This window comes from Alistipes intestinihominis, from assembly GCF_040095975.1.
Taxonomy (GTDB): Bacteria; Bacteroidota; Bacteroidia; order Bacteroidales; family Rikenellaceae; genus Alistipes; species Alistipes senegalensis.
The window spans coordinates 1-57,671 of record NZ_JBBMFL010000018.1; the positions used below are offsets into that span (position 1 = coordinate 1).

Below are 57,671 nucleotides of genomic sequence, written 5' to 3' on the forward strand. Positions count from 1 at the left end.
CCGCGACGAATGGGATGAAATAGTCTCGGATCGGGAGCTGACAGACAATCTCTACAACGGCGAGGACCGTTTCGAGGTCGTCAGCCGCGACGAGTTGAGCGTGGAGATTTTCACCGGGGAGTTTCCGCACCTGCTGGCCAGCATCTGCCGTCAGGCTATATTGGGAAACGAGCCGCTCGAAGCGACTCCCGAAACGGCTGCGCAGTACGGATTCAGTCCCGAAGAGATGAATACGCTGGGCGCACAGATCGCCCGCTGCAACCGGCGGATCATCGCTGAGCTGCGCGAAGACTACGAGCGGCTGAAGGCGATCGACTGCCTGCACCGGGAGCCGGGGCGGGCATCCGAAGGCAGTCGCTGAGTTCGTTCGGCTACCTTTTGCGCAGGAACACCGTCGCCGTGCGCGAGGTGTTGTAGATGCGGATGCGGGGGCGCTCCTGCCCGTCGTCGCCCTTTGCGGGGAACGAAAAGTGCTCGGCATCCATCGACTGACGCTCCTGGCCGCCGAAGCGCCGCTCGTCGGTCGAGAGCACCGGGACGTACTTGCCCGGCCCCTGCACCGGCAGTTCGTAGTCGGGGATCGAGGCCGTGGGGTGCCAGTTGAAGACGAACAGCAGCCGGCCGTGCGAGAAGACCATCGTTTTGTTGCGCTCGTCCATCAGCAGGTTCCACGCATAGCCCTCTTCGAGCACCTTGTATTTCTTCACCAGCCGGATCATCGCCCGGTCGAAATCACCCAGCCACGCATAGCGCAGGAATCCGTTCCGCGCCAGCGACCACTGCCGCCGGGCGTGGGCGTAGCTCCACCCGTTGCCCTCGCGCGGGAAGTCGATCCACTCGGGATGCCCGAATTCGTTGCCCATGAAGTTGAGGTAGGCTTGTCCGCCCGTGGAGATGGTCATCAGGCGGATCATCTTGTGCAGGGCCATGCCGCGGTCGATGACGATGTTCTCCGACGCGCGGTCCATGTGGAAATACATCTCCTTGTCCATCAGCCGGAACGCCAGCGTCTTGTCGCCCACCAGCGCCTGGTCGTGCGACTCGGCGTAAGCCACGGTTTTCACTTCGGGCAGGCGGTCGGTCATCACGGACCACATCTCCCAGATGTTCCACTCCTCGTCGGGAACCTCTTTCAGCTGTTTGATCCAGAAGTCGGGAATCGCCATCCCCAGGCGGTAGTCGAAGCCGACGCCGCCGTCGGCGATCGGGATGCACATCCCCGGCATGCCGCTCACGTCCTCGGCGATGGTCACGGCCGAGGGCCGGAAGTCGTGCGCGAGGCGGTTGGCGAGGGTGAGGTAGAGGAGGGCCTCCTCGTTGACGCCCGTGTCGAAGAAGCGGTCGCGCGAGTCGAATGCGACGTAGCCGTGGTGGTGGTAGATCATCGAGGTCACGCCGTCGAAGCGGTAGCCGTCGAAATGGAACTCGTCGAGCCAGTATTTGACGTTCGACAGCAGGAAATGGCGCACCTCGTCCTTGCCGTAGTCGAAGAGTTTCGAATCCCAGTAGGGCTGGTAGCCCGCCTCGCCCGCCGGCGAGTAGAGATGGTCCGTGCCGTCGAGTTCGTTGATCCCCTCGTTGAGGTTCTTCACGTAGTGGGCGTGCACGAGGTCCATGATGACCGCGAGCCCCAGCTCGTGAGCCCGGCGGATCAGCTCTTTCAGCTCCTCGGGCGTGCCGCAGCGCGATGTCGGGGCGAAGAAGCTCGACACGTGGTAGCCGAACGAACCGTAGTAGGGGTGTTCGGCCACGGCCATCAACTGCACGGCGTTGTAGCCGTCCTTCTTGATGATCGGGAGTATCTTTTCGGTGAATTCGCGGTAGGTGCCCACGCCCTCGCGCTCCTGGGCCATGCCCACGTGGGCTTCGTAGATCAGCAGGCTGCCGATCTTCGAGGCGTCGAAGGCGTCGCCCCGCCAGTCGAACGGCTCCGAGGGCGCCCAGAACTGCGCGGTGTAGTTCTTCGTCGCCTCGTCCTGTACGACGCGCGCGGCATAGGCCGGAATGCGGTCCAGCCAGCCGTTGTCGCCGTGGACGTGGAGTTTGTAGAGCGAGCCGTGCACCAGCCGGTCGCGGTACATCGCCGTGGGGAAAAAGGCGCTCCACACCCCCGCCGCGTCGCGGTGCATGCGGATCTCGGTGCGCTGCCAGTTGTTGAAGTCGCCGAAGACGTAGACATCGTGCGCTCCCGGCAGCCACTCGCGGAACCACCATCCGTCGAGTTCCTCGTCGCGCTGCCAGCCGAAATAGCGGTAGCCGTTGGCGTAGTCCACGATCGACCCCGAAGCGCTCTCGATCCGCGCCATCTGCCGCTCGTACTGTGCGTAGCGGCGGTTCATATGTTCTTCGACGGGCTGCAACCATGCGTCGCGCTCTACGACGGGCAGTCTTCGGGGCGTTTTTTCCATAGGAGATGCTGGATTTCTATAAAGTATGACAAAAACCGGACGGATTCGAAGCCGGACCGCCTGCGGTTCGGCAAGACTTTCCGACTGATAAAAGTGCCGTTACGACACCAAATATACGAAAAAATTTCTATCTTTGTCTCCGAACGAAAACGAATCCCTATTACTAACATTTACTAACATCCAAAAAAAATTTATGAAAGGACAACCCAAAGGATTGATCGCGGCGGCCCTCGCCAACATGGGCGAACGCTTCGGTTTCTATATCATGATGGCTATCCTTACCCTGTTCATCTCGGCCAAGTTCGGTCTGGACGAGGCCACCGCAGGGTATATCTATTCGGGCTTCTACGCTTCGATCTACCTGCTGGCGCTGGTCGGCGGCATCATCGCCGACAAGACCAAGAACTACAAGGCGACGATCATGTGGGGCCTGATCGTGATGAGCATCGGCTATCTGCTCATCGCCATCCCGACGCCGACGCCCGTGCCGAGTCTGTGGCTCTACCTGACGCTGACCTGCCTGGGACTGCTGGTGATCGCCTTCGGCAACGGTTTGTTCAAGGGCAACTTGCAGGCGCTGGTGGGCCAGATGTACGATAACAGCGAATTCAGCGCCAAACGCGAATCGGGCTTCCAGATCTTCTACATGTTCATCAATATCGGCGGTTTCTTCGCTCCGTTCGTCGCCATCGGCGTGCGCAACTGGTGGCTGAAGGTCAACAATTTCGACTACAACGCTAAACTCCCGGCTCTGTGCCACGAATACCTTGCCAAAGGCGAGGAGATGGTCGGCGAGGGCCTCGCCAACCTCAACTCCTACGCTTCGGCGGCGCACCTCGACGGAACGCCCGTGAGCGACCTCGGGGCCTTCTGCAACACCTACCTCGATGTCTTCAACCGCGGTTTCCACTATGCGTTCATCGCGGCGATCGTGATGATGCTCATCTCGCTGGCGATCTACATGGCCAACCGCAAGCGGTTCCCCGATCCTTCGAAAAAGGCCGCTGCCGCCGGCGTCAAGGCTTCGGCCGAGGAGATCAAGATGTCCGCCCAGGAGATCCGCCAGCGCATCTACGCTCTGTTCGCCGTCTTCGGCGTGGTGATCTTCTTCTGGGTGTCGTTCCACCAGAACGGCTATTCGCTGACCTATTTCGCCCGCGACTACGTGAATCTCGACGTTATCAACATCGACTTGGGATTCACGACCATCAAGGGCGCGGAGATCTTCCAGAGCGTCAATCCTTTCTTCGTCGTCTTCCTCACGCCGATCATCATGTGGTTCTTCGGCTGGCTGCGCAAGCGCGACATCGAGGTCTCGACCCCGATGAAGATCGCCATCGGCATGGGCATCGCCGCTTTGGCCTATGTCTTCCTGATGCTCTTCTCGCTGGCCCTGCCGACGAAGGCCGAACTGGCCGGCATGCGCGCCGATGAGGTGCAGTCGCTGCTGGTCACCCCGTGGGTGATGGTGGGCCTCTATTTCATCCTCACCGTCGCCGAGCTGTTCATCTCGCCGCTGGGTCTGGCGTTCGTGTCGAAGGTGGCGCCTCCCCACATGCAGGGCCTGATGCAGGGCTTCTGGCTGGCCGCCACGGCCGTGGGCAATGCCCTGCTGTTCGTCGGCGGATGGCTCTACCTCCATATGCCGATGTGGGCTACGTGGGCCGTGTTCGTCGCCGCCTGCGGCTTGTCGATGCTCGTCATGCTCTCGATGGTCCGCTGGCTCGAACGGGTCACCAAATAATCCGCGCGATTTTTCGCCCGGCCGCCGCAGATTTCCTGCGGCGGCTTTTTTGTCGCCCACGGCGAAGTAGTCCCCGACGGCTTCTTCCTGGTCGGATTCGTTGAAAAACCGCCGAAAACGGAAAACTTTTTTGTTTCATGAGTTTCCCTGTCTATATTTGTCGTATCAATTCGGATCGGATCATGGACCAGAAGGAACGAATCATCGAACAGGCGATGCAGATGTTCGTCGCCCAGGGCATCAGGTCGGTGCGCATGGACGACATCGCGCAGCAGCTGGGTGTCTCGAAACGAGCGCTTTACGAGCTGTTCGGCGACAAGGAGGGGTTGCTCTACCTCGCTATGGAACGTTTTTTCGAGTGCAAGCGCATCGAGCGGGCCGCAGCCTGCGCCGGGGCCCGCAACGTGCTCGAAGCGATGTTCATGGTGCTGGGGTGCGTGGCCGACGAGTCGGAGACGATACAGCGGCTGCTGGGCAACCTGCGCAAGTTCTATCCGGCCGTTCACGCCAGGCTGATGCGCGAAGGGACCGCCCAGAGCCGTCTCGATTTGCTGCGGATGCTCGAAACGGGCATTGCCGACGGGCTTTTCACCGGGAGTTTCAACCTCGATCTGGCCATTGCGGTGCTTTATTACACGGCTTCGGCCATCACCAAGCGCAAGGACATCCCGTTGCCCGAGGGGATGACCGAGCGCGAGGCTTTCGTGCAGATCATCAGCAACTTTTTCCGCGGCATCTCCACAGCCAAGGGGCTGGAGCTCATCGACGACTACCTGAAACGCTATGAACCGGCCAAGACCGGAAACAAATCGGAATTATGAATATTCCGATGAAAAGGCTGATTCTGACCCTGCCGCCGCCGCTGGCGTCCGGGCATCGGGCAGGTGCACATTGAGACGGAAAAAATGCAAGCGAGCTTGCTTTTTTCTCTCGGCTTATTCGTATCTTTGTAACCATGAAACTCACCTTTCTGGGAACCGGAACCTCGCAGGGCGTACCTGTCATCGGCTGCCGCTGCAAGGTCTGCACCTCGGCGGACCGGCGCGACAGACGCCTGCGCACGGCGGCTATGGTCGAGACGCACGGCGTGAGGCTGGTGATCGACGCCGGGCCCGATTTCCGCTACCAGATGCTTCGCACGGGCGTGCGCCATATCGACGCCATCCTGCTGACCCACGAGCATAAGGACCACATTGGCGGGCTGGACGACGTGCGGGCTTTCAATTTCGTCGATTATCCCCCGACCATCCACAAGGTCCACATCTACGCCGCGCCGCAGACGCTGGCGTGCGTGCGCAAGGATTTCGACTATGCCTTCGCGCAGGACAAATACCGCGGCGTCCCGGAGATCGAGTTGCACGAGGTGGACGTGGCGCACCCCTTTGCGGTCGGGGGCGTGGAGATCATCCCGGTTTCGGGACGCCACTCCGAACGCTTCCGGGTCACGGGCTACCGCATCGGGCCGCTGGCCTATCTCACGGATTTCAAGACCATCGAGGATGCCGAGGTCGAAAAGCTCCGCGGGGCGGAGGTGCTGGTGGTCAATGCGCTGCGCTTCGTCGTGCATCCGTCGCATTTCAACCTGGAAGAGGCGCTGGCGCTGATCCGCCGCGTCGGGCCGCGCGAGGCTTATATTACGCACATGTCCCACGAGATCGGGTTGCATGCCGCGACGGAGACGATGCTTCCCGAAGGGGTGCATCTGGCTTACGATACATTGGAAATCGAAATAAACGAACAGTATGAAAACACTCAGGGATAAGGTCATCGTCATCACGGGGGCTTCGTCGGGCATCGGCGAGGCGATGGCGAAGGAGTATGCCGCGCAGGGCGCGAAGGTGGTGCTCGGGGCGCGCAGCGTCCAGAAATTGCAGCTTCTGGCGGGCGACATCCGCTCGACGGGCGGCCGGGCGGCTTACTGCGGCGTGGACGTGACGAAGCCCGCCGAATGCAAGGAACTGATCGGCACCGCCGTCCGTGAGTTCGGGGGCATCGACGTGCTGATCTGCAACGCGGGGATCTCGATGCGCGCGATCTTCGACGACGTGGAGCTCGACGTGCTGCACAAGCTGATGGATGTCAATTTCTGGGGTGCGGTCTATTGCTGCAAATACGCATTGCCCTACTTGCAGGCGTCGAAAGGCTCGGTCGTCGGCATTTCGTCCGTCGCCGGGTTGCACGGGCTGCCCGGCCGCACGGGTTATTCGGCTTCGAAATACGCCATGACGGGCTTCCTCGAAACGCTGCGCATCGAAAATCTCAAAAAGGGGTTGCATGTGATGATCGCCTGCCCGGGATTCACGGCCTCGAACGTCCGTTTCTCGGCCCTGACGGCCGACGGGTCGCAGCAGGGCGAAACTCCGCGCGACGAGGCGAAGATGATGACCGCTGAGCAGGTCGCCCGCATCGTGGCGAAGGGCATCCTCCGGCGCAAACGCCTCTGCCTGATGGAGATCGAGGGGCGCGCGACGCATTTCGTGAAGAAATTCGCCCCGGCGTTTCTCGACCGGATGTTCTATCTGGTGATGTCCCGGGAGCCCGATTCGCCGCTGAAATAGCCTGCGGCGACATGTCGTACGGGAGTTCTGCGAGCGGAACTCCCGTTTTTCGTGCCCTTTGCGGCCCGGGCGCGGCGTCTGTTCCGACCTCGCCGGAAAGCCCCTCCAGAGCTGTTTTTGGACAAATTCCGCATCCGGTTGCACAAATTCAAAATTTATTTGAGCGGTTTTTGAAATCAATTCTTCAATTCTCAGGGTGCATGCAGGGGCTTATCGGTAATTTTGCTTACCGAAACATGTAAAACCTAAACCAAAAAACCTGAACTGCTCATGAGAAGAAATTTTCTCCCCATTCTGGGTCTCCTCTCTCTGTTCGTACTGGGTTCGTGCTCTGCGGATCGCGACCCCAAAATCGCATCCCTGAAACATGCCATCGAGGTTGCCGACAGTCAACTGCTGGACGCCGCCGCCGAACTCGACACGACGAACTGCTTTCCCCGTTCGCTGATGCCCAAGTTCCGTGCCGTCGACGCGAAGGACTGGACAAGCGGATTCTTCCCCGGCTCGCTCTGGCAGTGCTACCGCTTTACGGGCGACGAAAAACTCTTGGCCGAAGCCCGGAAATACACCGACCGGCTGGAGGGTATACAATATTATAAAGGGACGCACGACCTGGGATTCATGGTCTTTTGCAGCTTCGGCCAGCAGATGGAGACGCTGCATGACCAGCACTCGGAAGAGGTGATCGTCGAGGCCGCCAAGAGCCTCGTTTCGCGCTGCGATCCCCGCATCGGGCTGATCCGTTCGTGGGATTTCGGCGAGTGGAACTACCCGGTCATCATCGACAACATGATGAACCTCGAAATGCTCTTCTGGGCTTCGAAGCACACGGGCGATCCCGTCTACCGCGACGTGGCGGTCCGCCATGCCGACATCACGATGCAGAACCATTTCCGCGACGACGCCAGCTCGTTCCATGTCGTGAGCTACAACGACGACGGTACGGTCGAGAGCCGGGGGACGTTCCAGGGCTACTCCGACTCCTCGGCGTGGGCCCGCGGACAGGCGTGGGGCCTCTACGGCTACACGATGTGCTACCGCGAGACGGGCGACGCGAAATACCTGAAACATGCCGAGCGGATCGCCGGCTTCATCATGCACCATCCGAACACCCCCGCCGACCGGATTCCCTATTGGGACTACGACGCCCCGAACATCCCTGACGCTCCGCGCGACGCTTCGGCCGCCGCGGTGATCTCGTCGGCGCTGTTCGAGCTTTCGACGATGGTTCCCGAGGCCGAGGGCCGGAAGTACTTCGACTATGCCGAAACGTTGCTGATGAACCTTTCGTCGGACGCTTATCTGGCCGGGAAGGGCACCAACGGCGGCTTCATCCTGATGCACAGCGTCGGCCACCTGCCTGCCGACAGCGAGATCGACACTCCGCTCAACTATGCGGATTACTACTACCTCGAAGCCATCGGGCGTTACCTGTCGCTGCGGGGCCTCGACCCGCGGCGGATCTGACGCCGGTTCTGAAAAAACCTAAAATCACCTATAACCTATGAAACGCATTTTTACTGAAATTTCGGCGTTCGGATTCATCGTGGCAGTCCTGTTCTCGGCGGGCTGTCTGTCGGATGATCTGGGACGATCGGACAACGGCAGCGGAACGGGTTCCACGGAGCCGACGATTCCCGACAACAGCGTGATCGAAGCGGGCGTGTTCAACGCTCTGAACCTCGATTATCCCGGTCTTGCCGCCGTGAAGGCTTACTACGAGTCCGACCAGTACTACCTGGCGGCGCAGGCTTTGCTGGAATACTACCGTGGCCGGACCGACGTGGTCAACGGCAACGTCAACCTGATCGCACCCTCGATCTCCGCCGAGGAACAGGTGTGGGCCGATCAGGCGCTCCTCGCCAACGAGTATCGTTTTTACGTTGAGGGTTACATGGACGGCGACGTGCCTTATTCCTACCTGAAATCCCGGGCCGTTGACTGGACCGTTTGCCCGACGGGCGATCTGGAACAGCGCTACCGCGTACACCGCCATCAGTGGATGGTCCCGCAGGGAAAGGCTTACCGCACGTCGCTCGACGAGACCTATGCCTCCGAATGGGTGACGGTCTACGAGGACTGGTTGGGGAAATATCCCCGTCCGACGGGCGACGTGGACTACGACGCCGATCCCGCCTCGCAGCCCGAGGAGTCGCGCGAGGCATTGTATGCCTGGCGTCCGGCCGATGTGGCCTGCCGTGTCGAGGCCCAGTGCGATCTGCTCTATTATTTCATGCAATCGACCTCTTTCACGCCGCAGCTGCTTTCGAAGTTCCTGGCGAATCTCGCCGAGCAGGCCGAGCATGTCAGGACGCACTATTCGGAGGATGTCGATACGAAGGCTGCGGAGGCGCACGCCGTGTTCCGCGCCGGTACGATTTTCCCCGAGATGAAGCGGGCCGAAGAGTGGGTCGAGAGCGGCTCGGGGTCGATGAACGAAGGCATCGACGCCAGCGTGTTCGAGGTGCTGGATCTCGATTACAGCGGTCTGACGAAGGTGAAGCGCGCTTACGACATCGGCGACTACTACATGGCGCTGGAGGAGTTGATGAACTACTACCGTTCGCGTACGCACGGGCTGAATCCCAATGTCGATCTTTTGAGCGTGACGCCCACGGCCAACGAGCAGCGCTGGGCCGATTACGCGCTCCGCGAGAACGACTACCGTTTCTATGTCAACAACTACTTCGATCCCAATGCCGGTGAGTCCAACGTGCCTTATTCCTACCTGAATTCCGAGGGCACGGACATCGACTGGACGATCTGGCCCACGAGGGAGCAGGAGCAGCGTTATCAGCTCCACCGCCACCAATGGATGGTTCCGCAGGCCAAGACCTACTACGCCTCGGCGGATGAGAAATACGCGCTGAACTGGATCGAGGTCTACGGCGACTGGCTGAAACAGAATCCCAAGCCCGAGCAGGGGACCGACGTGACCAATCACGCTTCGTGGCGTCCGCTCGACGTGGCTGCCCGCCTGATCGACCAGTGCGCCCTGCTGGAGTACTACCAGCAGTCGCCCTCCGTTACGGTCGAGTGGCTGGCCGAGGTGCTGACCCATCTCGACGAGCACGCCAACCACATCATGAACAACTATTCGACGACCTCCAACCATCTGATCACCCAGGCTCAGGCCGTGACATTCGCCGGCATGCTGTTCCCCGAGCTGAAGAACGCTTCTGCCTGGAAGCAGAGCGGTACGAGCGTGCTGAGCCGTGAGGTGACGGCGCAGTATTTCCCCGACGGCTGGCTGATGGACGGCGACCTGCACTACCACATCTCGGGCATCGAGGATTTCCGGGTTTCGCTGGAGGTGGCGCAGCGCAACGGCGAGGAGAGCCGCTTCCCGGAGAATTACGTCGAGTCGATGCGCAAGATGACCGACGTGGTGATGAACATGATCTATCCCGACTATACGGTGCCCAACATGGCCGACACGCGCCGTGCCACGTGGACTGCCAGTGTACTTCGACGCAATCTCACCAACTACTATAACCTCTTCCCCGACAATCAGCAGATGCTGTGGATGGCGACGGGCGGCGCCGAGGGCACGATGCCCGAAACCAAGGTCAAGACCTTCCCCGACGGCGGTTATTACGTGATGCGCTCGGGCTGGACGACCTCCGATATGATGATGGTGCTGCAAAACACCCCCGACGGTCCCTCCGAGCAATGGCACCGCCAGTACGACAACAACACGTTCGAACTGTGGGTCAAGGGGCGCAATTTCTTCCCCGACTCGGGCTGCTTCTCCTACGGAGGCACCTCCTCGTCGAATGCCGACCGGCGCAAGTACGCCGCTTCGACGGCCCACAACACCGTCACGCTCGGCGACGCGAACGTTTCGAGCGACGGCAAGCTGCTCAAAGAGTTCTCCAGGTCGGGTTCGGGCCATTGGTACGAGGCGCTGGTGCTGGAGAATCCCTCCTACGAGGGTTTGACCCACCGCCGTACGATTTTCATGGTCGATGACAAGTTCTATGTGATCCTCGACGAGGCTTACGGCACGGCTGCGGGCACCGTCAACCTGAACTTCAACATCACCGAGGGGGACGACTCGCAGGTGGTGTACGACCCGGAGGAGGGCGGTTTCCACACGGCGTTCTCCGACGGCAACAACCTGCTGGTGCGCACCCGGGGAAGCAAGACGGGGGCATTCGTCAAGAAAACGGGCTTCGTCTCCTACAACATCAACCAGACCGCGGAGCGCAAGGCTTACCAGCTGAACCTCGAAAAGACGGCCGACGAACCCGTCGTGCGTTACGCTACGGTGCTGCTGCCCACGTCCGACGCTTCGGCCGAGACGGTCGTCATCACGTTGGGCGACTGGTCGGAGAGCGGCGGTTCGGTCCGCGTGCAGGTCGGGGGCGTTTCCTATCCTGCGTTGTCCTATACTCTGTAACCTTAAAACCGCAATAACCTATGAAATCCCTGTTTCGAAACGTATGTTTCGCAGCGCTGACCGTTCTTTGCGCGGTCGCGCTCGCGGCCTGCGAGGACGATGATACCAAGAGCGGAGATTTGCAGCTCTTCTACCCGACGGTCGTGGACATCGGTCCTTCGATGAACTTCGTGTCGGGCACCCCGACCTACTACGGCCCCGCGCCGTCCGACTTTTCGATCGCGGGCGTCACGCTCGACGACGAATCCGTCGTCACCGAGTGTTTCTCGATCGGTGCCGATACCGGTATGGTCAGCATCTCGAATACGGACGACCTCGACCCCGGCACCTACAAACTGACCATTGCGTGCCGGGCCGGCGGCGGTCTCTACCGTTTCAAGGATATTTTCGTGGTGCGGATGGTTCCCGCCACGCCCGAGGCGATCGAGGTGAGCGAGCCGACGCTCGTGATTCCCTACGCCGAACTGGAGACCTCCGAGGCTTCGGTCACGGTGACGCCGGTGGGCGAGTCGGTGTCGATTCTCGGCTATGCGCTGGTGCAGGCGGAGGGCGAGGAGTATTTCGCCATTTCGAGCGGAGGCGTCGTGACGCTCAACGCGAATTTCTCGGGCGAGATCATGCCGGGCGATTATCCCCTGCCGATCCGCATCACCACCTATGCCGGAGCTACGGTTTACGAAAATCTGCTGACGGCGCGGATCACCAGCGAGCCGCTGGAAATCCGTTATCCTTCGGCTTCGGGGCGCATGGAGTACAATATGGCTTTCCAGGGCCCGACGCCGACGCTGAAAGGTTCGCCCGACGAGGTCGTGTGGGCCATCAAACAGGTGACCCCGGCCGAAGGCTTCGAGACGACCGACAAGATCCGGATCGACCCTGCGACGGGAGTCATTTCGGTCGATGCCGGCAACGAACTGCCCCTCGGCGCTTCCTATACGCTCGATCTGACGGTGACGAACAGTTTCGGTTTGGCCGATTTCGAAGGCGCCTATACGCTGACCGTGATCGAATACATCGCCCCGATCGAGCCCGAAACCTTCTCCTACGCTCCCGTCGAAGTGGTCGAAGGTACGAATTTCACGGCTCCGAAGGCCGACGGTTTTGTCGGCGACGAGGTGAGCTTCTCGCTGGGCGACGTGCCCGCGGCGCTGGCCGGCCAGCTTACGGTCGATGAAGCGACGGGCGAGGTCTCCTCGCTGCGCGGAATTACGGCCGATCCGGGTGTTTACCAGATTCCCGTCCGGGCTTCGAACATGAAGAGCGAAACGCCTGTCGAGGTGATGCTCGCACTGACTGTGACCGAGAACCCGAACATGTTTACGACGTTCAGCTACGGCAATAACCTCGGTCTGGACTGGACGACCAACGCCGATCAGCACGTCTTCGACATGGTGGGTGCTTCGAATAACAGTACGAATACGGATGTGACGATTCCTGTGGCACACGAGGATTTCGAAGGCCGCGAAGTCTCCTTTAGGCTGAACTATATTCACAACAATGCGTTCCGGACGGCAGCATCTGCATCCTATGTCGAAGAGGACGGTACGCTGCACCTGCGTTTCCGTAACGACCGTGTCGGCCAGATCGGTGTTATCAGGGTCGATGCTACGATCGGTACGGGCGAAACGGCCATTACCCGTTCGACCTATGTCTTTGTGAAAATTCAGTCGGATATCGACAAAGTCGTGGTTTACAATCCGATGGTTTTCCGGGTCAACCCGCGTACGGGCGGCTATTCGGAGGCTCCGACGATCAATGCCGACAAGTCGAATTTCATGATCTCGCTGAAACGCAATGTCTTCTATTACAACCTTAACGGGCCGGCATCGCATATTAGCAACAGTACGGCGCTGTCGGGGTCTTCTCCTACGAATTGCTTTATCTATCGCATGTGGGGCACCTATTTCGGCAGCACAGTCAATGCCGGTTCCCGCGAACCGATGTCCTACTACTCGACGACGAGCGCCGATGTTGCTCCCAATCTGACGGCGAAACTCGGATATATTGACTGCGGCACCGATTTCAGGATGTACATTCCGGCCAACAAGTGGATGCTCGACGGCGCTTACGCCAACGGCGTGCTGCTCTTCCAGGCTCCCTACACGACGACCGGAACCTTCTCGGAGCTCGATGCGTCGGGAACCAAGACCTTTATCTACGTGGCCGTCTGGTTCGACGAGAATTTTTAACCTAACTGAACATGAAACCTATGAAATACATGATAAACCGGGCTTTCGGGCTGAGAGGGGCGCTGACCCTTCTCGCCCTGATGCTGGCCTTCGCAGCGTCGGCCCAGAACAAGATAACGGGTAAGGTCGTCGATGAGAACGATCAGCCGGCTATCGGTGCCAACGTCGTGGTCAAGGGTACGACGCAGGGTGTCTCTACCGACCTGAAGGGTGCGTTCACGATTCCGGTCAAGAAAGGCGACGTGCTGGTTTTCTCTTACCTGGGCTATAAATCCCAGGAGGTGACGATCGCCGCCCAGACCCGGCTGGAGATCAAACTCGTTCCCGAAGCGAACGTCATGGACGAGGTGGTGGTCGTGGGTTACGGCGCCGTGAGGCGCGGCGACCTGACGGGTTCGGTCGCTTCGGTGTCCTCGAAGGATGTCGAAGGCTACAAGACCGGTTCGGTGATGGAGGCTCTCGGAGGGCAGATCGCCGGCGTGCAGATCACCGCCACGGACGGCACTCCGGGCGCCGGTTTCGACATCAAGGTGCGCGGTATCGGTTCGGTCAACGGCGACACTTCGCCGCTCTACATCGTCGATGGTTTCCAGGTGGACAATATCGACTACCTCTCCAACTCGGACATCGAGTCGATCGAGGTGCTCAAGGACGCCTCCTCGTCGGCCATCTACGGTTCGCGCGCCGCCAACGGCGTGGTGATGGTGACGACCAAATCCGGTAAGGTGGGGCGTCCCGTGGTGACCTACAACGGTTCGGCCAGCTACCGCCAGATCTCCAAGACCCTCGATCTGCTCTCGCCCTACGAGTTCGTGAAGCTGCAAACCGAGGCGTGGCCCGACAAGTTCGGCACGACTTATTACAGGGCCGGCAGCGACGACGACGGCATTCCCTACCGCTACCAGTCGATCGAGGATTATCGGAACGTGAAGGGGGTGGACTGGCAGAACGAAACGTTCCGTCCCACCTGGTCGCAGGACCACAACGTTTCGATCTCGGGCGGCAACGACAAGACCAAGTACGCTTTCTCGTTCGCCGACTTCCTCGAAAACGGTATCTTCAAGAACAGCGCCTTCAACAAGGTCACGGCCAAGATGCGCGTGAGCCATAAGATTTCGAAGGCCGTGTCGGTAGAGGCCACGGTCAACTATGCCAACACCGACAAGCGCGGTGTGGGCACCTCGGGCGACAACGGCCGCTTCAACATGCTGGCGCAGATTCTGCGCGCGCGTCCCACGGCGGGCCTCAGAATGACCGACGAGGAGCTGCTGGCGTCGTCGATCGACCCGCTGGAGCTCGAATCCTCGGAGTCGTTGTCGCAGGTGAACCCCATCAAGCAGGCCGAGTCGGTGATCAACACCACGAAGACCGAGATGTGGTCGGGCAACCTGGCGCTGAACATTGATTTCGGCAAGGGATGGACTTTCCGCACCGCCGGAACCTACAATACCTCCAATGCGCGCAACTACGTCTTCTACCAGGACGGATCGAAGGAGGCTTACCGCAACGGCCAGACGCCCTACGGTTCGACCCGCATGACGCGCAACGTTCGCTGGACAAATTTCAACTACCTGACTTATAAGTATAAGCGCAATAAGGGCCATGCGTTCGATGTCATGCTCGGACAGGAGACCTCGTTCCAGGGAACGGAATACCTGCTGGCCGGGGCTACGGATTTCCCGTTCGACAATCTGGCCAATAACAACCTCGGGCTGGGCGCTACGCCGACCACGGCGGATTCGGACCGTTCGGACAAGATGCTCGTTTCGTTCTTCGCCCGCGGAAACTACAACTACCGCGACCGCTACCTTTTCACGGCGACGGTCCGTGCCGACGGTTCTACGGTGTTCAGCAAGAACCACAAATGGGGATATTTCCCGTCGTTCTCGGCGGCATGGCGTGTTTCGGAGGAGAACTTCATGAAGAAGCAGGATGTCGTCTCCAACCTGAAACTGCGCGCCGGATGGGGTGTCGTGGGCAACGACCGCATCACCAACTACCTTTCGCTGGAACTCTATTCGCAGGGTAAGTACGGCTACGGCAACAATGTTATCACGGTGCTGTCGCCCAAGCAGTTGCAGAACGAGGACATCAAGTGGGAGGCTTCGCAGAGCACCAATGTCGGCATCGACCTGGGCCTGTTCCGCAACCGCCTGAACATCACGGCGGATTTCTTCCTCAAGGACACGAAGGACCTGCTGATGGCCGCCAACCGGGCCTATGTCTCGGGCTTCGCCTCGCAATGGAAGAACGTGGGCAAGATCCGCAACAAGGGTATCGAGATTGCGATCAATTCGACGAACATCGCTTCGAAGAGCGGTTTCCGCTGGACGACCGATTTCAACATCTCGTTCATTCGCAACGAACTGCGCGCGCTGGCCGGCGGAGCGAAGGAGATGCAGACTTCGGCGAGCTGGAACAGCGACTACACGGGTTACGACTACACGGCCCGCGTCGGGCAGTCGCTGGGGCTGATCTACGGTTATGTTTTCGACGGCGTGTACCAGACTTCGGATTTCAATGTCAACGCCGCAACGGGCGAGTATGTGCTCAAAGAGGGTGTCACCGACATATCGGATCATGCCGGCGTGCCCGTGGAGCCGGGTATGGTCAAGTATAAGGATACCGACGGCGACGGGGTCATCACCACGGCCGACCGTACGGTGATCGGCAACGGTACGCCCAAGTGGTACGGCGGTATCACCAACACCTTTTCGTTCAAGGGCGTGGACCTGAGCTTCATGTTCCAGTTCAACTATGGCAACGACGTTTACAACGCCACCCGCATCTACGCTTCGCAGACGCAGGACCAGCGTGCCAACCTGATGGCCGAGGTGGCCGACCGCTGGACGGTGACCAACGCCTCGAACAAGGTTCCGGCCTGGGACGGATATATCAAGAATGAGATCTATTCGCGCTTCATCGAGGACGGTTCGTTCCTGCGGTTGAAGAACCTGACCGTGGGCTACACCTTCCCGCAGCGATGGACGCGCAAGTTCTATGTTTCGAAGCTGCGCCTCTATTTCACGGCTCAGAACCTCTTCGTGGTGACGGGTTATAAGGGCTACGACCCCGAGGTGAACATGCGTGCGTCGAATCCCATGACCCCTTCGCTCGACTGGGGCGCCTATCCGAAGAGCAAAGTCTATACGTTCGGTATCGATCTGACCTTCTAATACGATAAAACCATGAAAAAGATATTTTTATACTGCCTGCCGTTCTGCCTGCTGTTCGCCTCGTGCTCCGACCTGCTCGACGAGGAATCCTACTCGGAGACCGGCAAGGGCAACTACCTGAACAACGCCAAAGAGGCGGAAACGGTTCTTCAGGGCGTTTACAAGAATCTGGCGAACGAGTACACCTATTCGTACCACTTGTCGCTGCTGTTCACGATCTCGACCGACATCGCCCAGTGCGAGGGGAGTTCGACGACTTCGTTCCGCGAGATTCCGACCAACTCCCACAATGCCTCGACGTCGCAGATCTCCCGCACGTGGCAGCAGCTCTATTCGGCGATTTACGATGCCAACGACTTCATCGAGACCGTTTCGGACCGCATGGACGGCTGGGGCTCTTCGGACCGCGAACTGGCCGCCATCTATCTGGGCGAGGCCCGGGCGCTGCGTGCGCTGTTCTATTTCGAACTGGTGCGCTGGTACGGCAATGTCGTGCTGATGACTTCGACGGCCGATTCGCGCAAGAAGGACGAAGATTACGAGCAGTCCGCCGCGGAGGATGTCTACGCCTATATCGAAGAGGACCTGAAATACGCCGCCGAGGTGCTTCCCTGGGCCGTTGACGACACCAAGCGCACGAGCAACGCCTATCGTTTCTCGAAGGGCGCCGCGCTGGGGCTGCTGGCCAAGGTTTACTGCACGTGGGCCGGTTATCCCGTGAAGGACGAATCGAAGTGGGCCGAGGCCGAGAAGGTTGCCCGCCGTGTCGTGGAATCGGGCAAGCACCGCCTGATCTCCGACTACGAAACCGTCTGGAAGAACACCTGCAACGGTATCTGGGATGCGGGCGAAAGCCTGATCGAAGTGTCGTTCTACTCGCCGACGGGTCTCGACAGCGACAACACGGCCGGACGTATCGGTAAATGGAACGGCGTATCGGCCACCACGATCGACGGCGAGCGCGGACGCAATGCCGCCAACTGGAAGGTCGTCTATACGTTCACCCGTGACTGGGAGGCGCAGAACGATCCCCGCATGAAACTTTCCATCGCCGATTACAAGTACGATCATACGCTGGGCAGCGGCCCGATCACCTATTTCTCGACCATTTCGAGTGCGAATCCCTCCGAGGACCAGAAGAACCGGCAGCGCCAGCTCTTCACGCCGGGCAAGTGGGACACCGAGAAATATGTCGAGACATCGAACTATATCGTCAACAACGACAAATCGAACGTCAACTGGTATATCCTGCGCTATTCCGACGTGTTGCTGCTCTTCGCCGAGGCGCTCAACGAGTCGGGCGGTTCGATCGTCGATGCCGTCGATGCCGTGAACGCCGTGCGCCGCCGCGGTTTCGGCGACACGAAGCACGATCTTTCCTACGGTCTTTCGCGTGAGGACCTGCGCGAAGCGATCCGCAAGGAGCGCGCCTATGAGCTCTGTTTCGAAGGCCACCGCAAGCAGGATCTGATCCGCTGGGGCATCTATTACGACCGTGTCATGGAAACCGCTCAGGAGTTGGTGAACTGGTATTCCAATGCCAACTATGCGGTTGCCAGATACATTATCAAGGGCCGTCACGAGCTGCTGCCCATTCCGCAGCGCGACCTCGACATGATGCCCAAGTGCAAGCAGAATTCCGGTTGGGGACAGTGACCGGACGACGTTGAAAACGACGGGAGTTACGTACTGAAAACGTAACTCCCGTCGTTTTGTCGGGCCCTGAGGTCCGGCGTTTTTTATCGTCCTCCCGTCACGGGACGCAGCACGAAGTTGAACACGTAGTCCTGATACGGCAGGCGGTATTGCGGCAGCGGCAGGCGTCCCCAGCTGTTCACGCACCCCAGTCCAGACTGGACGCTTTCGATGTTGACGTGCGTGCGTCCGTCTGAAACGAGGTCGCCGGGATGGCGGACATATTCGGACGATCCGTTGTCGAGCTGGGGAATGGAGTAGGGGATGGCCGATGCCGAGAAATGACGGTCGGAGCAGATTTCGATTCCGAGCCCCGTGGGGTCGGTCAGCCGCCACCAGCGCAGTCCTCCGCGCGTTCCCGACTCCTGGGGACTGGCGTATTTCATATGGAACTGGTCGGCGACGCGTTGCGTGTAACGCCCCACGAAAGCGGCGCCGGCGCGGTCGGCGTAGTTCTCCATCGGCCCCCGGCCGTAGTACTCCACGGCGTCGAACATCCCCGGGGTTTCGAAAGCCATGCCGAAACGCATCAGTTCGGCCACGTCCTTGCGTTCCGGGTCGGCTGTCATCGCCTCGCTGACGCGGACCGAACCGTCGGCGAAGATCGTGTAGGTGAGGCGGAGCCGTGCGCCCACGGCGGGAATCGTGTAGTCAGCGACGGCTTCGGCTTCGCTGTCTCCGGCCGTGAGGACGAAACCGACGAGCTGCGATTCGGCTGTCGCCCACATCCGGCTGTCGGGATATTTTCCCATTTGGCGCACGCCGAGGTCGTTGTCCGTGGCCGCGCGGTAGAAATTGGGCCGCAGGGGCCCTGCCAACAGTTCGACGTTGCGCAGGCGGTAGGAGCGGATGAAACCGCTCGCCGGATCGAATCCGACCGAGAATCCCTCGCCCGAGACGCTTTTGCCCTCCACGCGGAGCGCTCCGGCCGGAGCCTCGGCCGCGAAGCGGGCCGCCGGGTCGTCGCCGCGCAGTACGAGCTGGTCGGCGGCGACCTCGTGGAGCGCGTCGAGCAGTCCCAGCCGCTCGCGCAACTGGTAACGCACCGTGAGCAGCAATTCGCCACCGAGGTCCCGGAGCTGTTCGGGCTTGTAGCCCAGCGTCACGGCGGCGGTGGCCTGCGGGGCCACGTCGAGACGCTCGACCGCGCCGCTCAGGACCGGACGCCCGTCCGCGGTGATCTCCCAGAGGAGCCGGTAGGGCGAGAGGTCCGTGAAGAAATTTTCGTTAAAAACGTTTACGACGCCCTTTTCCAAATCGAGGGCCGAGGTGTGGATCGGCCGGTGCTGGTGCTTCACCTCGTAGGCGTGGGGATGCCACGTGCGGTCGGCGGCCAGCACGCCGTTGCAGCAGAAGGTGCTGTCCGAAGCGTCCGCGGCGTTGTAGTCGCCGCCGTAGCGGTAGATCAGCTTCCCTTCGGGACTGCGCCAGGCGAGGGCCTGATCGGCGAAGTCCCAGATGAATCCGCCCTGATATTTCGGTTCGCGGCGGATCATCTCCCAGTACTCCTCGAACCCGCCCAGCGAGTTGCCCATAGCGTGGGCGTATTCGCATTGGATAAGCGGTTTCTCGGGATCGGCGGCGAGGTATTTCCCGCATTGCTCGTAGCTCCAGTACATCGGGCAGACGATGTCGGTGTTGTAGTCCCCGTGGTAGGACGCCTGTTCGTACTGCACGGGCCGCGACGGGTCGAAGGACTTGATCCAGTCGTAGCAGCGTTCGAAGTTGGGGCCGTTTCCGGCTTCGTTGCCCGTGCTCCAGACGATGATCGAGGGGTGGTTGTAGTCGCGCAGCACCATGCGGCGGTTGCGGTCGAGGTGCGCGGCGGCGAAGGCGGGGTCGCCCGCGAGGTTCTTCGACTTGTCGCGGTAGTGCCAGCCGTGCGACTCGACATTGGCTTCGTCCACGACGTAGAGCCCGTATTCGTCGCAGAGGTCGTACCACAGCGGCACGTCGGGATAGTGGCACGTGCGCACGGCGTTCATGTTCAGCCGCTTCATCTCGCGGATGTCGCGCACCATCTCTTCGCGCGTAACGCAGTAGCCCGTGTTGGGCTCCATCTCGTGCCGGTTGACCCCCTTGATGAGAATCGGCTTGCCGTTGACCAGCAGCTGCCCGCCGCGGATCTCGACCTTGCGGAACCCCACGCGGAACGCCGCGGCTTCGGTCACACTGCCGTCGGCGGCGAGGGCTTCGGCCGTGAGCGTGTAGAGGTTCGGGGCCTCGGCGCTCCATTGTTTCGGGGCCGCGACCTCGAAGGTCGTCGAGACGCTGTTGCGGCGGGGGCGGAGCGTGCGGGTGTCGAGCGTGCGGCCTCCGTCGTCGCGGAGCGTCAGCCGGACGCTGCCGACACCCGGCGTCGCGGTCACTTCGGCGCGCAGCGTGCCGTCGCGGTAGTCGTTCACCAGATCGGGCGTCAGCCGCACGTCGGCCAGACGCCGCCGGTCGCGGGCGTAGAGGTAGCAGTCGCGGCCGATGCCCGAAAGTCGCCAGAAATCCTGGTCTTCGAGATACGAACCGTCGCACCAGCGGTTGACGCGCAGCACGATCAGGTTGTCGCGCCCGGGCGTGATATGGCGGGTGATGTCGAATTCGGCTTCGAGCTTGCTGTCCTCGCTGTAACCCGCCTCGCGGCCGTTGACCCAGAGCGTCACGTTCGAGATCGCCGAGCCGATGTGGATGAACACGTCGCGGCCCTGCCAGTCGGCGGGAATCCGGACGCTGCGGCGGTAGAGCCCCGTGTAGTTCTGTTCATGGGGAACCAGCGGAGGCTTCACCTCGAAGAATTTGTGCCACGGGTAGGGTTTGTTCGTGTAGACCGGATCGCCGCAGCCGTTCAGCTCCCAGATTCCCGGCACGGGCATCACGCCCCACGACGAGTCGTCGTAGCCGGGGCGGAAGAATCCCTCGGGCTCCGCACCCGGACGCTCCGCGCGCAGGAAGGCCCATTCGCCGTTGAGCGTCCGGTAGAAAGGCGAGAGGGTGTGGTCGTTCTCGGGAACGGCCTCGGAGGCCGTCGGGAAGACGATGAAGCTCGTGCGCATGGGCGCGCGGTTCACGGCGAAGCACTCCGGATCGAGCCAACGCTCCGCGGGGGCTTTCGCTGAAACCGCCGTGGCGGCGCAGAGGGCGAGAAATAGCAGTCTTTTCACTTTCGGCGTTTTTTTAAGGTGCGTTATTCGATACCCCGGAAGACGAAATCGGCATAGCGGTACCCCTCGCGGTCGTACAGGCCGCGCAGGCTCCCGAGCCGGCGCACGAAATCGTCGTAGTCGCGTCTTTCCGTCGCCCACGCCACTTCGGACATGGCCGCCAGACGCGGCAGCAGCATGTATTCGGCATGGTCCATCGTGGAGATGTATTCGGTCCACAGATTGGCCTGGACGCCGAGGATGTTGCGGCTCTGCGCCTCGTCGAGCCGGTCGAAGGGATCGTATCCGTAGAGTTTGCGGATCGGGACGTTGCGGCCGATCGAGAGCGGTTCGCCGTTCTTCTCCGGGTCGGAGGTCTGGTAATAGTCGAGGTAGAAATAGAACCGCGGGGCCATGATCACCCGGTTGCCGAGCTTCGCGGCCTCGATGCCGCCCTCGGTGCCGCGCCACGACATGACGATCGTCGAGGGGGTGACGCCGCCTTCGAGCAGTTCGTCCCAGCCGATCATTTCGCGGCCGTGGGCGTGGAGCCACTCCTCGATGCGGCACACGAAATAGCTTTGAAGGGCGTCTTCGTCTGCCAGCCCCTCCCGGTGCATGCGGCGCTGACAGTCGGGGCACGCCTTCCACCGCACCTTGGGGCATTCGTCGCCGCCGACGTGGATGTACTTCGAGGGGAAGAGTCCGAGCACCTCCGTAAGCACGTTTTCGAGAAACTCGAAGGTCGTTTCGCGGCCTGCGCAGAGCACGTCGCTGCTGTAATACCACGTCGTGCGCACCTCGTAGGGACCTTTCGTGCATCCCAGCCACGGATACGACGCGAGGGCCGCCATCGAGTGCCCGGGGAGCTCGATCTCGGGAATGATGTCGATGCAGCGTTCGGCGGCATAGGCCACCACCTCGCGGATTTCGTCCTGCGTGTAGTAGCCTCCGTGGGGCTTCCCGTCGTATTCGTCCGAGGTCTTGTAGTGGCCGATCAGCGTCTCCCGGCGCTGCGACCCGATGCGCGTCAGTTCGGGATAGCGTTTGATCTCGATGCGCCACCCCTGGTCGTCGGTCAGGTGCCAGTGGAAGGTGTTGAGCTTGTGCAGCGCCATGATGTCGATGAACCGTTTGACCTCCTCCACGGGATAGAAATAGCGCGCCACGTCGAACATCGCCCCGCGGTAGCCGAAATAGGGCTCGTCGCGGATCTCCACGACGGGCACCCGGTCGCCGTCGATGAGCTGGCGCAGGGTCTGCACGCCGTAAAGCACCGCCCGGGGCGATCCGCCGCAGATCGACACGCCTTTCTTCGTCGCGCTCAGCGTGTATTCTTCGCCGGCGAGCGTGTCGTCCAGTTGCAGGTCGATGCCCTTGTGCACGGGTTTGTCCGCTACGACGGGTTTCCGCTCGCCCTCTTCGGTCAGGTAGCCGGCGCACAGCGCGGCGACGGATTGCAGCGCGGGGTCGTCGTAACCGATCGGGCAGCTGCGGCCGAGGCGGAACGCGCCGTCGCCCTGTTCCACCGACAAGGGCCGGGGAATGACGTTGATTTCGGGTTGCGGGGCCTCGGCGCATGCGGCGGAGAGGAGCGCGGCGGCAAGGATCAGGAGCTTTCTCATGGATTCGGGGTTCAGGCATCGGCGGCCGGGACGGGTCATTCCCGCCCCGGCCGGCCGTGCGTTATTTTTTGTTGTAACGGATGGCGAAATAGTTCATGCACGACGGCGAGTCGATCGGCTGTGCGGCGTACTCGTCGAGGCTTCCGCCGAGGTTCCGGGCCGCTTGCAGCCGGATGTAGACGTTCTTTTTGCCGAGCATTTCGAGCGGCAGCTTCACGTCTATGGGTTTCCAGCCCGCATACTGCCAGTAGCGTGTCGCGGGGGTCCAGCGCGCCATGTCGGGCACGGTGTAGGAGGCGATGTAGATCCAGTCGCCGTCGGCGTTCATGTCGCCCGTCTCGGACCATGCCACGTCGAAATAGCGCGGCGAACCGTATTTGCCGCTGTCGTAGCGGTCGTTCAGGACGCTCACCTGCATCGACAGCACGTCGGTTTCGATCCCTTCGGTCGAGAAGTTCACGATCCACGCATGCCCGCGGTCGTTGGTCTTGTCCCACCAGTACCAATCGACCCATGCCGGGCCTTCGGCGCTGTTCTTGCGCGGAACCTTGCCCTTGCCGGCGCCGGACGTGTCGCCCGAGGTGCTGCTGTTCACGTCGGGGTTGTCGCGCCACCAGTCGGTCCCGTCTTCGAGGATGATGCCCATGCCGTTGACGTTGCCGATGTTCGACCCGAAGATGAACGAGGACTTGTTGCCCACGGGGCCGAGGTAGCTGAAATCCTCGTTGGCGAGAATCTTGATCGCCCCGGTGCCGTCCTTGTAGCTGTGCGTGAGGTAGCCGTTCGTGCCGTAGGTGGGGTAGACCTTGTTGTTGTCGTATTGCAGGAAGCGGTATTCGGTCAGCAGGGCCGAGAAACTCTCCTCGAAATCTTCGGCCAGTCCGTCGAAATCCGATTTCGAGACGTGGCGCAGCTGATAGCGGCCGATGTATCCGTACGATTCGTCGTCGCCGCTCGCATTGTCCTCCCACTCGAAGCGCGGGAACAGTTCGTGGACGACGATGCCCGAAAGTTTGCCCGAGCCGTAGGGCAGGCGGCTGCCGTCGCGGCGGTAGAGACACGTCGTGTTGGTGTAGAGGTAGATGTGTTCGCCCTCGATGTCGCGCACGAGCGACGCGCACTTCTCCGTGCGGTTGGCGCCCGTGGCATTGGCGTAGCCCTCGTTGATCGGCGTGAGCGGACCCTTGCGGATCGGCAGTTCGCAGTCGGTGAGCGTGACGTAGGTGTAGATGTCGTCGTCGGTCAGCTGGCTGATGCGCTTCTCCTTGCGCGGAATGTCCGCCGCCGTGCCCAGCTCCGAGCTGATGATCATGGCCGACTTCACGCCCTTGAGGGCGAAACGGTCGGGATCGGTGTCGTGCACGAGCCGCACGCCTTTGAGCGAGAGCTGGATGCGGCTGTAACGCATGAAGATGTTGTCGTCGGCCGTTTCGGTCTCGATCAGGAAGCCCAGGCTGCCGTCGATGCTCTCGACATAGGCGGTCTTCTTGCACACCTCGTAGTTGATCGTCGATTCGGTGGTCATGGGGTTGGCTCCCATGTTGCCGCCCGCAGCGTCGCTGACCACCCAGGCCGAAATGTAATAGTCGTTTTCGACGGTCACGACCTGCCCGGGGCCGCACAGGGCGCGGATCTCGGCGAACGTCTTTTCGGTTCCGAAGTCGTCGCGGGCGTTGGCCTGCACGACATAGAGCTTGGCCGCCGTAACTTTGTCCCAGCCGTTGGTGAACGAGAGGGTTATCTCCGCCGACCGCATGTTCTCCTGATCGGGGTTGGCCTGCGTGGCGAAGAGCAGCGCGCCCGACGCGTCGTCGATGCGTACGTCGGAGAGCCAGCCGGCGTTCTCCTCGTCGGGATAGGTTATCTTGGTCGTGAGGCGCTCCGAGCCGATGTTGGTGTCGAGCGGGACCGAGACGGAGCTTTCGGCGGCGCTGCCCTTCACCGAGACATTCGGCGCGGGGAACACCAGCCGCTCTTCGATCAGCCCCTCCTGACGGATGTAGACCGTGTCGCGGCGGCGTCCGCTGTCGTCCTGCAACAGCAGGCGCGCCACGCGGGCGAAGGAGTCGTTGGCTTCGTAGGTGACGCTGAACGCGCCGTCGCCCGGAATCCGGTCGGCGTGGGCCTCGGCCCAGGGAGTCGCTTCGAGGAACGAGACGTTGCAGCCGCGGTTGCTGTAAACCTCGACCTCGACCGTGCCGCTCTGTGCCGGCACGATGTATTCGCCCTTGACGGCCCCGAGTTCGATGACGGGAACTTCGTCCGGATCGTCGGTGCAGGCTGCCGCACAGACCGTGAGGGCCGTCAGCAGCAGTAGTTTCCAACTGTTTATCGTTTTCATGGTGTCTTTGTTTTGAAGGGGTTTGTCAATCCAGCAGGCGCACTTCGATGTCGTCGATGAAATAGTAGCTCGTGGGAGCCGCCGTTCCGTTCTTTTCGAAGAAGTTGAACGACGTGTTTTTCGACACGCCGCTGGCGATCAGCCGCACTTCGGTCCAGCCGTCGGTGCCGATCGTGGCGTTGGGAATGTAGGCCGACGTGGCGGGCGTGAATGCCATCTTTTCGCCGTCGATGTAGACCTCCTGATAAGTTCCCTTGTCGATCCAGCTCTGGAACGAGTCGGTCATGTTCGCTCCCTTGACGTAGCAGATCCGGAAGGTGATCTGCACGTTGCCCGAAGCGTCGGCGGGGATGTTCGTCAGCTTCGGCGTGTGGATTTTGCCGCGGCCCAGCGTGGGCGATCCGACACGCATGCAGCCCTGGAACTCGGCGCAGCGATAGAGATAGGTCCAGTCGTAGAGGTTGCGGTTGCGCATGTAGTCCGCCGTGACGTTGTTGGCGGCCGAAGGCGGCGCTACGTTCCACGAATTGGTGTAATCCGCCGTGCCGGCCGCGTTTTCCATCACGTAATAGGGAGCCTCCTCGACGCCCGTCGCCGATCCGTCCGCGGTCGTTCCGGCCAGACTGCCGCTGTTCCGCTGGTCTTCGGTCTGCGTGGGGGAATAGCCTTTCGTGTTGCCCACGTAGTCGCCGCCCCACACGCAGGCGTCGAAATGCTCGGCGAAGATCAGGTCGGCATCGGGGGCGTACTCGATTGCCGGGGTCTCGGTCACGACGTTCCGTTTGATCGTGCGCGGCGTTGGCGAATCGACGGTCATCGCCCGGTGCGAACGGTCGGTGATGCGGATTTTCAGCCCCGAGGCGTACTCGCGGGCGGGCATCACGATGTGGAAATCGGTTCCGTTCTCGCTCAGCGTCACGCCTTCGCCCGCACCGCCGCAGTTCATCACCAGGTGGTAGGAGCGGGCCGAACTCGTCTCGCCCGGTACGAGGATTTTATTTCCTGCATCGTCGGTCCCGAGCGTGGCGTAGCCCGAGACCGGGGCGCCCGAACGGTCCTCGACGAGGATCGAATTGATCGTCGCCGAGCCTTTCAGCGTCAGTTTCAGCACGCCGCACATGTTGCGCAGCCGGATGTTCACGTAGCCCTTCTCTTCGTCGATGCCCGTCGCTTCGCCGTACATCGGCATCGCATTGCGGCCGAACGTGCCGGAACCGGCATGGAACTGCGCCAGCGGCAGTTTGAAATTGGCGGCCTCTTTCGTCTGCTGGAGGAAATTGCAGGCCGAGGGGAACACCGCTTCGTAGCGGTCGGCTTCGGGGACTTCGGGCACGGCGGCCGTTCCGTCTTCGAGCAGGAAGACTTCGTAGGCCGTGCCGTTGATGTCGATCATGTCGCCCGGCTGGAACTTCACCCGCAGGGCGTCGTCCAGTTCGGCGCGCGTGTCGGCTCCGGCGTCGAGGCGCAGCGAAACGTATTTCACCGGAGCGGCTCCAGTCTGCCCGCCGGCCTCTTCGGGGGTTTCGGAACACCCCGCTAACAGCAGGCAGCCGGCGATCAATAGGTTCTGTATCTTTTTCATTTTCGCGTCTGTTTAGTCGGTTACCATTCGTTGTCGTCCTTTTCGCTCTCCATCCGGTCGCCTTCCACGCCGCCGATGTCGCACTTCTCCTGGGTCAGGGTCACGTAGCCGGTGGTGATACCCCCCCCCTCGCCGTCGTCGTAGCGCAGGGCGATGCGCGCCGAACGCGGTGCGGTGGGATTGGCCGGGACCTTCACGCTCAGCAGCCCCGCTTCGCGGTCGATGCGGTAATTCGTCAGCCAGCCTTCGGCTCCGGTCAGGTAGTCGCATACGAGCGTTATGTCGCCGTAGATTTCCGGGATGTTGCACTCGAACGCCTGTTCGAACGTCTCGCCGTAGGCCGCCGCCGCGTGGGTCTCCTCGGCGGGCGTCATCGTCAGGCGCAGCGCTTCGGTGCTTTGCGTGACGGTGGCGCGGGTCTCGTAGCGCGTGCCGTTGCCGTCGGCGACCCAGAGGGTTATCGTGGCGAAGCGCATGGCTCCGGTCGTGTTGTCCGCCACCCTGAAGCGCAGCGATTCGTCGTCGAGCGTCACGTCGCCGATCCACCCTTCGCCGCTCTCCTCGCCGTAGGCGATTTCGTGCTGCACACGTGCCAGATCGGGTCCGAGGTTGCTGGAAAGGGTCATCGTCACGGGGCATCCCTCGCCCAGCAGCGCGACGCTTCCGGGCGTGACGGTCAGTGTCGGGTCGGCGATGCCCGCGGCCTGCGACATCACCACCTCGCAGGCGCGGTCTCCGGACTGGATGCGGATCGTCGCCTTGCGCGACAGACCGCCGTTGGCGTCGTATTCGAAGAGGAAGTCGCCGTTTTCGCGGCCCGACTTCCGGTCGATCCGCGCCCATGCGTCCCCGGACTCCGAATCCACGGAGAGCGCCCAGTTTCCGGTCGAGTAGACCATCACGCGGGTCATGCCCTCCGTCGCCGGCAGCGCGACCAGATTCTGATCCACGGCCAGCCGGATCGTCGGTTCGAACGGCTCGTTGCAGCCGCCCAGCGCCCCGCAGAGCGCCGCCAGCCATGCAATGCCTTTATAGCTGAATCTCATAATGTTCCGTTTTTTAGGTTAAAGTCCGTATTTTTCATACTCCTTGTTGTCGAGCGCATAGCCCGAGTAGACCACCTGCGTGTCGGGAATCGGGTAGTATTCGTGGCAGGGCAGGATGGCGTTGCGCACGGTTTCGTAGTCGGCCGATTCGAGGGTCTTGGTGTACCAGATGCCCCACCGCACGAGGTCGAACTTGCGCTGGAACTCGCCGATCAGTTCGCGGGCGCGCTCGTTCTGAATCTCTTCGAGCGTGCGCTCCCAGCTCTTGAAGGCCGAGAATTCGGCGATCCCCGCACGGTTCTTCACCTGATTGAGATAGTGCTTGGTCTGTTCCAGGTTCTCCTTCATGCACCAGCACTCGGCCATCATCAGCACGGCGTCGGCATAGCGGAACACCTTGTAGTTGTTCGAGTCGTAACTGTCGCGCATGCCCGGGCACCAGAACTTCGGGCCCAGCCAGGGACGTGTGCCGACGCTTTTGAACTCCTGCCCGCCGTACTCCCACGCGAGGTTCATCTCCACGCGGCGGTCGCCGCCCGTGCGGGTCTGCAAGCCGGCGCTGAACACCAGATTGGGCCGCATGCCGGGCCACACGTTGGCGTCGTCGCCCAGCTCTTCGATCTTCACGCCGTCGAAAATGTCCGACCCCGACTCGGCGGTGGTCTGGTTGGGCATGCAGATACAGGCGTAGTTCGAGGTGTAGATCAGCCCGCCGGAGGTGTAGGAGTGCTGGATTTCGAGGATCGACTCGGGGGTGTTCTTCATGCGGAACGGAATGTCCGAGAGCGGGTATTGGTCGAGCGTGCCGTAGATCTTTTCCAGTTCGCCCAGCGCTTCGAGCGCCGTGTCCCACTGTTTGTTCCACATCGCCATCTTGGCGGCGAGCATCCACCCGACGGCCGCACCCATGCGGTTGTCGGCGATCTCCGACGAACGCACCTGGTCGAGGTCGGGAACGACCTCCATCAGCTCTTCGATCAGGTAGTTGCGCGTTTCGACGGCCGACATGCGCGGCAGGCGGGCCGTCTGGTTGAGCAGTTCCTCGGTGTTTACGTCGATCGTGTAGAAGGGCACGTCGCCGAAGACCGACGTGAGCAGGTAGTAGTACATCGCCCGCAGGATCACGCCCTCGGCCAGCAGTTTGCTGCGGTCGTCCTCGCTCACCGTGGCGTGGCGGATGCCTTCGATGGCGGCATTGCAGTACATCACGGCCTTGTAGCATTGGGTCCACACCGTGGCTCCGTAGCCGGGCAGCGCGGGCGAGATTTCGAGGCGCGAATCGTAGACCGTCGGCGAATTGTGGTACAGCAGGTCGGTGACGCCTTCGGTCATCACGCCGAAATTGAAATTATAGATCGTCTTGAGCGGAATGTAGCAGCTGTTCAGTCCGGCGATGCACTCCGACTTGTTGCGGTAGAAATTGCTCCGGTTGACGAAAAATTCGGGCGATTCCTGAAGCGAGCAGGCTCCTGCGAGCACCGCCGCGACCGTCAGCAAAACTATTTTCATCGGTTTCATAATCGTAGTCGTTTTTGATTAGTAGCGGATTTGGACGCTGAATATCACCGTGCGCGCCCGCGGATAGGCTCCCATGTCAACGCGCCGCAGCGTCGAGCTTTCGCTCGATGTCGAAACGTCAGGGTCGAAGCCGTTGTATTTCGACCACAGGTAGAGGTTCTCGCCGCTGACGCTCAGCGTGATGTCCCGCAGCCATTTCACCCGCTTGCGCAGGTCGAACGTGTAGCCCACCGAGACGTTTTTCAGACGCAGGTACGATGCGTCGTGCACTTGCAGGTCGCTCGGCACGTGCACCTGCACGGCGCCGGCGCGCGGCAGGTCGGAATCGGGGTTGCGCACCGGGTGCCACGAATTGGCCATGTAGCGGTACTGGTTCGAGGAGTAGGTTCCGGCCATGTAAAGCTCCGAATAGTTGTAGATCTTGCCGCCGAGCGAATAGGCGAAGTAGACGCCGACTTTCAGCTGACCGATGTTGAACGTGTTTTGCAGGCCGCCGTAGATCGTGGGGTCGGCGTTGCCCAGATAGACCAGGTCTTTCTGGTCCAGCGAACCGTCGTTGTTGGTGTCGATGTAACGCGGCAGGCCGGGGCTGAGCGAGGTCGTGGCCGAAACGTAGGTGTTGGTCACCTTGTTGCGCTCGATCTCCTCCTGGTTGTGCCACACGCCGCCGTACTTGAAGCCCCAGAGGGCGTTGAGCGGACGGCCCTTGACATAGCCGTACATCATGTACTGGCTGTTGCCGGGGCTGTTCATGGCGCTGACGAAGTCCTCCGAGCCGATGTCCTCGACCATCTGCTTGTTGTGCGAGAGCGTGAGCGACGTGGACCACGAGAATTTGGGCTTGACGATGTTGCGCGTCTCGACGGTCAGCTCCACGCCCTTGTTCGACGTGCGGCCGATGTTCTCGAAGTGGCTCGTGAATCCCGACTGCGAGGCTTTCTGGACCGACAGCAGCAGGTCGCGGGTCTTCGAAATGTAGGCTTCGAAAGTGATGTTCAGGCGTTTCTTGAACAGCGAGGCGTCGATGGCGGCGTTGTAGAGGTCGGTGGTCTCCCACGTGAGGTTGTCGCTCGCCACGCGCACCGGATAGAACGCCGTCGATTGCGAGCCGCCCAGCAGATAGCCGCCCGAGGTCGAGGTGTAGGCTTCGATCGAACGGTAGGGTTTGATGGCGTCGTTGCCCGTGCGGCCGGCGCTCAGGCGCAGCGACAGCTCCTCGATCCAGCGCACGCGGCGCATGAAATATTCGTTCGAGATGTTCCACTTGACGGCCGCCGAGGGGAAGAAGCCCCACTTGTGGTTGGCTGCGAAGTTCGACGAACCGTCGTAACGTCCGGTCAGCGTCAGGTAGTAGCGTTTCTTGTAGTTGTAGTTCACGCGGGCCAGCACCGACATCTTCGTGATGTAGTTGGTGTAGGAGGTGCTCGTGTAGTTCTCCTTGTCGTAGATGCCGTTCATGTTGTTCCACTTGTTGTCATCGACGATCAGCCCCTTGGCGTTGAGGTCGAAGCCGTTGAGGCGCGATTTCGAACCCGTGAAACCGCCCATCACGTCGAAATAGTGGCCCGTCTTGGAGGTGCGGGCGTAGGTCACGGTGTTTTCGGTCGAGAGCGTGCGCGTGTCGTACTCGGCGCGGTAGCCCTCGCCGCCCTCGCCCTCGTTCTTGACGGGAAGCGTGCTCGGATAGAAGCGGTAGTCGTGGCGCTGGTAGAGGTAGTAGGTGAATTTGCTGCTGATTTTCAGCCCCTCGACGGGTTTGATGTCCACGTACAGCGTGTTGGTCGAGGCGAAGCGTTCCAGCGTGTTTTCGTTCAGGTCGATCGTGTAGCGCGGGTTGTTGATCGTCTGTCCCGAGCCGTAGAAGGGGTTGTAGGTGTCCTCGGGACGCAGCACGGGGGCCAGATAGGTCGCGGCGTTCCACACCGACGAACCGCCGATATTGGCCTTGTTGTTGGCCTCGTCGCGGTAGGAGAGCGACGAATTGACGCCCGCTGTGAACCATTTGGTGAAGTCGTGCGACACGTTGACGCGGGCCGTCGTGCGCTGGAATCCGCTGTCGTCTACGATGCCCTGGATGTCGCTGTAACCCAGCGACACGAAATAGCTGCTGGTCTTCGAGCGGCCCGACACCGAGAGGTTGTAGTTCTGATAGGGTGCCGTGCGGGTGATCTCGTCGATCCAGTTGGTGCCCTTGCCCAGCGAATAGGGGTCGTTGTAGGTGTAGTCCTGAACCGGGCGGTTGCCCATCTGCCAGTTGAAATAGGTCACGTCGTTGCGGTAGAGGGCGAACTCCGTGGCGTTCATCACGTCGAGGTTGCGGGGCAGCTGCGAGAAGCCCATGTCGGCTTTGAGCGTGATCCACGGTTTGCTCACCGTGGGATTGCCTTTCTTCGTGGTGACGATGATGACGCCGTTCGAGCCGCGTGCGCCGTAGATGGCCGTCGATGAAGCGTCCTTGAGCACCGAGATCGACTCGATGTCGGCCGAATTGATGTCGCTCAGATCCTGCACGGCGTCGATGATGCCGTCAACGACGATCAGCGGTTCGTTCGAGGCGGTGATCGAGCGGGTTCCGCGGATGCGGATCGAGGTCGAGGCGGTCGGGTCGCCCGACGTGGACATGATGTCGGCGCCGGCCACGCGGCCCTGCAACGCCTGATCGACCGATACCACCGGAACGTCCTTGATGTCGCCCATCTTGACGTTGGTCACCGAACCCGTGAGGTCGGTCTTCTTCACCTCGCTGTAACCGATCACGACCACCTCGTCGATGTTCTTGTTGTCGGCCGTCAGCGCGATGTCGATCTGCGAGCGGTTGCCGACCCGGATTTTCTGGGGCACATAGCCCAGGTAGGAGAAGTCGAGGACCGATTCGGCGGAGGGCACGGCGAGGCTCCAGGCGCCTTTGGCGTCGGTCGTGGTTCCCCGGGACGATCCCGAGAGCACGACGGTGACACCGGCGAGCGGGTTTCCGTTGTCGCTGTCGGTGACGACGCCCTTCACCACGCCCGAGGTCCGGGCTGCGGGTTTCAGCGCGACATCGACCTGCGCCCGTCCTTCGGCGGGGACTTTCCGGGTCTGGTAGCCTTCGCGGGAGAATTCGAGCACGGCCGCGGCGGAGGGAACCCGGATGGCATAGGCGCCCTTCGCGTCGGTCGTGGTTGACACGGCCGAGCCGGAGAGCTTTACGCTCACGCCGGCGAGCGGCCTGCCGCTGTCGCCGTCGGTGACGGTTCCCCGGACCTCGGAGGCCGGCTGGGCCGCGAGGGTGGAGAGGGCAACCGATACCAGTACGGCCAGCGTACCGATCATTTTGCAGAGTTTTCTCATATTGTCAGATAGTGTTTTAGGGGTGCTTCGTTCAGCGTTCGATCCGCGTGACTACGCGGAAGTCGCGGTTGCGGATATGGTCCGTGCCGACGATCTCGATCTCGGCGCCGGGGTCCTTCGGGGTGTAGAGATAAAGACGCACGGGTTTCTGTTTGAGCCACGTGTAGCGTTCGTAGGGGATGATGCCCTCCTCGACCAGCGAACGGGCCAGCGGATCGTAGCGCTGGACCAGCTGTCCGCGTCCGTAGGTCAGCTCGCCGTTCTCGCGGCAGACGAAGGTCCAGTTGGGGGCCACGCCCCAGAAGAAGACCAGCACCGACGGCGCGCCGCCCGCGGGGTCGAGGGCCGAGGAGCTTGCGATGCCCGTGTTCGAGGTGACGCCCTTGTTGTAGACGCGGTACTGCTGTTTGCTGTTGCCGTTGGCCCAGTCGATGAGCGAGCGGCTTTCGAGGCGGTCGCCCCGGAAGACATACTCGGTGAAGGCGGCGGGGTAGCCGTTGCAGCAGATGCCCTGCCGGTACCACCAGTTGCCCGTGACGGCCGGATGGACGTACTCCACGATCCGGTCGCTGACGCGCGTCGTGCCCTCGGTGTGCCAGTCGCCCGTCATGATGGTCACGTCGTAATCCTGCAACAGCACGAACAGTTCGTCCTTGTTTTTGAGGTTGTACCAGATGTCGTCCCAGGCGCCGTTGTTGGCTACGAGGGGCACGTGGCAGGCCACGACGAGCTGCCGGATCTCCGGATCGAGTGCCCGAAGGTCCTTGTAGAGCCATGCGAGCTGCTCCGGGGCGATGATCCTGTCGTATTTGTTGCGCCCGTGGTAGAGCATGTCGTCGAGCACGACGTAGTGGACCTTGCCGATGTTGAACGAGTAGTAGGTCGGCCCGAAATACTTGCGGTATTCGGCTTCGGCCTCGTAGTCGTTTTCGTATTTGTGGCAGTGGTCGTGGTTGCCGATGACGTGGTACATCAGAAACGGGGTGTCTTTGGCCAGACGCAGGTATTCGGCCATGCCCGTGTTGTTGCGGAACCAGTATTCCGAGTGGGTCATGTCGCCCAGGTTCAGCCCGTAGACCGGCGTGCGCCGCATCAGGCTGTCGGCATATTCGACCAGCCGGGGCATGAAGTCGTCGCGGAACTGGATCGAGTCTACCGGGGCGATGACGTTGCCGCTGCCGGGCGGGATGTCGATCACGCGGCCCGAGACGTGTTCGTCGGCCACCACGAGCAGCGTGTAGTCGTCGTTGGCGGCGCGCGTGAGGTGGAAATCGAACTGCTGGACGCTCTTCTTGTCCGCCGTCTTGTCGAGGGCGTGGAAGAATTTGGGCAGGAATCCGGAATAGACCTCCGGGTCGTAGCCCCTCGGCGTGGAGATCATCACGAACTCCGAGCGCGACAGCTTGGTTTTGAGCCAGTAGCGGCCCTCGGCATCGGTCTTCACGACGTTGAAGCCGTCGGAGACGACGACCCCTTCGACGCCGCGTCCCTCGCATTCGACGTAGCCTTTGACCGTGGCTCCCGGTTTGTCGGGAAGGGGCGGCAGTCCGGCGCTCCGGACCGGCGCCGCAAGGAGTGCGGCGGCAGCCAGGAAGAGCAGGATTTTTCTGTTTTTCATCATGTTGAAATCGGTATATGGGTTCGGATTTATTCGATCTTCGTGTCGATCACGTGCAGGAGCGCTCCTTTTTGGTCGGTCACCGTGATCCGGATGGCCGCCGCGGGGTTCGCGGGGACGTATTGCAGCCAGTGGTCGGCCGTGCGGACCGTTGCGCACCACGAATAGCGCTGCCATCCGATCAGCCCCTGGTTGCAGAAATCGCGGTGGATGGGGTCGTAGCGTGCCACGCGGGTCAGCCGGCCCGAGGTCTGCACGCCGTTTTCGTAGCAGTCGAAGGTCCAGTCGGGACGCATCTCCCAGAGATTGACCAGCACCGCGGGCGAACCTCCGGCGGGGTCCGAGGCCGTTCCGGGGGCGACGGTTCCGGTGTTGGTCGTCACGCCCTTGTTGTAGACGCGGTAACGCTCCGCAGCGTACTCGTCGCCGATGGGTACGATGCGGCGGCTCATCGAGGTTCCGTTGACGGTGCAGGCCGCGAAGGCCGCCGGGGTCCCGTCGTTGCAGAGGAGTTTGTACCACCATGTGCCGCATGCCGCCGGGAGGATGTATTCGGAGGCTTTGTCGCTGATGCGCACCGAGTGGGCGTGGTGCCAGTGCCCGCTCATCACCGTCAGGTTGTAGTCGGCGAAAAGCGCGTAGAATTCGTCGAAATTCCCGAGCGCCTTTTTATAGGAGCCGTCCGTCTGCAATCCGTTGACGGTCGGCACGTGCATCGCCACGACCACGTCGCGCACGGCGGGGTCCGTCGCCGCGAGGTCCTTGCGCAGCCACTCCATCTGGCGGTCGTCGATCCGCGTGTCGTAGGCGTTCGAGCCTTTGTAGACCATGTCGTCGAGCACGATGTAGTGGATGCGGCCCAGGTTGAACGAATAGTAGGTGGGGCCGAGCGCCGCCTTGTACTGGGCGTCGGCCGTGTCGTCGGCGACCTTGTGGCAGTAGTCGTGGTTGCCGATGGCGTGGAAGACCGGGAAATCGACATCTTTCATCGCCTCGATGTACTGCGGGAAGGAGTAGTTCTTCGAATACCAGTATTCCGAGTGGGTCATGTCGCCCAGATTCAGCCCGTAGACGCGGTAGCCCGCGGGGGCCGAGGCGGCGTGGGCGGCGAGCGCGGGGACGAACCGTTCGCGGCATTGCTTGGAGTCGAGTTCGGCGACGACCGTTCCGCTGTCGTTCGGATAGCCCGGTTTGCGTCCCGAGATGTGTACGTCGGCCATGACCAGCAGCAGGTGGCGGGTGTTGTCCGCGGCGGTCAGGTCGAAATCGAAGCGCTGCGTGCCCGGTTCGGCGGGATCTATGGCCGCATAGAATGTCGGAAGGATGCCGTCGCGGGCCGTTTCGTAGCCCGAGGGTACGGAGATGCGCACGAAATCGGCCGACGAGAGGTCGCTCGTAAAGGAGTAGTAGCCTTCGGCGTCGGTTTTCACGACGTTCGCGCCGTCGGAAACCGCGACGCCGGCGATGCCCCGGCCGTCGCAGCGGACATATCCGCAGATATTTCCCTCCCCGGCGGGAGGGGGTACGGGGCCTTCGGAAGACGAGTCGGACGAACAGCCCGCGAGGAGCGTCAAGGCGAGCGCCGCCGATGAAAAGCAATTCAGAATTCGGTTCATTCGGGTTTGGATTTTCGTGTTGCCGTGTGGCAACGGTTAGTCGGTACGGCAAATGTACCCATAAATGAATATCCTCCGCAGGAGGGCTGCGAAAATCAAACCCTTTGAAAAATAAAGGGTCTGAATGTCAGTCTGTTGCTGATAATTCGGGTTCGTTTTATCAAACTGTGTAACGGCATTGTAACGCCCGAAAAGCGCCTCGGAAGGTGATTTTGATTCCGAATTTTATTATCTTGTCTGACCGAAACACGCCTTTTGCCATGAACCGAAGCCTTTGCTGTCTGCTGTTTGCCGCCGTATTTCTCACGACGGGCTGCCGGGACGAACTCGATCACGAACTCGACAGGACGATCCGCGAACTGAACGATGTCATCCGCAACGAAGCGGTCTATGTGGAACGCCGCCACCGCATCATCCGCAAATACCGCGACATTGCGGACACCACCCGCAGCAAGCGGACCCGGGCCTGGGCCTATACCACGCTGGCGGGGCATTACAGCCATTTCCAGCTCGATTCGTCGGCCTATTATTGCAGGATGGCCCGTGCGCTGGCCGAGGAATTGGGCGACGAACGGCTGATCAACGATGCCAAGGTCCGCACGGCCATCGTGCTGATCGGCAATGTCGAACTCGCGGAGGCCAACCGCATTCTGCGGAGCGTCGATACGACGGACAGCCGGAAGGTGGACCTGACGCTCTACTACCGCACGCGGGCCACGGTGTTCCGCGAATCGAAACGCTTCAGCGTCTTTCCCGAGGTGCAGAGCCGCTACGACGATTCGCTCAAATACTACCTCCGGGCCTATCTCAACCGCGCTTCGGGACCGCGCATCGCCTATCAGAAAAAGAATTTCGAAGCCGAACTGCTGCGTCTCGAAGGACGCAACCGCGAGGCGCTGGAAAAGCTCGAAGGGCTGATCCGGGACGACATCGACAGCCTCGATATTTTCCAGAAGGGCAACATCACCTACCAGATCGCGCGCAACTACACCGATATGGGCGACAACCGGCGGGGCATGCTGTGGGCGGCCCGGGCTTCGATCTACGAGCTTTCGGCCTCGACGCGCGCCCACATGTCGCTCTACCGGCTGGCGCAGATACTCTACGAGACGGGAGAGATCCGGCTGGCGAACGCCTACATCAAACGCACGCTGAACGACCTGACGGTCAGCAACTACCGTCTGCGGATGGGACAATACGCCGAATCGCTCGACATGATCACCCGGTCGTTCGACAAGTCGATGCGCAGCAGACTGCTGCTGACGTTCTTCACGGCCATATCGCTCTCGGTGCTGCTGATCGTCATTCTCTGGCAGGCGATCCACACCCTGCGGCGCAAGCGGGAGATCGAACGCCTCAAAGACAGCTATCTCGAAATCAACCGCCAGTTGACCGACATCAACCATCGGCTCAACGCCACCAACAGCGCGCTGGTGCGGACCAACGACCAGCTCAACGACGCCAACAGGATCAAATCGGAGTACGTGAGCCAGTATATGCAGCTTTGCAGCTCCTACATCCAGCGCCTCGACACCTACCGCATGGGGATCATCAAACTGCTCAAGACCGAGAGCGCCGAGCAGACGCTCATCACGCTGCGCTCGCAGGAGCTGATCCAGACCGAGCACCGCAATTTCCTGCGGCTTTTCGACGAAACCTTCCTCGGGCTGTTCCCCGATTTTATCGAACAGGTGTGCGGGCTGCTCCACGATCCGGAGCGTTTCATGCCCAAGCGGCGCCGCCAGCTCTCGACCGAACTGCGCTACCTGGCGCTGATCCGGCTGGGCGTTTCGGACTCGGCGCAGATCGCCATGTTCCTCAACAGCACGCTTTCGACGATCTATACCTACCGGGCGCGGCTGCGCAACGCCCGGCTCGACAAAACGTCGGACATCGAGGAGCAGATCCAGCGTATCGGCATCTCGTAATGACAAGAGGCGGGACCGAAATCCCGCCTCTGCCGTCGTTTCCGCTCCGGATCAGCGTTGCCGCTGGGAGTATCCGGCGAGGTTGTAGCTCACGGGCTCCGTGCTGTCGCCCACGCGGTAGATGCCGAACTTGAAGTAGTAGCCGTCCTCGTCGTTGCGGCCTATGAGTATCTGTTCGTCGTTGACCAGATGATCGGTCCGGCCGTCGCAGGTCATCCGTACGTCGAGGCGTCCCGGACGCACGATCGTCTCGGCCTCGCCGCCGTACTGCGTCCAGTCGATCTCCACGGTGAAGGTCACCCAGCGCTCCTTCGGGAACTCTTCGAAAGGCATCCGCGCGGCTATCGTCGAGGCTTTGAACTCCGAGGTGACGGGCTCCATCACCCGGGCTTTGGCCGCATTGGCGTTGCAGCGGTCGGTCTTGTCGGTGAACCAGCGGCGGTCGGAGTTGGCCTTGATGTAGAAATACCCTCCCGAGAATCCGAACGCCAGCGGGGGATAGCCGCCCTGTTCGACTTTCCAGCCCGTCGGCTTGCCCGCTTTCCAGACCTTGTTGCCCTTCCTGTCGGTGGTTTCCACTCGTTCGTAGGCCGTGTCCTTCTTGATGACGACGGTGTCCTGCATGGCGAGGAACTCTTCGGCCGGGAGCTTCATGACGCGCCCGTCGGGGGCCGTCACCAGCGTCCGGTCGGGCATGCCGTGCCATTGGGCGAAGATCGTCGATACCTCGGGACTCAGCTCCGAGGGAATCCGGACCGAAAAGGTGTAGCTCCACGACGTGCCCTGCGGACAGATGCCCTTGCCGTGGTGGTAGACGGTCTTCATCCGCTGGGCATCGGTGTAGGCCTTGTCCGGGAGCGCCGCGAAGTCGGCCGCCGTGGCGTAGCACCAGGAGAGTTCCGATCGCCCTTTAGTCTCGCCCGGGGCATAGCCTTCGAGCGTGTTGTCGTCGCGTCCGAGCGTGAAGCGGTAAGAGGGTTTGCCCGCGTACATGCGGGTATGGTCGCGGCCGAGGGCTTCGGGTTTGCGGATGCCCACGGCGACCCACTCGCCGTCGATCACCTGACTCATCCGCGCCGAATCGGCCTGGATGTTCACCCGTTCGGGCAGCGGTTCGTAGCCTTTTTCCTGAGCCGTCGCCGGCATGGCGGCCAGCAGCAGCACGATTGCATACAGTCGGTTCATCTTAGCGGAGTTCATATCCCAGTTCGTAGGTTTTGGCGCCCACGCGCACCGCGAAGCGGAGCGTGTCGCCCACGGGGGCCTTTTCCGGAACGATGGCGATCGAGCCTTGGAACGGCGCTTCGTCCGGGGCGATGACGGTGACGAAGAGCATCTCTCCGCCGGCGTCTTTCTGCGCTTCGACGGCGTAGGCCGGACGCTCCTCCTTCTTGCGGTAGGCGGTCGAAACCCATCCCTCCTCCTCGCGGATCTGCACGGGAACGGTCGCCGAGGTCTTGATGCGGATGTTGTTGCTGTCGGCGAAGAGCGTGCGCACGGTGCCGTCCTTGGCGTATTCGATCCGGCCCGGACAGAGGTTGAAATGCACTCCGACCTTTCCGGCGGCCGTGCCCGACACCTGGTCGGTGATCACCAGCAGCCCCTCTGCGGTGAAGAACATCGCCCGGCGGTGGGTGAGACCCTCGTAGGAGGGGTTCTCGGTCACCAGCGTCGTCAGCTCGGGCGTCGCCTTCCACAGCAGGAGTTTCGAATCGGTCTTTTCGAGGTCGCGGTCGTCGAGCGTCACGGTGTTGTGCACGCGGGTCTGGCGGAACCAGTTGCGCTGGGCCAGCACGGCGCTGTCGCCGCCGTAGACGTAGCTGCCCGAGTCGGGGAAGAAGTTGCGGCCCCGGCGCCAGTAGTCGAACGTGCCGTTGTCGGGCTGGTTGTGCCAGAACGCCGGGGGGCCTGCTTTCACGACCGTGACTGCGGCATCCTTGTCCCATCCCGTGCGCAGGACGTAGAATCCCGATGCCGGGAACTGCTGCGAGGTGTAGTCGGGGAGTGCGCCCTTGCGGCCCTCCGTGGCGAACCATTGCAGCTGTTTGTCGTCGGGGAAGACCTTGCTCCAGCTGCGGAACTGCCGCTGGAGGGAGCTCTTGTCGTGGCTCTTGGTGTCGCCGAACATCGGGTTGGAGTAGTCGGGGAAGAGCAGGTTCCACGTCACGACGGTCATCTTCCCGACGGTCTCGACGTAGCTTGCCGGAAATTCGCTCTCGTATCCGTTGGCCGAGGCCATGCCGAGGGCTTTGAGGAAGATGTCGATGGCGGCGATGTGGTAGCCGAAATCCAGTTCGAACTGCATGCCGTCGGGGTAGACCTGCACGCCGATCTCGCGGTTGAGGATCTCGATGCCGCTGCGGCGCCACTCCGCGGCTTCGCGGAACTCCGGGAAGTAGATGCCCGCGAACAGCATCCGCTGGGCTTCGAACAGCAGGTGGTTGCCCTGCTTGGAGTAGTTGTGCAGGATGTGGTCGGCGTGCTGGCGGTAGGTGCGCAGGAAGAGGTTGAGGAACTGGGGCGTGAAGCGCGGCGAACGGATCGTCAGCGCGAATTCCGTCAGCAGGTCCTGCAAACGGCGCCCGGCCTCCATCGGACGCCATGCGAAGCGGATGTTCTCCTTTTCGGCGGCGATCTCGGCCTCCGATGCCCCTGCGGCTTTCAGCCTTTCGACGCCGTCCAGCGGGTTTTTCTTCACCCAGTCGGCGTACTGCTCCATCCATGCGTCGATGTATCGGGCATCCTGGGTGACGTAGTAGCACTTGGCCAGCGGGATGAACCAGTAGTGGCGGTGCAGCTGCCAGCGCAGCTCGTTGTCCTTCACGGGCCAGTAGCGCCAGTCGATGTCGTCGCCGTAGAAATAGGAGGGCTGATAGCCCTTGTGGGCGTAGAATTTGTGTTCCAGCGCCTCGTCGGCCTGCTTCTGCTCCAGCTTGCTGACCTTGACGTTTTCGAGGTCGAGGCCGAAGAGTTCGACGGGCTTGCGCGTGCGGAAATATTTCAGCAGCTCCTTGTCCGCGGCGGCGACGTTGCCTTTTGCGACGGCTTTCTTCACCGCCTCCATGCCCGGACGGTCGAGGTCCAGCAGGTCGTAGAGCGACTTTTCGTCGCCGAGGGCCGGGGTCGTTTCGGCGGCCGATGCCGCGCCGAGCGCCAGCGCGGCGCAGAGGGTCATCAGGATTCGTTTCATGGCAGTTATTTTAGGTTGTATCTCTTTCTGTCGATTTTGACTTGCAGCCGGTTCCCGCGCCAGGCGGCTTCGACGCGCTGCGCCGCTGCGTCCGCGGCCGGGAGCAGCACCGTCACCAGCCGCACGGGCTCTCCGGCGCGCTTTCGCACCGTGAAGGCGTAGGCCGGACGTTCCGAACGCTGACGGTAGGTGCGCGACACCCATCCTTCGCGGCGCTCCATCCGCTCCGCGCCGAAGACCTTCAGCAGCAGGTCGTTGCCGTCGCCGAAGCGGGTCGCTGCGGAACACGCGGCGAAATCCTCCGCCGGATCGCACTCCACGAGGTTATAGTGCAGGGCCACTTCGCCCTCGGCCGTTCCGAAGGCTTCGTCGGCGATGACGAAGAAGCGTCGGTCGATGAACCACACCGTGCGGCGGTGAGTGAGGCCCTCGTAGGAGGGGTTCTCGACCGTCACGATGTCCGTCGCGCCGTCCGTTTCCCAGCGCAGGCATTTCGAGTCGGTGCGTTCGAGGTTCCGGCCCTCGAGCGTCAGGGTGTTGTGAACCTGCGTCCGGCGGAACCAGTTGCGCTGGTCGGTCACCTCCTTGTCGCCCGCGTAGACGTAGCTCCCCGAGTCGGGGAAGAAGTTGCGGCCCCGGTGCCAGAGTTCGAACGTGCCGTTGTCGGGCTGGCAGTGCCAGAATCCCTGCGGTCCGGCTTTGAGAACCATCGCCGTGGCGTCCGCCTCCCAGCCGTTGCGCAGGACGTAGAATCCCGAGGTGCGCAGCGCCCGCGACAGATGCTCCGGGGCGGCTCCCTCGCGGCCCTCGGTCGCCATCCAGCGGATCGCAGCGTTGTCGGGGAAAACCTCGGCCCACGCGCGGTAACAGGGCATCAGCTCCTCTCTCTCCCGGAACCGGTTGTCGCTGAACAGCGGCGTGGTGTAGTCCGGGAACGAGCAGTCGATATAGGCACCGATCATCCGCTCGACCGTGGCCAGATACTCCGCCGGGAAATCGCCCCGGTAGCCGTTGGCGTCCATCATTTGCAGCGCCTTGAAGAAGATGCCGATCGACTCGTGGTGGTAGTGCAGGTCCAGTTCGTACTGCATGCCGTCGTCGTAGACCTGTTCGCCGATCTCGCGGTTGAGGATCTCGACGCCCGTCCCGCGCCAGCGGTCCGCGTCGCGGAACTCGGGGAAGAACACCCCCGCGAAGACGAGCCGCTGGGCCTCGAACAGCAGGTGGTTGCCCTTGGCCGAGAAGTGGCGCGTGATATGTTCCGCATGGCGGTGGTAGTTTTCGAGAAAATGCAGGAGAAAATCGGCGTCGAACGCCTCGGCGGGCAGGAAATAGAGGAACTGGTGGATCTGGAACTCCAGCCGGTCGCTCACCTCGAGGGGCCGCCAGGCGAAATAGACGTTCTCGGCCTGCGTCCAGTTTCCGGCCTTGCGTTCGTCATACGCCGTGAGGGGGTTCTTGCGCATCCAGTCGAGGTATTCGGCGCACCACTCCGCGGCGTAGCGTTCGTCGCCCGAGAGGCGGTAGGCTTTGCCCATCGGCACCCACCATTTCATGCGGTGCAACTGCCAGCGCAGTTCGTTGTCCTTCACGGGCCAGTACTCCCAGTCGATGTCGTCGCCGTAGAAATAGGAGGGCTGGTAGCCCTTGTGGACGAAGAAACGGTGCTCCATCGCCTCGTCGGCCCAGCGTTGTTCTTCGGGGGTGATCGTGATGCCGGCGGGGTCCGCATCGGGGCAGACGACGCCCGTGCGGCGGCGGTAGTAGTCCAGCAGGGCTTCGGCGGCGGCTTTGTCGTCGCCCGCGGCGTGCAGTTCGGCGACGCGTTCCAGCCCGGGGCGCGTGAGGTCCAGCAGCGCGAAGACCGTGGTGTCGGCCTGCACCCGCATCAGCGAGGGCAGGAGGGCCAGCAGGAGGGCGATAAGCAGTTTTACAGGTTTCATGGTACGGCAAAGGTACGACAAAGCGCTGTTTCCTTTTATCAATAATGACCAATCCTTTCCCGAATTTCTGCAAAGGGGTTTCAGTTTTGTGCAGTCCGATGCCGGATTTGTCGAATGACGGCGCCCGAAGGGGCCTGCGGCGCGGTTTTAGGACAAATTTAAGGTCCGATTCTACAAAATCGAAAGCCTTTTGCACACGTTTCGCGTTTTTGGGGACAATCTCCGGGGCTTGCGCTGTCGGTTTGTGGTAATTTTGTATGACCGAAAAACTACGCCTATGACCTGTCTCAACCACGCTTCGCTGGCCGCATCGCTCGCCGCCCTGACCGTGGCCGCCGATGCCGCCGCCGCTTCGAAACCCGAATCCGCCTCCGGGAAGCGTCCCGGCATCATCGTCATCATGACCGACCAGCAGACCGCCGCCGCCATGTCGTGCGCCGGCAATCCGTGGGTCCGGACTCCGGCTATGGACGCGCTGGCCGCCGATGGCGTGCGCTTCACGCGCGCCTACTGTCCCTTTCCGCTGAGCGGCCCTTGCCGCGCCTCGCTCGTCACGGGCCGCATGCCCTTCGAGGTCGGGGCCTTCGACAACGCGATCCGCCCCAACGACGCCGACATGCGGGCCGGCATCGGCCACCGTCTCGCCGAAGCGGGTTACGAGTGCCTCTACGCCGGGAAATGGCATGTCCCCGAGGTCAACCTCCCCGATTCGGGCACGGGATTCCGCCGCATCTCGAAGATGGACGACCCGGCGCTGGCCGACGCCTGCGACGCGGCGCTGAGGGAGTACGACGGCTCGAAGCCGCTCTTTTTGGTCGCTTCGCTGCTCAATCCCCACGAAATCTGCGAATACGGACGCAACGAAACGCTGCAATACGGCGAGCTGGCGCCCTTCTCCACCGATGAGTGCCCCAATCTCCCGGCCAATTTCATGCCCTCGACCTATGCGGCCGAAGCGCTGACGCTCGAACACGCCTCCTCGCCCCGCTACCATGACACCTACACCTACACGCAGGACGACTGGCGGCGTTATCTCTACGCCTATTACCGCCTCGTGGAGCGCGCCGACCGCGAGGTGGGGCGTATCGTCGGGGTGCTGAAAGCCCGCGGGCTCTACGACGACTCGGCGATCATCTTCCTCTCGGACCACGGCGACGGCGTCGCCGCCCACGGCTGGAACCAGAAATGGAACTTGCAGGAGGAGGTCGTCAACGTGCCGCTGATCGTCAAGGCCCCCGAAGGCGCCGGCCTGCGGGGCGTGCGCAACGACGAGGCGCTGTCGAACGTCGGACTGGACCTTTACGCCACGGTCTGCGACTATGCGGGCGTCGCGCCCGATCCCGGACGCTACCGCGGACGGAGCCTGCGCCCCGTGGCCGAAGGCCGTCAGACGACGCTTCACGACGAAGTTTTCGTCGAGACGCTCCTCCCCGGCCCCGGCATGCGCGGCTGGTGCGTCGTCGGCCCGCGCTACAAATACGTCCTCTACCAGTGGGGCCGCAACCGCGAGGCGCTGTACGATTTGCAGGACGATCCCGGCGAGATGGTCAACCTGGCCGTCGATCGCCGTTACGAAGCCGAGCTGAACCGTCTGCGCCGGGCGATGTACGACTGGGGCGTGCGCATCGGCGATCCGAAGCTCGTGCGCAACCTGCGGCCCTGGGCCGAACCCCGGAACTGAAACCGAAAACCGACCCGATATATGAAAAACCTCGATTCCGTGCGGTGCGGTGTGCGTTACGCCGCCGTGCCGCTGACGCTGGCAGCCCTCGCGGGGTGCAGCGAGGGGCGCACCAGACGCCCCAACATCATCGTCATGATGACCGACGACCACACCACGCAGGCCATGAGCTGTTACGGCAGTCTGCTGGTCGAAACCCCCAACCTCGACCGCCTCGCGCGCGAAGGCATGCTCTTCGAGAACTGCTACGTTTCCAACGCCATCTCGGGACCCTCGCGGGCCTGCATCCTCACGGGCAAGTACAGCCACGTGAACGGATTCACGGACAATTCGCGCACCTTCGACGGCGACCAGCAGACCTTCCCGAAACTCCTGCACGACGCCGGCTACCAGACGGCGATGATCGGCAAGTGGCACCTCAATTCCGACCCGCAGGGATTCGATTTCTGGAGCATCCTCGTGGGGCAGGGCGAGTATTATTCGCCGCTGTTCGTCGAGAACGGCGAGGAGCGGACCGAACCGGGCTACGTGACGGACATCATCACCGACAAGGCCATCGGATTCCTCGAACGGCGCGACAAGTCGCGGCCCTTCGCCATGCTCTACTACCACAAGGCCCCGCACCGCAACTGGATGCCCGCGCAGCGTCATCTGGGCATCAACGACGATAGGGTCTTCCCCGAGCCCTTCAACCTGCTGGACGACTATTCGGGGCGCGGCAGCGCCGCCCGCGGGCAGGCGATGGAGATCGGCCGCGACATGTGGCCCGAGTGGGACCTCAAGCTGATGACCCCCGGGCAGCTGGCGCAGTCCTACGAATTGGAATCCTCGGGCGACGCCAACAAGGACGACGTGTCGCGCGCCAACGACTGGCGCAGCAGCGTCATGCAGTATCAGGCGGCCTACAACCGCATGACCCCCGAAGAGCGGGCCAACTGGGACCGGGCCTATGCCCCGCGCATCGCCGAGTACGAACGCATGAAGGGCCGCGTGTCGCAGGAGGAGCTGACGCGCTGGAAATACCAGCAGTACATGAAGGACTACTGCGCCGTCATCAAGGGCGTCGATGAGAACGTCGGGCGCCTGCTGGATTATCTGGAAGAGATCGGCGAGCTGGACAACACGATCATCGTCTACACCTCCGACCAGGGCTTTTTCCTGGGCGAGCACGGGTGGTTCGACAAGCGTTTCATGTACGAGGAGTGCCAGCGCACGCCGCTGCTGGTGCGCTACCCGAAAGCCGTTGCGGCGGGCGTCCGCACCCGGGCGCTGGCCATGAATATCGACCTGGCCCCGACGTTCGCGGACATGGCCGGGCTGGAGGTCCCCGCCGACATGCAGGGCCGTTCGCTGAAGGAGGTGCTCACCTCGGGCGGCAAGACCCCCGAAGCGTGGCGCACGGGCGTCTACTACCACTATTACGAATACCCCTCGTGGCACTCCGTGAAGCGCCACTACGGCGTCCGGACCGACGATTACAAGCTCATCCATTTCTACAACGACGTGGACGAGTGGGAGTTGTACGACCTGAAAAAGGACCCGCACGAGATGTGCAATGTCTACAACGATCCCGAATACGCCGCGGTGCGCAGCGACATGCACGCGCGTTTGGAAAAGCTCCAGCAGGAGTGCGGCGACACGGACCCCTGCGAACAGGAGTACGAATTTTTCCGCGGCGCGGACCAACTCTGAAAACAACTTAAAACGCATCATACGATGGATAGAAGAGACTTTCTGAAGGCTTCGGGATGGACCCTGCTCGGCCTGGCGGCCGCGGGAACGCTCCCCGGATGCGCCAGATCGGGCGGCAGGGATTCGCTGCCCGGCAACCTGAAAAAGGGATTCCCCTCGCTCAAGGACCTGAAGGTGTTCTGGGGCGACGTGCACAACCATTGCAACGTGACCTACGGCCACGGCGACCTTGCGGACGCTCTGGCCGCCGCGCGGCAGCAGCTGGATTTCGTTTCGGTGACGCCCCACGCCCTGTGGCCCGACATCCCGGGCGAGAACGACCCGCGGCTGAACTGGGTCATCGGTTACCACACCGAGGCTTTCAAGCGTCTGCGCGCCGGAGGCTACGACAAATACCTCGCGGCCGTCGAGGCGGCCAACCGTCCCGGGGAGTTCCTGACCTTCCCCTCCTACGAGTGCCACAGCATGGAGCACGGCGACCACGTGGCGTTGTTCCGCGACTTCGACGCCCCATTGGTCGAGTGCACCTCGGTTCCCGACCTCAAGGAGAAACTCAAGGATTACGATTGCTACGTCACGCCTCACCACATGGGCTACATCACCGGATTCCGCGGTTACAACTGGGCGGCTTTCCGCGAGGACCGGCAGACGCCGTTCGTCGAGATGTTCTCGCGACACGGGCTCGCCGAGAGCGACACGGGCGACTACGACTATCTGCACGACATGGGTCCGCGCATCTGGGAGGGTTCGATCCAGTACGGTCTGGAGCAGGGCCACAAGTTCGGTCTGATGTGCTCCACCGACCAGCACGCCGGCTATCCGGGCAGCTACGGCGACGGCCGCATCGGCGTCTACGCTCCGGCGCTGGACCGCGACGCCATCTGGGAGAACATGGGCAAACGCCACGTCTGCGGCGTCACGGGCGACAAGATCAAGATCGACTTCCGCATCAACGGCGGCGCCTCGGGCGACGTGATCCGGGCCGGACGGCGCGAGATATACCTCAATGTCGAGGGGCAGAACGCCATCGACTACGTGGACCTCATCAAGAACGGGCAGTGCATCGCGCGGCTGAACGGTCCGCACCGCGCCGCCGCTCCCGGCGACGGGACGATCCGCACGAAGATCAAGGTCAACTTCGGCTGGAACCGCGAGGAGGAGTACGTGCATTGGCAGGGCGAACTGCGGCTGACCGACGGCACGATCGACGACATGCAGACCTGCTTCCGCGGCGCGGCCTTCACCTCGCCGCAGCCCGGCGAGACGGAGTTCCATACGCGCGTCAACCGTGTCGTGGAGCGCGACGGGCGGCACGTGGCGCTCGACATGTATTCGTCGAAGAACCCCAACGTGATGACCCCCGCCATGCAGGGCGTCATCCTCGACGTGACGGCTCCCCGCACGGCGAAGCTCGTCGCCGAGTTCAACGGACACCGCTACGAACACACGATCGCCGAACTGCTGGAGGGCGCCCGTGCGCATTTCCTGCGCGGATGGCTCTCGGAGGCCGTGCAGTTCGAGCGCGCGCAGCCCGAGGCGGCTTTCTGCGTCGGACACCGCATGGTCGATGACAAGGCCCTGCGCGATACCGATTATTATTACGTGCGCGTGCGCCAGCGCGACGGCCAGTGGGGCTGGAGTTCGCCGATCTGGGTGGAAAGGGCCTGACGATGGTACGCCATGCGATCGGAATAGACCTCGGCGGCACTTCGGTGAAGTACGCCGTGGTCGCCTCCTCCGGGGAGGTGCTTTTCAACGGTCAGCTCCCTGCCCTGGCGCAGGAGAGCTCCGAAGCGGTGCTGGGACAGATTCTGAAAGGCGTCGAAGCCTGCCGGGAATATGCCGCGGGCGGGGGCCTGACGCTGGCCGGGGTTGGCATCGGCACGCCGGGAGTCGTCTCGGCCGACGGCCGCACGGTGCTGGGCGGTGCGGAGAACATCGCGGGGTGGGAGAACGTCCCCCTCGCCGACCGTATCGAGCAGGCTGCGGGGCTGAAAACCCTCGCCGGCAACGACGCCAACATGATGGCGCTGGGCGAAACGCTGTTCGGGGCCGCGAAGGGGGCTTCGGACGTGGTGTTCGTCACCGTCGGAACCGGCATCGGCTGCGGCGTGCTGATCGGCGGCCGTCTTTTCCGCGGCTACCGCAACCGCGGGATGGAGATGGGCCACATCACCGTCAAGTGCGACGGCGAGGCGTGCGCCTGCGGCGGGCGGGGATGTCTGGAACACTACGCCTCGACTGCGGCGCTCGTGCGCAGGTTCTGCGAACTGAGCGGCGCCGGGGCTGACGGAGCCGACGGCAGGGAGGTGGTGCGCCTCTACAAGGAAGGGAACCCGGCCGCCGTGCAGGCTATGGAGGAGCATTGGAACTACCTCGCGCACGGCATCGCCTCGATGATCAACCTCTTCGCCCCGCAGCGCGTGGTCGTCGGGGGCGGCATCTCCGAAGCCGGGGATTTCTACCTTGCGAAGCTCCGCGAAGGGGTCCGGAGGCAGATGATGTCGGTCTGCGGCGAAGACACCGAACTCGTGGCGGCCCGGCTGGGCAACCGCGCCGGGTGCATGGGCGCCGCGGGACTGGTGCTGGATAAAATGCAGGGACGATGAGAAGAATCCTGCTTCTGGCCGCGCTTTTCGCGGCTCTCGGCGCCGAGGCGCAGCTTCCGGCCGAAATCCGGCTCGACAAACGCTCGCTGCGGCCCCGCTACCGCGAATGGGCTCGGCCGTCGGGCGGCGTCGCGGTGACGCAGAATCCGCCCGCGCTGCTCTGGCCCGCCGCGGGCGACTCGAAGCGCGCGCTCTACCGCGTGCGGCTGTCGCAGGACAGCACCTTCGCCGGAGTTACGCCCTCGGAACCGTTCGAATGGGCGGCTTATGCCTGCCACGAGCCGCTGGCCGAAGGACGCTGGTACTGGCAATGGTCCGTTTCGGAGCCCGGCGCCCCGGAGCGTTGGTCGGAGGTCAACGCCTTTACGGTCGATGCTTCGTGCCGGCGGTTCGCCACCCCGACGGGTGCCGAACTGGCGCGCCGGGTCGCCGCCATGCCGCACCACAGGCTCTATGTCCCGCGTGACGGGGCCGACGCTTTCCGCACGCGGGCGCAGCGGAATCCCGAAGCCCGGGAGTTGGTCCGCAAGGCCCGCAAGAACCTGAATATGGACCTCGTGCCCGTCGCCCCGACACGTCCGCGCGACACGACGGGGATGACGCCTTTTCAGAAAAAGTCGCTCGTCAACTTCATGTACCACAAATTCGGCGAGGTGATCACGCAGCCCGTCGTGGACTTCTCGACGGCCTACCTGATCACGGGCGAGGAGCCGTTCCGCGCCGCCGCGGTGCGCCACGCCCTGCATGCCGCGTCGCTGCCCGTTGACAGCGACGCCACATCGGAGGATTTCAACCGCTCGGCCATCATGTACGGGCTCGCGGTGGGCTACGACACGGCCTGCGACCGCATGACCCCGGAGGAGCGGGCCGCGGTGCTCGAAGCCATCCGCGTCCGGGGCGAACACTTCTACCGCCACTACGTCAAGGATTTCGAGACCCACTCGATGGACAACCACGTCTGGCAGCACACCTTCCGCAACTTCTTCTTCTCGGCCATCGCCACGCTGGGCGACCTTCCCGAGGCCGAAAAGTGGTTCCGCTACTGCTACGAGGTGTGGTGCGCGCGCTTCCCGATCCTGGGCGGCGACGACGGCGGCTGGCACGACGGCAGCAGCTACATGCAGGCCAATCTCGTGACGTTCATTTACGTGCCGTTCGTCCTCTCGCGCCTGACGGGCACGGATTTCTTCGACCTGCCGTGGTTCCGCAACCTGCCGTCGTTCCTCGTCTACTCCTTCCCGAAAGGCTCCTACGCTACGGGGTTCGGCGACGACTACGAGAAGATGACCTCTCCGTCGCAGCTCTACATGGGCTTCGCCGACGCGCTGGCCCGCGAACTCCGGAGTCCCGAGGCGCGGTGGTATGCCGACCAACTGATCGGCAGCGACCCGAAGAACCTCTACCGTTCGAAGGGCTTCACGTTCTACCGCATCCTGACCGACAAGCCGATCGACAACGTGAGCCCGCAGGCCCCCGGGCGTAACACCTCGCGGTTCTATCCCGACGCGGGCTTCTCGCTGATGCACACCGACCCGGCCGACGCGTCGGACGACCTGATGGCGGCCTTCTTCGCCCTGCCGTTCGGCTCGACGGGACACGCCCACGCCGCGCACAACGGCTTCACGATCAACTACGGCGGCCGCCAGCTGTTCGGCGGCACGGGCTACTATTCGAATTTCAACGACAAGCATACGCTGATGCACTACCGTTCGCGGGGCCACAATACGATCCTCGCCGACGGACTGGCGCAGGTCATCGGCGAGAACGGCTACGGCTGGCTGGCGCGCTTCGCCGACAACGAGGCGCTGACCTACACGCTGGGCGACGCCTCGCACGCCTACGACTCGATCCGCACGCCGTTCTGGATTGACCGCATGGAAAAATCGGAGGTGGCCTGCACGTCCGAAAACGGCATCGGCGATCCGGGCGTCACGCGCTTCCGCCGTCATTTCCTCTTCCTGAAACCCGACGTGATCGTCGTTTACGACGAGCTGGAGGCCCGCGAACCCGTTGCGTGGACATGGCTGCTGCACAGCCACAACCGCATGGCGCAGGCCGGAGAGAACGCCGTCGCGGCCTCCAACGGGGCGGCCGAGGGGCGGATGGAGCTCTTCACCTCGGGAGAACTGACGCTGAACCTGACGGACCGCTTCTTCTCCCCGGCGATCAACTGGAAGAAGCGCACGGGACCCGACGGCCGGGTGCAGGAGTATGTGAACCATTGGCATGCGGAGTTTACGACCGCGGCGAAAAGCCGTGCGCAGCGTTTCCTGGCCGTCTTCCGCATCACCCCCGAGGGGCGCAAGCCGCTGGCGCTGAAAGGCGGTGCGAAGGGGCGTGTGACGGTCGGCGGATGGAGCGTCTCGGCGGAGCTCGACGCCTCGAAACCCGCGTCGCTCTCCGTCACGGACCGTCGCGGCAACGCCGTGCTCTACAACACTCCGGCGTCGGAAACCGCGGGCAGCACCGTTGTCCGCCGCCGGGGCGAGCCCGCCCGCGAGCTGGTCGATGTCGTACCGGCTTCGGAGCGCTGACGCCGCATCCGAACCTGCCGCCGGACGTTTCTCACGCCCGGCGGCGGCGTTTCCGGGACCGAAAATCGGCCCGGAGGTTCGGATTTTCCGAAAAAAAACGTATATTTAGCCTCCCAAGCCTCTACGATATGCTGAAACTCAAACCTACGCTTCTCCTGTTCGCACTTCTTTCCGTTTTTTCCGGCAGGGCCTTCGCCGCGGCCATCGAATTCCGCACGCTGTCGGTCAACGAAGGATTGTCGCAGAGCACCGTGCTGGCCATTGCGCAGGACGGGATGGGGCGTATCTGGATGGGCACGCAGGACGGGCTGAACTGCTACGACGGCTATTCGTTCTCGGTGTTCCGCTGCGTGGAGGGCGATCCGCAGAGCCTGGGCGACAACTCCGTCAACGCGCTCTACGCCGACGGGGGCCTGCTCTGGATCGGCACGGCGTCGGGACTGTCGTGTTACGACGCGGCGACGCAGCGGTTCGAGAATTTCCGCCTCGAAGGGCGCAACATGCAGGTCGCCGACATCGCCGCCACGGCCGACGGCGATCTGATTCTCGCCACCGATCTCGGCATCGTGCTCTTCGACCGCGAGAGCCGCGAGCTCGAAATCCGGACCTACCTCGCGGGCATCAGCGTACATGCCGTCTGTCCCTCGCGCGACGGATTCCTTGTCGGGACCTCCAACGGCGTCTACACCTATTCCTCGACATACGGCAACGCCGTGCGCATCCTGCCGCAGATGGCCCGCTACGACATCGCCAGCATCGTCGCCGACGGCGACGGATACTGGGTCGCCACCCACGGCAACGGCCTCTACCGTCTCGACGGCGCGTTGCAGGTCACCGGACGCTATGACGCCGCATCGAATCCCGGGCTGGTTTCGGACTACATCCGGGTGCTGAAAACCGACTCCGAAGGGCGTCTCTGGATCGGGACCTTCGACGGGCTTTCGATCCGCGACCCGCAGAGCGGACGCTTCGAACGTCACGTCCATACCTCCGACCCGGGGTCGCTGAGCCACAATTCGATCCGTTCCATCTTCATCGACGCCCAGCGGGGCGTCTGGCTCGGGACCTATTACGGCGGTGTGAGCTACTATCACCCGCTGGCCCGGCGTTTCGGCATCCTGCGCCACGATCCGGTGCGCAATTCGCTGGGCGACAATACGGTGAGCTGCATCGTCGAGGACCCCTCGTCGGAGAGCCTCTGGATCGGCACCAACGACGACGGCGTGAACCTCTACGACCGCCGCACGGGGCGTTTCTCGGAGCTCAACACCGCCAACGGCGCCCTGCTGTCGAACAACGTCAAGTGCGTGCTTCCCGACGGCCGCGGGCGCGTGTGGATCGGCACCCATGCCGGGGGCCTGAGCTCGATGGACGTTGCGACGCGGCGCACGCGCCACTACCCGGTCAACGCTTCGATCCCGATCAACAACAGCTGCTATTCGCTGCTCGACGGCGGCGACGGCACGCTGTGGGTCGGCACGCTCAACGGCCTGCTGTCGTTCGACATCGCCGCGGGACGCTTCTCGCGCCACCTCTGCACCGATTACGAATCCAAACTGGGGTCGTTGCAGATCACGACGCTCTTCCGCGACTCGAAGGGCCGCGTGTGGATCGGCACCGGGGCGGGGCTGTACCTCTGGCAGCCCGACGTGAAGCAGGTCATGGCCTGCGAACTGACCCTTGCGAAGAACGGAATTTCCCCCCCCCTCCGGCAGGATGTTCCGGTCATGTGCGTCGCGGAGGATACGCACCGTAACATCTGGATAGGCACCCGGCAGGGGCTTTTCCGCTACAACGCCCCGGACAATTCGTTCACGCGCTTCACCGTGGCCGACGGGCTCCCCAACGATTTCGTCTACGGCATCCTCGAAGACGAGCTGGCGCGGCTGTGGATCTCGACCAACAACGGACTGGCCTGCTTCGACACGCAGAAGAACACCTTCCGCCGCTACTCGTTGTGCGACGGCATCGCCAACAACCAGTTCAACATCTACTCCTACTGCCGGAGCCGCGACGGCGTTTTCTGGTTCGGCGGCATCGGCGGCATCACCTGGTTCCGGCCCCACGATCTCGTGGACAACCCCTTTGCGCCCGCGCCGCAGATCACGGGCGTCGATGTGGCCGATTCGGACGGCGACCGCCGCGTGCGCATCGAACGCGATTCGGCCGGGCGCGTCGTCGCGGCGGCGTTCCCTTCGGTGCGCAACATCTTCACGGTGCGCTTCGTGGCGGTCAATCCGCTGGCCGGAGGCCGCAACACCTTCGCCTACAAGCTGGAGGGATTCAACACCCGCTGGTACGAAACGTCGCATCTCGAAGCCAACTACTCGAACCTCAAGCCCGGGCACTACCTCTTCAAGGTCCGCGCGGCGAACAACGACGGACGCTGGAACGACGAGCCCGCGACGGTCGAAATCCGCGTGCTGCCGATGTGGTGGCAGACCCTTGCGGCGAAGATTCTGTGGGTGCTGCTCGCGCTGGGATTCGTCGGGGGCGTCGTGGCGGCGCTGCTGGGACGTATCAAGATGAAGATGCAGCTGCGCGTGGAGCGGCTGGAAAAGGAGTCCATCGGCCAGCTCAGTCAGGAGAAGATACGCTTCTACATCAACCTTTCGCACGAACTGCGCACGCCGCTGACGCTGATACTCTCGCCCTTGCAGGAGATTCGCGAGCACGGCACGGCCGACAAATACGTCGCCTCGCGCCTGAACTACATCTACCGCAACAGCCTCAAACTGCTGCATATCATCAACCAGTTGCTGGACTATCGCAAGGCCGAGCTGGAGATGTTCAAGATGAAGGTCGCCGTGCAGGATGTCGATGCCATCGTCGCCGAGGTCTTCTCGATGTTCGAGGAGGTGGCCCAGAACCGCGACATGGACTATATCCTCAGCTCTGAGCTGAAAGGCGAGGCGCTGCCCGTCGATAGGATGTTCCTCGAAATGATGCTCACGAACCTGCTCTCCAACGCCTTCAAGTTCACGCCCGACGGCGGCATCGTCCGCGTCGCCCTGCAACGCGGCGAGGGGTGTTTCCGCCTCACGGTCCGCGACTCCGGCATCGGCATTCCGCAGGACCAGCAGGAGCGCATTTTCGAACGTTTCTACCAGGTCAACGAATCCCACGCCGGGTCGGGCATCGGGCTGTCGATCGTCCGCCGCATCGTCGAGCTGCACGAGGGTTCGATCTCGCTGCGGAGCGAGCCGGGGCGCTTCTCGGAGTTCACCATCACGCTGCCCGACGACATAGCGGCCTATCCGGCCGGGAAGCGCGCCGGGGAGCACGACGTGCGCGCCTCGATCATCCGCGATGCTGAGAAGTTCCTGCCCGAGGAGTGGTCGGGCGAGAGCGGCGATTTCGCCCCCGACGAGGAGGCTTCGGAGGAGAAGCGCGGCACGATTCTCGTCGCCGAAGCCAACGCTGAGGTCGCGCGCTACATCGCCGACCATTTCAAGGCCCGTTACGGCGTGGAGACCTTTTCCGACGGCAACGAGGCCCTCGAAAGGCTCAAAACGCTGGAACCCGACATCATCATCGCCGACCGGGTGCTGCCGGGGCTCGACGGGCTGAAACTCTGTCAGGCGGTGAAGCAGAATATCCGCACGTGCCATATTCCGGTGGTGCTTCTCGCCGCGGAGGGCAGCGTCGAGGAGCAGATCACGGGCATCGAGGCCGGGGCCGACAGCTACCTGCCGATGCCGCTGTCGATCTCGCTGCTCGCGGCCAACGTCCAGAACCTGCTGAAAGCCCGCTACCGGATGCGCCACTACTATTCGGACGACGCGGAGATCGACCCCGACAAGATCACCTCCAACTCGATGGACGGGGAGTTCCTGAAGAAGGCCATCCGCATCGTCGAGGAGAACATGGACAACGAGGAGTTCTCGTCGAACGATTTCAGCAAGGCGCTCTGCATGAGCCGTTCGAACCTCCATCTGAAGATGAAGTCCATCACGGGCGAGTCGGCCACGAAGTTCATCCGCAAGATCCGCTTCAACTACGCCTGCAAACTGCTGCTGGACCGCAAATATTCGATTTCGGAGATCAGTTCGATGGTGGGCTTCAACTCCCCGTCGTATTTCGCCACGAGCTTCAAGAAGCACGTCGGGTGCCTGCCCACGGAGTATGTCCGCAGCCGCTCCAAGAGCGGCGAGAAAGCGGGGTAGCCTTTCTCCCGTGAACGGAAAATCCCCCGGAACCTGCCTTTCCGCAAGGTTCCGGGGGATTTTTATGGAGTGAGTCGGCCGCTTCTCCTATTTGGAGAAGATCGACGAAATCTCCTTGTAGTTGTGCACGCGTTCGATAACGTCGGCGAAGAGGTCGGCGACCGACAGGACGGTGAATTTGTGCAGGTCCTTGTCGGGGTTGAGCGGAATGGTGTCCGTCACGATCACCTCTTGCAGGGCGCTGTCGTTGATGCGCTCGTAGGCCGGGCCCGAAAGCACCGGGTGGGTGATGGCGGCGCGGACGCTCTTCGCCCCGCGGGCCATGAGCATGTCGGCGGCCATGCAGATCGTGCCGGCGGTGTCGATCATGTCATCGACGATCAGCACGTTGCGGCCTTCCACGTCGCCGATGGCGGTCATCTTGCCCACGACGTTGGCTTTCGCGCGCTCCTTGTGCGAAATGATGATCGGCGTCCCCAGCAGTTTGGAGTAGTTGTTGGCGCGTTTGGCGCCGCCCATGTCGGGAGCCGCGATCGAGAGGTCCTCGATGTTGAGGCTCTTGATGTAGGGTACGAAGATGCCGCTGGCGTAGAGGGCATCGACCGGAACGTCGAAAAATCCCTGAATCTGGTCGGCGTGCAGGTCCATCGTCATCACGCGGTCCACACCTGCGGCCATCAGCATGTTGGCCACCAGCTTGGCGCCGATCGGCACGCGGGGGCGGTCCTTGCGGTCCTGGCGCGCCCAGCCGAAGTAGGGCACCACGGCCACGACCTGATAGGCCGACGCGCGGCGTGCGGCGTCGATCATCATCAACAGCTCCATGAGGTTGTCCGAGGGCGGGAAGGTCGATTGGATGATGAAGACCGTGCAGCCGCGGATCGACTCGTTGTAGCAGGGCTGAAATTCGCCGTCGCTGAAACGCAGGACCTCCGACTGTCCGAGCGTCGTGCCGAAGCTCGCGGCGATTTTGGTGGCCAGGTATTCCGAACCGCGTCCGGTGAAGATTTTGATTTTGTGGATAGCCATAGGTTACGAGGATTTTTTTGACGCTGCAAATATAGGACAATAGGATTAAAAAATGCCTCCGCGCGGGCGCATTTTTTCAACAATCGGTTAAACATTTCCGGAACGGGGCGGTTTTCGCTCCCGCGGCCGGCCGTTTCGCCTCCGTTTCCGGGGCTTCGGGGGTCAGTTTTGACGCAGGCATTCGTCGATGAAGGCGAGGATCTCTTCGCGTCCGGTGCCTTTCTCCGACGAGGAGACGAACATCGGCGGCAGCTCCTCCCACTGTTCGGCGAGCGCCGTGCGGAAGCGCTCCACGCTCTTCTGCTGCTGGGTTTTCGAGAGTTTGTCGGCCTTGGTGAAGATGATGGCGAACGGGATGCCGTTCTCGCCCAGCATCTCGATGAAGCGCAGGTCGATCTTCTGGGGTTCGAGCCGGATGTCCGCCAGCACGAACAGGAAGTGCATCTTCTCGCATTTGAGAACGTAGTCGGTGATGAGTTTCGAGAACTCTCCGCGCTGCGTCTTCGACGTGCGGGCGTAGCCGTAGCCGGGCAGATCGACGAGATACCAGGCGTCGTTGATGCGGAAATGGTTCACCAGACGGGTTTTGCCGGGCGTTCCCGACACCTTGGCCAGCCCTCCGCGGGCGGTGAGCATGTTGATGAGCGACGACTTGCCGACGTTGCTGCGCCCGATGAAAGCGATGTCTTTCAGGCCGTCTTTCGGGACCTGCGATATGCGCTCCGAAGAGCATTTGAATTCGGCTTTGGTGATCTGCATCGTTCTGCGGTTTTTCGCAAAGACAGTTGTGCGAGCCGGGAGCAGAGGCGAATTCATGCGACTGTGCCGGGGCGCCGCCTGTCCGAGCGGTGGTTTATCCTCCGCAAAGATAGTGCAATCCCTCCGCCGAACCAAATTTACCCCGGTCATTGCTTCCGTCC

At 62.3% G+C, this 57,671-nt stretch carries 31 protein-coding genes and 1 pseudogene; 17 read left to right on the forward strand and 15 right to left on the reverse strand.

Annotated elements, in window-relative coordinates; translation table 11 throughout:
- Window positions 1–361, forward strand: a pseudogene (locus WMO46_RS13175) (hypothetical protein); the annotation flags it as partial.
- Between the two features lie 10 nt (window positions 362–371).
- Here the strand turns inward: WMO46_RS13175 and WMO46_RS13180 are convergent.
- Entirely contained in the window at window positions 372–2,408 is a 2,037-nt protein-coding gene (locus tag WMO46_RS13180; protein ID WP_349094501.1) for an alpha-amylase family glycosyl hydrolase, read from the reverse strand.
- Between the two features lie 193 nt (window positions 2,409–2,601).
- Here WMO46_RS13180 and WMO46_RS13185 point away from each other — a divergent pair, with 193 nt between their 5' ends.
- From WMO46_RS13185 to WMO46_RS13225, 9 genes are all read left to right on the forward strand, one after another.
- Entirely contained in the window at window positions 2,602–4,152 is a 1,551-nt protein-coding gene (locus tag WMO46_RS13185; protein WP_129651882.1) for a peptide MFS transporter, read from the forward strand.
- Between the two features lie 182 nt (window positions 4,153–4,334).
- Window positions 4,335–4,973: a TetR/AcrR family transcriptional regulator gene (locus WMO46_RS13190; protein WP_026076523.1), complete on the forward strand. Its 639-nt coding sequence runs from the start codon at window positions 4,335–4,337 to the stop codon at window positions 4,971–4,973.
- Window positions 4,974–5,107: 134 nt separating this feature from the next.
- Window positions 5,108–5,914, forward strand: coding sequence for an MBL fold metallo-hydrolase (locus WMO46_RS13195; RefSeq protein ID WP_278818696.1), 807 nt, complete (start codon window positions 5,108–5,110; stop codon window positions 5,912–5,914).
- Window positions 5,895–6,710 (forward strand): SDR family oxidoreductase, encoded by an 816-nt coding sequence (locus tag WMO46_RS13200; protein WP_349094502.1) that lies wholly within the window; start codon window positions 5,895–5,897, stop codon window positions 6,708–6,710. The genes WMO46_RS13195 and WMO46_RS13200 overlap by 20 nt, the downstream gene beginning before the upstream one ends.
- Before the next feature lie 270 nt (window positions 6,711–6,980).
- On the forward strand, window positions 6,981–8,177 hold the full coding sequence (locus WMO46_RS13205) for a glycoside hydrolase family 88 protein (RefSeq protein WP_349094503.1): 1,197 nt from the start codon (window positions 6,981–6,983) through the stop codon (window positions 8,175–8,177).
- A gap of 37 nt (window positions 8,178–8,214) precedes the next feature.
- Complete coding sequence (gene hepC / locus WMO46_RS13210; protein WP_349094504.1) at window positions 8,215–11,112, forward strand: heparin-sulfate lyase HepC; 2,898 nt, start codon at window positions 8,215–8,217, stop codon at window positions 11,110–11,112.
- A 20-nt stretch (window positions 11,113–11,132) separates the two neighbouring features.
- On the forward strand, window positions 11,133–13,301 hold the full coding sequence (locus WMO46_RS13215; protein ID WP_349094505.1) for a surface glycan-binding family protein: 2,169 nt from the start codon (window positions 11,133–11,135) through the stop codon (window positions 13,299–13,301).
- A 20-nt stretch (window positions 13,302–13,321) separates the two neighbouring features.
- Window positions 13,322–16,477 carry a SusC/RagA family TonB-linked outer membrane protein gene (locus tag WMO46_RS13220; protein WP_276714455.1) on the forward strand — a complete coding sequence of 1,052 codons (3,156 nt, stop codon included), beginning with the start codon at window positions 13,322–13,324 and terminating at the stop codon, window positions 16,475–16,477.
- 12 nt (window positions 16,478–16,489) lie between these two features.
- Complete coding sequence (locus WMO46_RS13225) at window positions 16,490–18,133, forward strand: RagB/SusD family nutrient uptake outer membrane protein (protein WP_349094506.1); 1,644 nt, start codon at window positions 16,490–16,492, stop codon at window positions 18,131–18,133.
- An 83-nt stretch (window positions 18,134–18,216) separates the two neighbouring features.
- Here the strand turns inward: WMO46_RS13225 and WMO46_RS13230 are convergent, their stop codons facing one another.
- The 9 genes from WMO46_RS13230 to WMO46_RS13270 form a co-directional block, all read right to left on the reverse strand.
- A complete protein-coding gene (locus tag WMO46_RS13230) occupies window positions 18,217–21,324 on the reverse strand; it encodes a glycoside hydrolase family 2 TIM barrel-domain containing protein (protein WP_349094507.1) in 3,108 nt (1,035 codons plus the stop codon).
- Window positions 21,325–21,347: 23 nt separating this feature from the next.
- A complete protein-coding gene (locus WMO46_RS13235) occupies window positions 21,348–22,928 on the reverse strand; it encodes a beta-N-acetylhexosaminidase (protein WP_349094508.1) in 1,581 nt (526 codons plus the stop codon).
- A gap of 61 nt (window positions 22,929–22,989) precedes the next feature.
- Window positions 22,990–25,269, reverse strand: coding sequence for a DUF5689 domain-containing protein (locus tag WMO46_RS13240; RefSeq protein ID WP_349094509.1), 2,280 nt, complete (start codon window positions 25,267–25,269; stop codon window positions 22,990–22,992).
- Window positions 25,270–25,294: 25 nt separating this feature from the next.
- Entirely contained in the window at window positions 25,295–26,851 is a 1,557-nt protein-coding gene (locus WMO46_RS13245) for a hypothetical protein (protein ID WP_349094510.1), read from the reverse strand.
- Window positions 26,852–26,871: 20 nt separating this feature from the next.
- A complete protein-coding gene (locus tag WMO46_RS13250; RefSeq protein ID WP_349094511.1) occupies window positions 26,872–27,897 on the reverse strand; it encodes a BACON domain-containing protein in 1,026 nt (341 codons plus the stop codon).
- Between the two features lie 18 nt (window positions 27,898–27,915).
- Window positions 27,916–29,415: a RagB/SusD family nutrient uptake outer membrane protein gene (locus WMO46_RS13255; protein WP_129651893.1), complete on the reverse strand. Its 1,500-nt coding sequence runs from the start codon at window positions 29,413–29,415 to the stop codon at window positions 27,916–27,918.
- Between the two features lie 18 nt (window positions 29,416–29,433).
- Window positions 29,434–32,745 (reverse strand): SusC/RagA family TonB-linked outer membrane protein, encoded by a 3,312-nt coding sequence (locus tag WMO46_RS13260; protein ID WP_349094512.1) that lies wholly within the window; start codon window positions 32,743–32,745, stop codon window positions 29,434–29,436.
- Between the two features lie 31 nt (window positions 32,746–32,776).
- Window positions 32,777–34,363 carry a metallophosphoesterase N-terminal domain-containing protein gene (locus WMO46_RS13265; protein ID WP_242493224.1) on the reverse strand — a complete coding sequence of 529 codons (1,587 nt, stop codon included), beginning with the start codon at window positions 34,361–34,363 and terminating at the stop codon, window positions 32,777–32,779.
- Between the two features lie 29 nt (window positions 34,364–34,392).
- The gene (locus WMO46_RS13270) at window positions 34,393–35,979 is read right to left on the reverse strand and encodes a metallophosphoesterase N-terminal domain-containing protein (RefSeq protein WP_349094513.1); all 1,587 of its coding nucleotides are present in this window, start codon (window positions 35,977–35,979) and stop codon (window positions 34,393–34,395) included.
- Between the two features lie 260 nt (window positions 35,980–36,239).
- On the opposite strand from WMO46_RS13270, the gene WMO46_RS13275 reads away from it, so the two are divergent.
- Window positions 36,240–37,907 (forward strand): DUF6377 domain-containing protein, encoded by a 1,668-nt coding sequence (locus WMO46_RS13275; protein WP_349094514.1) that lies wholly within the window; start codon window positions 36,240–36,242, stop codon window positions 37,905–37,907.
- A gap of 51 nt (window positions 37,908–37,958) precedes the next feature.
- Here the strand turns inward: WMO46_RS13275 and WMO46_RS13280 are convergent, their stop codons facing one another.
- From WMO46_RS13280 to hepC (WMO46_RS13290), 3 genes are read right to left on the reverse strand one after another with little or no spacing between them, the layout of a single operon-like run.
- Window positions 37,959–39,092 (reverse strand): heparin lyase I family protein, encoded by a 1,134-nt coding sequence (locus WMO46_RS13280; protein WP_349094515.1) that lies wholly within the window; start codon window positions 39,090–39,092, stop codon window positions 37,959–37,961.
- A 1-nt stretch (window position 39,093) separates the two neighbouring features.
- Window positions 39,094–41,097: a heparinase II/III family protein gene (locus WMO46_RS13285; protein ID WP_288661417.1), complete on the reverse strand. Its 2,004-nt coding sequence runs from the start codon at window positions 41,095–41,097 to the stop codon at window positions 39,094–39,096.
- Window positions 41,098–41,102: 5 nt separating this feature from the next.
- Window positions 41,103–43,040, reverse strand: a complete 1,938-nt coding sequence (gene hepC / locus WMO46_RS13290) for a heparin-sulfate lyase HepC (RefSeq protein ID WP_349094516.1) — start codon at window positions 43,038–43,040, stop codon at window positions 41,103–41,105.
- 277 nt (window positions 43,041–43,317) lie between these two features.
- On the opposite strand from hepC (WMO46_RS13290), the gene WMO46_RS13295 reads away from it, so the two are divergent.
- From WMO46_RS13295 to WMO46_RS13320, 6 genes are all read left to right on the forward strand, one after another.
- Window positions 43,318–44,721 carry a sulfatase family protein gene (locus WMO46_RS13295; RefSeq protein WP_349094517.1) on the forward strand — a complete coding sequence of 468 codons (1,404 nt, stop codon included), beginning with the start codon at window positions 43,318–43,320 and terminating at the stop codon, window positions 44,719–44,721.
- Window positions 44,722–44,742: 21 nt separating this feature from the next.
- Window positions 44,743–46,413, forward strand: coding sequence for a sulfatase family protein (locus tag WMO46_RS13300; RefSeq protein ID WP_349094518.1), 1,671 nt, complete (start codon window positions 44,743–44,745; stop codon window positions 46,411–46,413).
- Window positions 46,414–46,437: 24 nt separating this feature from the next.
- Complete coding sequence (locus WMO46_RS13305; protein WP_349094519.1) at window positions 46,438–48,081, forward strand: Tat pathway signal sequence; 1,644 nt, start codon at window positions 46,438–46,440, stop codon at window positions 48,079–48,081.
- A 2-nt stretch (window positions 48,082–48,083) separates the two neighbouring features.
- Window positions 48,084–49,022 carry an ROK family protein gene (locus WMO46_RS13310; RefSeq protein ID WP_349094520.1) on the forward strand — a complete coding sequence of 313 codons (939 nt, stop codon included), beginning with the start codon at window positions 48,084–48,086 and terminating at the stop codon, window positions 49,020–49,022.
- The gene (locus tag WMO46_RS13315; RefSeq protein WP_349094521.1) at window positions 49,019–51,556 is read left to right on the forward strand and encodes a DUF4962 domain-containing protein; all 2,538 of its coding nucleotides are present in this window, start codon (window positions 49,019–49,021) and stop codon (window positions 51,554–51,556) included. Before WMO46_RS13310 ends, WMO46_RS13315 begins: the two co-directional genes overlap by 4 nt.
- Window positions 51,557–51,684: 128 nt before the next feature.
- Window positions 51,685–55,722, forward strand: a complete 4,038-nt coding sequence (locus WMO46_RS13320) for a hybrid sensor histidine kinase/response regulator transcription factor (protein ID WP_349094522.1) — start codon at window positions 51,685–51,687, stop codon at window positions 55,720–55,722.
- 87 nt (window positions 55,723–55,809) lie between these two features.
- Here the strand turns inward: WMO46_RS13320 and WMO46_RS13325 are convergent, their stop codons facing one another.
- A complete protein-coding gene (locus WMO46_RS13325; protein ID WP_019150722.1) occupies window positions 55,810–56,751 on the reverse strand; it encodes a ribose-phosphate diphosphokinase in 942 nt (313 codons plus the stop codon).
- 162 nt (window positions 56,752–56,913) lie between these two features.
- The gene (gene yihA / locus WMO46_RS13330) at window positions 56,914–57,510 is read right to left on the reverse strand and encodes a ribosome biogenesis GTP-binding protein YihA/YsxC (protein WP_019150721.1); all 597 of its coding nucleotides are present in this window, start codon (window positions 57,508–57,510) and stop codon (window positions 56,914–56,916) included.
- Between the last annotated feature and the right edge of the window lie 161 nt (window positions 57,511–57,671).

Bases quoted from the DNA above. Each gene is read 5' to 3' on its own strand.
- WMO46_RS13180 (WP_349094501.1), bottom strand. From the start codon at position 2,408: ATGGAAAAAACGCCCCGAAGACTGCCCGTCGTAGAGCGCGACGCATGG.
- WMO46_RS13185 (WP_129651882.1), top strand. From the start codon at position 2,602: ATGAAAGGACAACCCAAAGGATTGATCGCGGCGGCCCTCGCCAACATG.
- WMO46_RS13190 (WP_026076523.1), top strand. From the start codon at position 4,335: ATGGACCAGAAGGAACGAATCATCGAACAGGCGATGCAGATGTTCGTC.
- WMO46_RS13195 (WP_278818696.1), top strand. From the start codon at position 5,108: ATGAAACTCACCTTTCTGGGAACCGGAACCTCGCAGGGCGTACCTGTC.
- WMO46_RS13200 (WP_349094502.1), top strand. From the start codon at position 5,895: ATGAAAACACTCAGGGATAAGGTCATCGTCATCACGGGGGCTTCGTCG.
- WMO46_RS13205 (WP_349094503.1), top strand. From the start codon at position 6,981: ATGAGAAGAAATTTTCTCCCCATTCTGGGTCTCCTCTCTCTGTTCGTA.
- hepC (WP_349094504.1), top strand. From the start codon at position 8,215: ATGAAACGCATTTTTACTGAAATTTCGGCGTTCGGATTCATCGTGGCA.
- WMO46_RS13215 (WP_349094505.1), top strand. From the start codon at position 11,133: ATGAAATCCCTGTTTCGAAACGTATGTTTCGCAGCGCTGACCGTTCTT.
- WMO46_RS13220 (WP_276714455.1), top strand. From the start codon at position 13,322: ATGAAATACATGATAAACCGGGCTTTCGGGCTGAGAGGGGCGCTGACC.
- WMO46_RS13225 (WP_349094506.1), top strand. From the start codon at position 16,490: ATGAAAAAGATATTTTTATACTGCCTGCCGTTCTGCCTGCTGTTCGCC.
- WMO46_RS13235 (WP_349094508.1), bottom strand. From the start codon at position 22,928: ATGAGAAAGCTCCTGATCCTTGCCGCCGCGCTCCTCTCCGCCGCATGC.
- WMO46_RS13240 (WP_349094509.1), bottom strand. From the start codon at position 25,269: ATGAAAACGATAAACAGTTGGAAACTACTGCTGCTGACGGCCCTCACG.
- WMO46_RS13245 (WP_349094510.1), bottom strand. From the start codon at position 26,851: ATGAAAAAGATACAGAACCTATTGATCGCCGGCTGCCTGCTGTTAGCG.
- WMO46_RS13250 (WP_349094511.1), bottom strand. From the start codon at position 27,897: ATGAGATTCAGCTATAAAGGCATTGCATGGCTGGCGGCGCTCTGCGGG.
- WMO46_RS13255 (WP_129651893.1), bottom strand. From the start codon at position 29,415: ATGAAACCGATGAAAATAGTTTTGCTGACGGTCGCGGCGGTGCTCGCA.
- WMO46_RS13260 (WP_349094512.1), bottom strand. From the start codon at position 32,745: ATGAGAAAACTCTGCAAAATGATCGGTACGCTGGCCGTACTGGTATCG.
- WMO46_RS13265 (WP_242493224.1), bottom strand. From the start codon at position 34,363: ATGAAAAACAGAAAAATCCTGCTCTTCCTGGCTGCCGCCGCACTCCTT.
- WMO46_RS13270 (WP_349094513.1), bottom strand. From the start codon at position 35,979: ATGAACCGAATTCTGAATTGCTTTTCATCGGCGGCGCTCGCCTTGACG.
- WMO46_RS13275 (WP_349094514.1), top strand. From the start codon at position 36,240: ATGAACCGAAGCCTTTGCTGTCTGCTGTTTGCCGCCGTATTTCTCACG.
- WMO46_RS13280 (WP_349094515.1), bottom strand. From the start codon at position 39,092: ATGAACCGACTGTATGCAATCGTGCTGCTGCTGGCCGCCATGCCGGCG.
- WMO46_RS13285 (WP_288661417.1), bottom strand. From the start codon at position 41,097: ATGAAACGAATCCTGATGACCCTCTGCGCCGCGCTGGCGCTCGGCGCG.
- hepC (WP_349094516.1), bottom strand. From the start codon at position 43,040: ATGAAACCTGTAAAACTGCTTATCGCCCTCCTGCTGGCCCTCCTGCCC.
- WMO46_RS13295 (WP_349094517.1), top strand. From the start codon at position 43,318: ATGACCTGTCTCAACCACGCTTCGCTGGCCGCATCGCTCGCCGCCCTG.
- WMO46_RS13300 (WP_349094518.1), top strand. From the start codon at position 44,743: ATGAAAAACCTCGATTCCGTGCGGTGCGGTGTGCGTTACGCCGCCGTG.
- WMO46_RS13305 (WP_349094519.1), top strand. From the start codon at position 46,438: ATGGATAGAAGAGACTTTCTGAAGGCTTCGGGATGGACCCTGCTCGGC.
- WMO46_RS13310 (WP_349094520.1), top strand. From the start codon at position 48,084: ATGGTACGCCATGCGATCGGAATAGACCTCGGCGGCACTTCGGTGAAG.
- WMO46_RS13315 (WP_349094521.1), top strand. From the start codon at position 49,019: ATGAGAAGAATCCTGCTTCTGGCCGCGCTTTTCGCGGCTCTCGGCGCC.
- WMO46_RS13320 (WP_349094522.1), top strand. From the start codon at position 51,685: ATGCTGAAACTCAAACCTACGCTTCTCCTGTTCGCACTTCTTTCCGTT.
- WMO46_RS13325 (WP_019150722.1), bottom strand. From the start codon at position 56,751: ATGGCTATCCACAAAATCAAAATCTTCACCGGACGCGGTTCGGAATAC.
- yihA (WP_019150721.1), bottom strand. From the start codon at position 57,510: ATGCAGATCACCAAAGCCGAATTCAAATGCTCTTCGGAGCGCATATCG.